Annotated in this window: 43 protein-coding genes; 25 read left to right on the forward strand and 18 right to left on the reverse strand. The window is 73.3% G+C overall.

Features of this window, described 5'->3' with window-relative positions:
• The coding region (locus ETD96_RS04700; protein WP_138634605.1) for an MlaD family protein at positions 1-294 on the forward strand (294 nt) is incomplete at its 5' end.
• 6 nt (positions 295-300) lie between these two features.
• Positions 301-2,274 carry an aconitate hydratase gene (locus tag ETD96_RS04705; protein WP_138634608.1) on the forward strand — a complete coding sequence of 658 codons (1,974 nt, stop codon included), beginning with the start codon at positions 301-303 and terminating at the stop codon, positions 2,272-2,274.
• Between the two features lie 12 nt (positions 2,275-2,286).
• Here ETD96_RS04705 and ETD96_RS04710 read toward each other — a convergent pair whose 3' ends face one another.
• Positions 2,287-2,685 carry a DUF2795 domain-containing protein gene (locus ETD96_RS04710; RefSeq protein ID WP_240807234.1) on the reverse strand — a complete coding sequence of 133 codons (399 nt, stop codon included), beginning with the start codon at positions 2,683-2,685 and terminating at the stop codon, positions 2,287-2,289.
• A 79-nt stretch (positions 2,686-2,764) separates the two neighbouring features.
• Positions 2,765-4,159 carry a cytochrome P450 gene (locus ETD96_RS04715; RefSeq protein WP_138634614.1) on the reverse strand — a complete coding sequence of 465 codons (1,395 nt, stop codon included), beginning with the start codon at positions 4,157-4,159 and terminating at the stop codon, positions 2,765-2,767.
• Positions 4,160-4,305: 146 nt separating this feature from the next.
• Here ETD96_RS04715 and ETD96_RS04720 point away from each other — a divergent pair, with 146 nt between their 5' ends.
• Positions 4,306-4,494, forward strand: coding sequence for a DUF5302 domain-containing protein (locus tag ETD96_RS04720; protein ID WP_138634617.1), 189 nt, complete (start codon positions 4,306-4,308; stop codon positions 4,492-4,494).
• Positions 4,495-4,551: 57 nt separating this feature from the next.
• Here ETD96_RS04720 and ETD96_RS04725 read toward each other — a convergent pair whose 3' ends face one another.
• From ETD96_RS04725 to ETD96_RS04735, 3 genes are all read right to left on the reverse strand, one after another.
• Positions 4,552-5,190, reverse strand: a complete 639-nt coding sequence (locus ETD96_RS04725; RefSeq protein ID WP_138634620.1) for a pyridoxamine 5'-phosphate oxidase family protein — start codon at positions 5,188-5,190, stop codon at positions 4,552-4,554.
• A gap of 68 nt (positions 5,191-5,258) precedes the next feature.
• Positions 5,259-6,296: an MBL fold metallo-hydrolase gene (locus tag ETD96_RS04730; protein WP_138634623.1), complete on the reverse strand. Its 1,038-nt coding sequence runs from the start codon at positions 6,294-6,296 to the stop codon at positions 5,259-5,261.
• An 81-nt stretch (positions 6,297-6,377) separates the two neighbouring features.
• Positions 6,378-7,283 (reverse strand): hypothetical protein, encoded by a 906-nt coding sequence (locus ETD96_RS04735; RefSeq protein ID WP_138634626.1) that lies wholly within the window; start codon positions 7,281-7,283, stop codon positions 6,378-6,380.
• 103 nt (positions 7,284-7,386) lie between these two features.
• On the opposite strand from ETD96_RS04735, the gene ETD96_RS04740 reads away from it, so the two are divergent.
• The 3 genes from ETD96_RS04740 to ETD96_RS04750 all read left to right on the forward strand — a co-directional run bounded on the left by ETD96_RS04740 (position 7,387) and on the right by ETD96_RS04750 (position 9,927).
• The gene (locus tag ETD96_RS04740) at positions 7,387-8,028 is read left to right on the forward strand and encodes a PadR family transcriptional regulator (RefSeq protein ID WP_138634629.1); all 642 of its coding nucleotides are present in this window, start codon (positions 7,387-7,389) and stop codon (positions 8,026-8,028) included.
• A 142-nt stretch (positions 8,029-8,170) separates the two neighbouring features.
• Positions 8,171-9,154, forward strand: a complete 984-nt coding sequence (locus ETD96_RS04745) for an ABC transporter ATP-binding protein (RefSeq protein ID WP_138634632.1) — start codon at positions 8,171-8,173, stop codon at positions 9,152-9,154.
• Positions 9,151-9,927, forward strand: a complete 777-nt coding sequence (locus tag ETD96_RS04750) for an ABC transporter permease (RefSeq protein ID WP_138634635.1) — start codon at positions 9,151-9,153, stop codon at positions 9,925-9,927. The genes ETD96_RS04745 and ETD96_RS04750 overlap by 4 nt, the downstream gene beginning before the upstream one ends.
• 70 nt (positions 9,928-9,997) lie before the next feature.
• On the opposite strand, the gene ETD96_RS04755 is transcribed toward ETD96_RS04750, so the two are convergent.
• Positions 9,998-11,299, reverse strand: a complete 1,302-nt coding sequence (locus ETD96_RS04755; protein ID WP_138634638.1) for a M20/M25/M40 family metallo-hydrolase — start codon at positions 11,297-11,299, stop codon at positions 9,998-10,000.
• 225 nt (positions 11,300-11,524) lie between these two features.
• Here ETD96_RS04755 and ETD96_RS04760 point away from each other — a divergent pair, with 225 nt between their 5' ends.
• Genes ETD96_RS04760 through ETD96_RS04795 form a run of 8 tightly spaced genes read left to right on the forward strand, consistent with a single transcriptional unit; the run spans position 11,525 to position 20,853 of the window.
• On the forward strand, positions 11,525-13,132 hold the full coding sequence (locus ETD96_RS04760) for a peptide ABC transporter substrate-binding protein (RefSeq protein ID WP_138634641.1): 1,608 nt from the start codon (positions 11,525-11,527) through the stop codon (positions 13,130-13,132).
• 6 nt (positions 13,133-13,138) lie between these two features.
• A complete protein-coding gene (locus tag ETD96_RS04765; protein ID WP_138634644.1) occupies positions 13,139-14,065 on the forward strand; it encodes an ABC transporter permease in 927 nt (308 codons plus the stop codon).
• A gap of 7 nt (positions 14,066-14,072) precedes the next feature.
• Positions 14,073-15,053, forward strand: coding sequence for an ABC transporter permease (locus ETD96_RS04770; RefSeq protein ID WP_138634647.1), 981 nt, complete (start codon positions 14,073-14,075; stop codon positions 15,051-15,053).
• Between the two features lie 6 nt (positions 15,054-15,059).
• A complete protein-coding gene (locus ETD96_RS04775) occupies positions 15,060-16,085 on the forward strand; it encodes an ABC transporter ATP-binding protein (RefSeq protein WP_138634650.1) in 1,026 nt (341 codons plus the stop codon).
• Positions 16,069-17,088 carry an ABC transporter ATP-binding protein gene (locus ETD96_RS04780; protein ID WP_138634654.1) on the forward strand — a complete coding sequence of 340 codons (1,020 nt, stop codon included), beginning with the start codon at positions 16,069-16,071 and terminating at the stop codon, positions 17,086-17,088. The genes ETD96_RS04775 and ETD96_RS04780 overlap by 17 nt, the downstream gene beginning before the upstream one ends.
• A 43-nt stretch (positions 17,089-17,131) precedes the next feature.
• Positions 17,132-17,992 (forward strand): spermidine synthase, encoded by an 861-nt coding sequence (locus tag ETD96_RS04785; RefSeq protein ID WP_138634657.1) that lies wholly within the window; start codon positions 17,132-17,134, stop codon positions 17,990-17,992.
• Positions 17,993-18,009: 17 nt separating this feature from the next.
• Positions 18,010-18,783 (forward strand): SDR family oxidoreductase, encoded by a 774-nt coding sequence (locus ETD96_RS04790; protein ID WP_138634660.1) that lies wholly within the window; start codon positions 18,010-18,012, stop codon positions 18,781-18,783.
• Positions 18,784-18,843: 60 nt separating this feature from the next.
• On the forward strand, positions 18,844-20,853 hold the full coding sequence (locus ETD96_RS04795) for an ATP-binding SpoIIE family protein phosphatase (protein WP_240807236.1): 2,010 nt from the start codon (positions 18,844-18,846) through the stop codon (positions 20,851-20,853).
• A gap of 34 nt (positions 20,854-20,887) precedes the next feature.
• Here ETD96_RS04795 and ETD96_RS04800 read toward each other — a convergent pair whose 3' ends face one another.
• The 8 genes from ETD96_RS04800 to ETD96_RS04835 all read right to left on the reverse strand — a co-directional run bounded on the left by ETD96_RS04800 (position 20,888) and on the right by ETD96_RS04835 (position 29,173).
• A complete protein-coding gene (locus ETD96_RS04800) occupies positions 20,888-22,033 on the reverse strand; it encodes a VldE C-terminal domain-containing protein (RefSeq protein WP_240807238.1) in 1,146 nt (381 codons plus the stop codon).
• Between the two features lie 79 nt (positions 22,034-22,112).
• Positions 22,113-23,708 (reverse strand): SpoIIE family protein phosphatase, encoded by a 1,596-nt coding sequence (locus ETD96_RS04805; RefSeq protein WP_138634707.1) that lies wholly within the window; start codon positions 23,706-23,708, stop codon positions 22,113-22,115.
• Positions 23,709-23,713: 5 nt separating this feature from the next.
• Positions 23,714-25,435: an ATP-binding protein gene (locus ETD96_RS04810; RefSeq protein ID WP_138634666.1), complete on the reverse strand. Its 1,722-nt coding sequence runs from the start codon at positions 25,433-25,435 to the stop codon at positions 23,714-23,716.
• A 3-nt stretch (positions 25,436-25,438) separates the two neighbouring features.
• Positions 25,439-26,497 carry an ATP-binding SpoIIE family protein phosphatase gene (locus tag ETD96_RS04815; RefSeq protein ID WP_089327278.1) on the reverse strand — a complete coding sequence of 353 codons (1,059 nt, stop codon included), beginning with the start codon at positions 26,495-26,497 and terminating at the stop codon, positions 25,439-25,441.
• A complete protein-coding gene (locus tag ETD96_RS04820) occupies positions 26,485-26,895 on the reverse strand; it encodes an anti-sigma regulatory factor (RefSeq protein WP_089327277.1) in 411 nt (136 codons plus the stop codon). The genes ETD96_RS04815 and ETD96_RS04820 overlap by 13 nt, the downstream gene beginning before the upstream one ends.
• A complete protein-coding gene (locus ETD96_RS04825) occupies positions 26,892-27,266 on the reverse strand; it encodes an STAS domain-containing protein (protein WP_171068859.1) in 375 nt (124 codons plus the stop codon). Before ETD96_RS04825 ends, ETD96_RS04820 begins: the two co-directional genes overlap by 4 nt.
• A complete protein-coding gene (locus tag ETD96_RS04830) occupies positions 27,266-28,099 on the reverse strand; it encodes an STAS domain-containing protein (RefSeq protein ID WP_089327276.1) in 834 nt (277 codons plus the stop codon). Before ETD96_RS04830 ends, ETD96_RS04825 begins: the two co-directional genes overlap by 1 nt.
• Positions 28,100-28,333: 234 nt before the next feature.
• Entirely contained in the window at positions 28,334-29,173 is an 840-nt protein-coding gene (locus ETD96_RS04835) for a DUF4253 domain-containing protein (protein WP_089327275.1), read from the reverse strand.
• A 184-nt stretch (positions 29,174-29,357) separates the two neighbouring features.
• On the opposite strand from ETD96_RS04835, the gene ETD96_RS04840 reads away from it, so the two are divergent.
• From ETD96_RS04840 to ETD96_RS04855, 4 genes are all read left to right on the forward strand, one after another.
• On the forward strand, positions 29,358-30,575 hold the full coding sequence (locus ETD96_RS04840) for a sensor histidine kinase (RefSeq protein WP_138634669.1): 1,218 nt from the start codon (positions 29,358-29,360) through the stop codon (positions 30,573-30,575).
• Entirely contained in the window at positions 30,563-31,201 is a 639-nt protein-coding gene (locus ETD96_RS04845; RefSeq protein WP_089327273.1) for a LuxR C-terminal-related transcriptional regulator, read from the forward strand. Before ETD96_RS04840 ends, ETD96_RS04845 begins: the two co-directional genes overlap by 13 nt.
• The gene (locus ETD96_RS04850; RefSeq protein ID WP_138634672.1) at positions 31,198-31,641 is read left to right on the forward strand and encodes an NUDIX hydrolase; all 444 of its coding nucleotides are present in this window, start codon (positions 31,198-31,200) and stop codon (positions 31,639-31,641) included. The genes ETD96_RS04845 and ETD96_RS04850 overlap by 4 nt, the downstream gene beginning before the upstream one ends.
• Before the next feature lie 72 nt (positions 31,642-31,713).
• The gene (locus tag ETD96_RS04855; protein WP_138634675.1) at positions 31,714-34,068 is read left to right on the forward strand and encodes a penicillin acylase family protein; all 2,355 of its coding nucleotides are present in this window, start codon (positions 31,714-31,716) and stop codon (positions 34,066-34,068) included.
• On the opposite strand, the gene ETD96_RS04860 is transcribed toward ETD96_RS04855, so the two are convergent.
• A complete protein-coding gene (locus tag ETD96_RS04860) occupies positions 34,055-34,714 on the reverse strand; it encodes a TetR/AcrR family transcriptional regulator (protein WP_138634677.1) in 660 nt (219 codons plus the stop codon). The genes ETD96_RS04855 and ETD96_RS04860 overlap by 14 nt on opposite strands.
• A 74-nt stretch (positions 34,715-34,788) precedes the next feature.
• On the opposite strand from ETD96_RS04860, the gene ETD96_RS04865 reads away from it, so the two are divergent.
• Complete coding sequence (locus tag ETD96_RS04865) at positions 34,789-36,360, forward strand: ABC-F family ATP-binding cassette domain-containing protein (RefSeq protein ID WP_138634680.1); 1,572 nt, start codon at positions 34,789-34,791, stop codon at positions 36,358-36,360.
• On the opposite strand, the gene ETD96_RS04870 is transcribed toward ETD96_RS04865, so the two are convergent.
• Positions 36,306-37,121 (reverse strand): TetR/AcrR family transcriptional regulator, encoded by an 816-nt coding sequence (locus tag ETD96_RS04870; protein ID WP_138634683.1) that lies wholly within the window; start codon positions 37,119-37,121, stop codon positions 36,306-36,308. The two genes, ETD96_RS04865 and ETD96_RS04870, sit on opposite strands and share 55 nt — an antisense overlap.
• Positions 37,122-37,188: 67 nt before the next feature.
• On the opposite strand from ETD96_RS04870, the gene ETD96_RS04875 reads away from it, so the two are divergent.
• Genes ETD96_RS04875 through ETD96_RS04885 form a run of 3 tightly spaced genes read left to right on the forward strand, consistent with a single transcriptional unit; the run spans position 37,189 to position 39,530 of the window.
• On the forward strand, positions 37,189-38,124 hold the full coding sequence (locus tag ETD96_RS04875; RefSeq protein WP_138634686.1) for an ATP-binding cassette domain-containing protein: 936 nt from the start codon (positions 37,189-37,191) through the stop codon (positions 38,122-38,124).
• Positions 38,121-38,897 carry an ABC transporter permease gene (locus ETD96_RS04880; RefSeq protein WP_138634689.1) on the forward strand — a complete coding sequence of 259 codons (777 nt, stop codon included), beginning with the start codon at positions 38,121-38,123 and terminating at the stop codon, positions 38,895-38,897. Before ETD96_RS04875 ends, ETD96_RS04880 begins: the two co-directional genes overlap by 4 nt.
• Positions 38,898-38,933: 36 nt before the next feature.
• The gene (locus tag ETD96_RS04885; RefSeq protein ID WP_138634692.1) at positions 38,934-39,530 is read left to right on the forward strand and encodes a dihydrofolate reductase family protein; all 597 of its coding nucleotides are present in this window, start codon (positions 38,934-38,936) and stop codon (positions 39,528-39,530) included.
• Here the strand turns inward: ETD96_RS04885 and ETD96_RS04890 are convergent.
• Entirely contained in the window at positions 39,527-40,030 is a 504-nt protein-coding gene (locus tag ETD96_RS04890) for a putative immunity protein (RefSeq protein WP_138634695.1), read from the reverse strand. The two genes, ETD96_RS04885 and ETD96_RS04890, sit on opposite strands and share 4 nt — an antisense overlap.
• Positions 40,031-40,138: 108 nt before the next feature.
• On the opposite strand from ETD96_RS04890, the gene ETD96_RS04895 reads away from it, so the two are divergent.
• Positions 40,139-41,056 carry a MerR family transcriptional regulator gene (locus ETD96_RS04895; RefSeq protein WP_138634698.1) on the forward strand — a complete coding sequence of 306 codons (918 nt, stop codon included), beginning with the start codon at positions 40,139-40,141 and terminating at the stop codon, positions 41,054-41,056.
• A 98-nt stretch (positions 41,057-41,154) separates the two neighbouring features.
• Positions 41,155-41,604 (forward strand): hypothetical protein, encoded by a 450-nt coding sequence (locus ETD96_RS04900; RefSeq protein ID WP_089327263.1) that lies wholly within the window; start codon positions 41,155-41,157, stop codon positions 41,602-41,604.
• A 74-nt stretch (positions 41,605-41,678) separates the two neighbouring features.
• Here the strand turns inward: ETD96_RS04900 and ETD96_RS04905 are convergent, their stop codons facing one another.
• A complete protein-coding gene (locus ETD96_RS04905; RefSeq protein ID WP_089327262.1) occupies positions 41,679-42,095 on the reverse strand; it encodes a winged helix-turn-helix transcriptional regulator in 417 nt (138 codons plus the stop codon).
• Positions 42,096-42,185: 90 nt separating this feature from the next.
• Between ETD96_RS04905 and ETD96_RS04910 the strand changes: the two genes are divergently transcribed.
• Positions 42,186-42,833 carry an NAD(P)-dependent oxidoreductase gene (locus tag ETD96_RS04910; RefSeq protein WP_138634701.1) on the forward strand — a complete coding sequence of 216 codons (648 nt, stop codon included), beginning with the start codon at positions 42,186-42,188 and terminating at the stop codon, positions 42,831-42,833.
• Positions 42,834-42,977: the final 144 nt, after the last annotated feature.

A 42,977-nucleotide genomic window follows, 5' to 3' on the forward strand; every position in this document is an offset into this window, starting at 1 on the left:
GCTCGGCCGGGCCGCGACCCCGGCACGGTGCTGACCGCCGAGTTCGGCCGCGCCGGGCAGGGCCTCGGCGCCGGCGCCCCGGTGAAGATCCGCGGGGTGACGGTCGGGTCGGTGGCGGACGTCGCGCCGGACGGCTACATCGCCTGGGCCACCGACGAGACCGCCCCCGACCGGCGCGCCGCCGAGATCCGCGACGCGCTGGGCCACTGGTGCGGGCCGCCCGCCGACCGCGCCGTCCACGAACCCCGCCGGATCGGGAGCGTCCCGGGCGACGGCAAGGAGCAGAGGAGCTGAGAGAGCATGGCAGACGGCACGGGGGGCCGTAACGTCGCCCGCAAACTGATCGCCTCGCATCTGGTGAGCGGCGAGATGCGGCCCGGCGCCGAGATCGGGATCCGCGTCGACCAGACCCTCACCCAGGACGCGACCGGCACGCTGGTGATGCTGGAACTGGAGGCCCTCGACCTGGACCGGGTCCGCACGGACGTGTCCGTCCAGTACGTCGACCACAACCTGCTGCAGGCCGACGAGCGCAACATGGCCGACCACATCTTCCTGCGGTCCGCCGCCCGCCGGTACGGGCTCTGGTACTCCAAGCCCGGCAACGGCGTGTCGCATCCGACGCACATGCAGCGGTTCGGCGTGCCCGGCGCCACGATGGTCGGCTCCGACTCCCACACCTGCGCGGCGGGGTCGCTCGGCATGCTCGCGATCGGCGTCGGCGGCCTGGAGGTCGCGATGGCGATGGCCGGGGAGCCGCTGCACGTGACGATGCCGGAGATCTGGGGCGTCCGGCTGACCGGGGAGCCGCCGCCCTGGTGCAGCGCCAAGGACGTGATCCTGGAGATGCTGCGCCGGCACGGGGTGCGCGGCGGCGTCAACCGGATCATCGAGTACCACGGGCCCGGCCTCGCCGCGCTGACCGCGATGGACCGGCACGTCATCGCCAACATGGGCGCCGAGCTGGGCGCGACGACGACGGTGTTCCCGGCCGACGAGCAGGTCCGCGCGTTCCTGCGCGCCGAGGGCCGCGAGGACGACTTCACCGAGATCACCGCCGACCCGGACGCGTCCTACGACGTCACCGAGGAGATCGAACTGTCCGCGCTGGAGCCGCTGATCGCCCGCCCCAGCTCGCCCGGCGACGTCGTCCCGGTGCGGGAGGTCGCGGGGGAGGAGGTCCACCAGGTCGTCGTCGGCTCGTCGGCGAACCCCGGGCTGCGCGACTTCGCGTCCGTCGCGGCCATCGTGAAGGGCCGCCAGGTGCACCCGCGGGTGTCGCTGGACGTGAACCCGACGTCCCGGCAGATCCTCGTAGACCTCACCCGGATGGGCGCGACCACCGACCTCGTGCAGGCCGGCGCCCGCATCCACCAGACCGGCTGCATGGGCTGCATCGGCATGGGGCAGGCGCCCGCGATCGGCCGCAACAGCCTGCGGACCATGCCGCGCAACTTCCCCGGCCGCTCCGGCACCAAGGACGACCGGGTCTGGCTGTGCTCACCGGAGACCGCCGCGGCCGCCGCGCTCACCGGCCGGATCACCGACCCGCGCGACCTCGGCACGGACCCGCCGGCCGTCCGCCTCCCGGCCGCCTCCAGCGTCAACCGCGACATGCTCGAAGCGCCGCCGCCCGAGGACGAGGCCCGCCGCGTCGAACTGGATAAGGCGCCGAGCATCGGCGTCCTGCCGGAACTGGACCCGCTCCCCGACGAACTGGAGATCCCCGTCGCCATCAAGGTCGGCGACGACGTGTCCACCGACGAGATCCTGCCCGCGGGCGCGCGGGCCCTGCCGTTCCGCAGCGACATCGCCCGGCTCGCCGACTTCGCCTTCGTCCAGCTCGACGAGGACTACCCCGACCGGGCCCGCGAGACCGGCCCGCACGCCGTCGTCGGCGGCCGCAACTACGGCCAGGGCTCGTCGCGCGAGCACGCCGCCATCGCGCCCCGCCACCTCGGGCTGCGGCTCGTCCTCGCCCGCGGGTACGCGCGGATCCACTGGCAGAACCTCGTCAACTTCGGGATCCTGCCCCTCGAATTCACCGCCGAGGACGACTACGACCGCGTGGAGCAGGGCGACGTGCTGCGCGTGGAGAACATCCGGGACGCCCTGAAGGCCGGGACCGAGATCGACGTCCGCAACACCACCAAGAACGAGACGTACCGGGCACGGCACCGCCTGTCCCCGCGCCAGCGAGACCTGGTGGCCGCCGGCGGCCAGATCCCCCTTCTCCGCACCCGCACCCGCACCCGCAGCCCTCGCCAGTCCTAGCGGAGGTGGTGGTTAGTAGCGGCGTTCCTCGCGGCCGTAGCCGAGTTCCTCGGCGATGTCGGCGACGTTCTCGTACTCGCGTTTCGGGAGGGTGCGGAGCTGGTCGACGGCCTCGTCCGGGGCGCCGGCCTCGGCGGCGTGGCGGACGAGTTCGTTCGGGCGGGCCGGGTAGCGGACGCCGCTGAGCATCCGGGCGAGGGCGCTGCGGCCCTCCACGTCCCGCGCGCTCATGCCGGGCGGGGAGCCCTCGCGGTCCCCGGCGGCGGACGCGTTCGGGTCCGCCGGGTAGTCGTCGGAGAACGGCTCGGGCTCCTTGAACTCCTCGGCGTGGGTGGAGTGCCCGCCGCTGACCATGCCGTGCGTCTCGCGGCCGATCTCGTCATCGGCCCTCGGTCCGTGCTTGTCGCTCATGTCTGGCATGGGAAGAGCGTTCCCGGGCGGCCGTGTCCAAACATGCGGCCGATCTTGGACGGCCCCGTGCCCGGCCGGGCTAGGACCGGCGGATGAGCCGCAGGACGCGCCGCGCCAGCGAGTTCTCGGCGGGCTCGTCCGGTGCGGTGTCCTCCGCGGCCTCCTCGGCGGCGGGCGGGGCCGGGTGCGGCTCGGGCGGCGGACCGGCCAGCTCGTAGTTGACCGGCAGCGACCGCAGGCCCCGCATCAGCGGGGACGACCGCCAGGGGAGCTGGTCGGCGGGCAGCGCGAGCCGCAGCGCGGAGAACCGGTCGAACAGCCGCTCCACGGCGATCGTCGTGATGGTGGTGGCGAGGTCGCGGCCGAGGCAGGCGTGCGGGCCGGCGCTCCAGGCCAGGTGGGCGCGGGAGGAGTAGATCGAGTCCGGCGCCGTGGCGCCGGTGAACGCCGGATCCAGGTGGGCGGCGGCGGGCGACACCATGACCGGGTCGCCGGCCGCGATCTGGAACTTGCCGAGCCGGACGTCCGCCTTGGCCCACCGGAACGACAGGTTCGCCATCGGCGGGTTCGCCGCCGCCGCCCGGTTGATCGCCTCCTGGATCATGCCGGCGGACATGCTGTCGCGGGCGCCGGTGTCGCCGATCAGCACCTCGGTGATGGTGTTGCAGATCAGCGTCCCGGTGACGTCGCCGACGAGCCCCGACAGCATCGCCATCTCGCGGGTGAGCTCCTCGGCGGTCAGGTCGGGGACGGCGGCGAGCATGTAGGACGGCAGGTCGGCTCCGGGGGACGCGACGCGCGCGGCGCACACGTCCGCGAACCGGGCGTGCAGCCGGTCGGACGCCTCCTGCGCGTCCGGGCCGGCGTCCATCACCCGCCACAGGTCGATGATCATCTCGTCGTCGCCGTCGGCGGCGGTGCCGAGCAGCCGGCCGATCACCATCAGCGGCAGCGGGCGCGCGTACTGGGCGGACAGGTCGGCCCACCCGGACGCGCCGCTCTCCGACAGCACGGTGATCAGCTCGTCGGCGTACCGGCGGACGGCGAGCTCGAGCGCCTTCGCCTCGGGCCGGGCGCGCTCCTGGAAGGGGCGCAGGCCCTCGCTCCAGGCGCTGCGGAGCCGGGTGGAGTCGGCGCCGTCGCGGAACGCCGAGTTGTCGGACAGCACCACCGGCAGCATCGGCCAGTCCGCCGGGACGGCGCCGTCGCGGTACTGGCGCCAGTTCTCGACGCGGCGGCTCCAGACCCCGCGGGCGTCGCGCATGATGTCGAGCGTCTGCGTGTAGCCGATCACGAGCCACGCCGGGACGCCGAGGACGTCCACCGGCGCCACCGGTCCGTACTCCGCGCGCAGCCGCTCGTAGAAGACCGCGGGGCGGGACTCGTAGTCGCGGTTCAGCAGGGGCTGGACGGCGAGCGCCTCCAGCGGGGGGTGCGCGGGTGCGGGGTCTGCCTGCGGCGTCTGGGGCTCCACGTGCACAAACCATAGGAGAGATCGTTCGCCGCCGACGCTGATTGCGGTGGAATCGCCCAAAATGATCTTTCGGACGGACCCGGATGGCCGAATCCCCGCGCGATGTGTGAGGCTGGGAGGTGCCCCTAAGAGAGCTGGAGGTCCGCATGGCCGAAACGTCAGGAGAACCCGCCGAAGGCGAGGACGACGTCAAGCGCAGGTTCCGGGAGGCCCTGGAGCGCAAGCGCGGAGCGGCGGCGAAGAACGCCGGCGCGACCGGCAGGAACGGCTCGAAGGTGCGCGGCGCGCATGACCGCGCCGACCATCAGCGGCAGTTCCGGCGCAAGAGCGGCTGACCGCGACCACCGTCCGACCCCCGCGCGCGAAGCGCGGGGGTCCTTTCGTACCGCCGGTCAGCTCCCGTAGAGCTTCTTGTCGTAGTTCGCCTCGGAGTAGTGGGTCTCCAACTGCTCCAGGGTCTCCTCGGTGTACTGGACGTCCTTGACGATCCGGGCGTGCGCCGGCAGCGACTCGGGGTCCCACGTCTCGGGCTTCCACACCTTGGAGCGCATCAGCGCCTTCGCGCAGTGGAAGAAGATCTGCTCGATGTCCACGATCAGCGCGAGCGCGGGCCGGTGGCCGCGGACGACCATCTCGTCGAAGAACGGCGCGTCCCGGACGAGGGTGGCCCGGCCGTTGATCCGCAGGGTCTCGCCGCGCCCCGGCACCAGGAAGATCAGCCCGACGTGCGGATTGCTCAGCACGTTCATGAACCCGTCGGCGCGGCGGTTGCCGGGCCGGTCCGGGATGGCGATCGTGGTGTCGTCGATGACGTGCACGAACCCGGGCGGGTCGCCCTTGGGGGAGACGTCGCAGTTGCCGTCCGCGTCGCTGGTGGAGATCAGGCAGAGCGGGGAGTGGGCGAGCCACTCCCGGTCCCACGCGTGCAGGGTGACGCGCTCCTTGTCGATCGCCCGCCGCATCGGCGCGCCGAGCAGCTCGCGCAGCTCCGCCGCGGACGTGATCGCAGTGAACTCGGGGGCGACCGTCATCGCCGCTCCTTCCGCTGGGAGACCGGCGATCAGCGTAACCCGGCGGTGCTCGGGCGCCTCCGGGCGGGTCAGCGCTTCGCGGCGTAGCGGCGGACGCCGCCCTCCTCGTGGACGTCGAGGACGCCGCGGTCGGCGAGCACGTCCAGGTGCGCCTCGATCTCCAGGACGGCCAGCATCCGGCTGAAGGCGTCCAGGTCGGCGAGGCTGCGCCGGCGGCGGGTCCACGGCATCGCCTCGGCGGCCGCGAACGCCGTGTCGCGGCCCGCCCGGACCTGCGCGGCGGCGGCGTCGAGGCGCTCGGCGTGGTGCTCCAGCAGCTCGTCGATCCGGGTGTGCACGCTCGGCTTCACCGGGCCGTGCGCGGGCAGCAGCAGCGTGTCCGGCATGTCGCGGACGAGGCGCAGCGACTCCAGGTAGCTGCGCAGCGGCTTGCGCTCCGGCTCCGTCTCCAGCCCGATGGACGGGGTGATGTGCGGCAGGATGTGGTCGCCCGCGAACAGCAGCCCGGCGGCGGCGTCCCGCAGCACGATGTGGCCGCGCGTGTGGCCCGGCGTGGCGAACACGTCCAGGTCCCGGACGGTGAGGCCGACGCGCTCGCCGTCGTCGAGCCAGGCGTCCGGCAGCGTGTGGGGGATGTCCCGCTCGGAGCGGTCCACCGGCATCCCGGCGATCTCGGCGGCCAGGGCGTCCGCGCCGCAGCGGCGCAGCATCTCGACCTGCCGGGGGTGCAGGCCCCGCCGGACGTCGAACGCCTCGATCGACGGCCGCTCGCCGCGCCCGATCCGCACCCGCGTCCCGAACGACTCGCGCAGCGCGAGGGCCTGCGAGTAGTGGTCCCAGTGCGCGTGGGTGACGAGGAACTGCGCGACGTCGTCCAGCCCGTGGCCGAGCGAGCGGAGGGCCTTCTCCAGGGTCGTGCGCGTGTCGGGCATCGCCCAGCCGGAGTCGACGACGACGGGGCCGCCGTCGTCCTCGATCACGTAGACGTTGACGGCGTGCAGCGACGGGATGGGCAGCGCCAGGGGGATCCGGTGCACCCCCGGCACCACCGGATGAGCGCCCGGTTCGGTCCAGTCAGTCGGCTGCTCCACGACCGGTGCCGTCACCGCGCGCCCCCTTGATCCTCGAATCACGTTCTACTTGAACCTACTTGATGCCGGACGCCCGCGACGCCGCCGGGGGGCCGGTCAGCCGTGCCGCGCGTCACGTTCGGCGGCGCGGCGGGCCTCGGCGGCGGCCGTGCGGGCCTCGCGCGCGGCCTCCTCCGCCCGCGCCCGGTGCTGCTCGGCGCGCTCGGCCCGGCGGGCCGCGGCGTCCCGGTCTGCGGTCGCGCGCTCCAGTTCGCGGCGGAGCCGCCCGACCTCGGCGGACGCCTCGCCGGCCTCGCGTTTCGCGGCGTCCGCCCGCTCGGTGCGCTCGGCCAGCTTGCGTTCGGCCTCCTCGGCGCGCCTGCGCAGCGTCTCGGCGCGCCGCGCCCGCGCCGCGCTCGTCCGCGTCACGGTCGGCCTCGGCCGCTCGGGCTTCTCCTTCTCCTTCTTCCTCGGCTCCGGCTCGGGCGCCTCCTCCGGCTCCGGCTCCGGCTCGGGCTTCGCGCGCTTCCTCTCCGGCGGTGCCATCGGGAAGCCGGCGGGGACGAAACCGGTGTGGCTGCGGGGCTGCGCCAGGCGTCCCGCCCGGACGTCGTCGGCGATCTCCGCGTCCACGGTCGCGGCCTGCAGCGTGTCCTCGACCTCCCGGACGGCCTGCTCGCGCAGGTCGCCGCCCGCCTCGGCCGCGAGGTCGCCCGCCGTCCGCACGAGCGAGGCGACCAGTTCGGCACGGCGCTGCTCCAGGTCGCGCAGGCCGCCGCCGGCGCCCCACGCCGAGCGCAGCTCGGCGCCCACGTCCAGCAGCCGCCCCAGTTCCCCGGCGGCGGAGCGGCTGAGCAGGTTCACCGCCCAGGCCGACAGCGTCGGGCGGCGCAGGGCGCCGATGCGCTTGGCGAGGGCGGCGTCGCCGGCGTCCTTGGCCTCCCGCGCGAGCCGCTTGCGCGTCTCCACGAACCGCGCGGGCGGCACGCCGTAGAGCTCGTCGGCCGCGCTGCTGAAGTCCACGCCTGGTCTCTACCCCGCGGCGCGCCGCCCGGATCGGGTCTGGACGGGGCGGAGGCCGCGACCTATACTCGCAAGCGAGTATTCGTGGACGAGGAGGCCGGGGATGGCCAAGCGGCGCAAGGTGGGCAACCTCCTCGGCCTCGCCGTGCTGTCGACGGTCTCCGCCAAGCCGATGCACCCGTACGAGATGGCCGCCGTGATGCGCGCCCGCGGGAAGGACCGCGACATGGACATCAAGTGGGGGTCGCTCTACACGGTCGTCGGCAACCTGGAGAAGCACGGCTTCCTGGCCGTCGAGGGCAGCGTCCGTGAAGGGGCGCGGCCGGAGCGGACCGTCTACCGCATCACCGACGCGGGCGCGGCGGAGCTCGCCGACTGGGTCCGCGAGCTGATCGCCGTGCCCGAGCGCGAGGTGCCGCGGTTCGAGGCGGGGCTGTCGGTCCTCGGCGCGCTCGGCCCGGACGAGGTCGCCGTCCTGCTGCGCCGCCGCCTCGACGCGCTGGAGCGGCAGATCGCCGCCGACGAGGAGGGGCTCGCGACCGCCGAGGTGCCGCGCATCTTCCTGATCGAGGAGGAGTACGACCTGGCGATCAGGCGCGCCGAGGCCGCGTGGGTGCGCGGCTTCCTCGCCGAGATCGAGGACGGCACCCTGCCGCACCTCGACATGTGGCGCGCCTTCCACCGGACCGGAGAGCTGCCGCCCGAGATCGCCGAGATGGCGGAGAGGGGAGCCCCCCAGGAGTAGCGCGGGAGCGGCCCGGCGGCGGTGCGGCAACACCGCCGCCGGGCCGGAGAACCCACCACCGAAGATCCGCACGGAGCGGGCCCTGGCGGCGAGCACGCATCTCCAGCCTATCCGGGACCCCTCCGTCGAGCACGGAGGAACCATGGCGCACGCCATCGAGGCCGAGGGCCTCGTGAAGACCTATCCCGGCGACGTCCGGGCCCTGGACGGGCTGTCCCTCACCGTCGGCCAGGGCGAGATCGTCGGGCTGCTCGGCCCCAACGGGGCCGGCAAGTCCACCACCGTCAAGATCCTCACCACGCTGATCAGGCCGGACGCGGGCACCGCCGCCGTAGCGGGCCACGACGTGCTGCGCCGGCCCGACCGGGTCCGCCGGCTGATCGGGGTCGTGGCGCAGAAGTCCGGCGCCGACCCGGAGGCGAGCGGCCGCGACAACCTCGTCCTGCAGGGCCGCCTGTACGGGCTGTCCGGCGCGCGGGCGCGGCGGCGGGCCGCCGAGCTGCTCGCCCGCTTCGGCCTGGACGACGCGGCGGCGCGCCGCGTGAAGACCTACTCGGGCGGCATGCGGCGGCGCCTGGACGTCGCGCTCGGCCTCGTCCACCGCCCGCGGGTGCTGTTCCTCGACGAGCCCACCACCGGCCTCGACCCCGAGGCGCGCGCCGCCCTGTGGGCCGAGATCGGCCGGCTCGCCGGCGACGACGCCCTCGCGATCCTGCTGACCACCCACTACCTGGAGGAGGCCGACCGGCTCGCCGGGCGGGTCGCGATCGTCGACGGGGGCCGCGTCGTCGTGACGGGCACCCCCGACGGGCTCAAGGGCGAGCTGCGCGGCGACGCCGTGCACGTCGCCTGGCCGGAGGCGCCTCCGGAGCCGGTGGTGCGGGAGGTGCTCGGCCGGCTCCCCGGCGTCCGCGAGATCGTCCTGGACGGCCCGCGCCTCAGCGCCCGCACCGGTGACGGCGCCGCCGCAGTCCCGGCCGTCCTCGCGGCCCTCGACCAGGCGGGCGTCCCCGCGGCGACCGCGACCGTCGCCCGGCCCTCGCTCGACGACGTCTACCTCCGCTACGCCGGGCGCCGCCTGGCCGACGCCGAGGCCGAGCCCGCGACCGCGGGAGGTGCCCGATGACCGCGCTGGTGACCGGAACCTGGTGGATGACCCACCGGCGCCTGACGGCGCTGCTGCGCAACCCCGCCGTCCTCGTCATGACGCTGGCGCAGCCGATGATCTGGCTGTTCCTGTTCGGCGAGCTGTTCAAGCGGGTCGCCGAGCTCCCCGGGTTCGGCGCCCAGTCCTACCTGGACTACATCGTCCCCGGCGTCGTGGTCATGAACGCGGTGTCGCTGAACTCCTTCGCCGGGATGGCGACGATGGACGAGATCGAGCGCGGCACCCTCGACCGCTTCCTCGTCACCCCGGTGCGCCGCGGCGCGATCGTGCACGCCGGCGTCGTCGAGCAGGCGCTCAGCACGGCGTTCCAGTCCCTGGTGATCGTCCTGCTGGGCTGGGCGGCCGGCGCGGACTACCCGGGAGGCCCCGCGGGCCTGGCCGTCCTGGTCGCCGCCTCGGTGCTGATCGGCGTCGTCCTCGCGGCCCTGTCGAACACGCTCGCGCTGCTCGTGCGCGACCGCAACACCATCATCGGCCTGAACGTGATGCTGCTGCTGCCGCTCACGTTCCTGTCCTCGGCGTTCATGCCCGCGAACCTGATGCCGTCCTGGATCGGGCACGTGGCCGCCGCCAACCCGGTGAGCTGGGCGCTCGACACCGCCCGCGCGGCCCTGTCCGCCGACCCGGACTGGCCGTCGGCCGCCCTGCACGGCTCCTGGCTGCTGGCCCTGGCCGCGGCGACGGTGGCGCTGGCGACCTACTCGGTGAGGAGCTACCAGAAGTCCCGGTGACCCGTCCGTGCGCAGGCCCGGTCGTGCTCGCACGACCGGGCCGCCACTCCGCCCGCCTGCGCGCCGGGGATCAGCGCGTGTCCAGGAAGTGGTCCAGGACGCGGGTACCGAAGGCCAGGCCGTCGAGGGGGACGCGTTCGTCCACCCCGTGGAACATGCCGAAGTAGTCGAGGTCCGGCGTGAGGCGCAGGGGCGCGAAGCCGTAGCTGGTGATGCCGATGCGGTGGAACGACTTCGCGTCGGTGCCGCCCGCCATCACGTAGGGGACGGGGTGGGCCTGCGGGTCCTCGGTGCGGAGCGCCTCGGCGAGGGCGGTGAACGTCGGGCCGGCGGGGTCGGCCGCCGGGGCCTCCTCGTAGTTGATGAACTCGCGGGTGACGCGGGGGCCGAGCAGCCGGTCGATCGTGGCGAGGAACTCCTCGCCGGTGCCGGGCAGGTAGCGGCCGTCGACCTGCGCGGTCGCCGTGCCGGGCACGACGTTGACCTTGTAGCCGGCGTCCAGCCGGGTCGGGTTGGCCGAGTTGCGGATCGTCCCGGCGAACAGGTGGCCGGCCCGGCCGAGCCGCGCGGCCTCCGCGTCGAGGCGGTCGTGGTCGATGGTCGTGCCGAGCGCCTTCGCGAGCCCGTCGAGCAGCGCGCGGACGCCCGGCGTCAGCCGGACGGGCCACTCGTGGGCGGCCAGCCGCGACACCGCGTGCGCGATCTCGGCGACCGCGTTGTCGGGCGCCGGCTTCGACCCGTGCCCGGCGGTGCCGCGCGCCGTCAGCTTGAGCCACGTGGTGCCGCGCTCGCCGGTCGCGACCGGGTAGATCCGCCGGCCGTCGGCCTCCACGCTGAACCCGCCGGACTCGCTGATCGCCTCCGTGCAGCCCTCGAAGACCTCGCGATGCTCCCGCACCACGTACCGCGACCCGTAGTCGCCGGTGCACTCCTCGTCGGCGAGGAACGCCAGCACCAGGTCGCCGCGCGTGCGCCGCCCCTCGCGCAGCCGCCGCCGGACGACCGCGAGCGTCATCGCGAGGCTGCCCTTCATGTCGACCGCGCCGCGCCCCCACACGCACCCGTCCCGCACCTCGCCGGAGAACGGCGGCACGGTCCAGTCGGCGGCGTCGGCCGGGACCACGTCGAGGTGCCCGTGGACCAGGAACGCCGGATGCGACGGGTCGGTGCCGGGCACGCGGGCGAGGACGCTCGCCCGGCCGGGCGCCGACTCCACGACGCGCGCCTCCACGCCGACCTCGTCCAGCAGCGCGGCGACGTGCTCGGCCGCCGGGCGCTCCGGACGGGCGACCCCTTCGCCCCGGTTGGTGGTGTCGAAGCGGATCAGATCAGCACAGATCCGGCCGGCCTCGGTGTCCGCCCCGTCCTCCATCGCACCTCCGATTCGCGACGAGGCTTCATTTTCCCCGGGGACCGCCCCGTGTCAACGGAGTGGCGGTGTGTCGCACGGGGAATCGGAGAAGCATGATCAAGAACGTCTCGATCCGGTTTCGACTCCGTCAGCGCTGTGTGCAAAACGTCACCGCGAGTACGACCCTGCCAACAATCGAGGTGCGGCGGGCGGCCAAGAGCCCGTGGACCGGGGCCGAGGAGGAGCATGACCAGCCAATGGGGTGTGCGGTGGAAGATCGCGGGCGCCGTCGCGGTGGCGCTCACGGCGTCGCTGGGGCTGTCGGCCTGCGGCGGCGATGAGGCGGGGGCGAGCGACGGGACGTTCACCGTGGGGCACTCCGAGCCCGACCACCTGGTGCCCGCCAACACGACCGGCAGCTACGCCTTCGACGTGATCACCGAGCTGTTCGACAACCTGATGACGCTCGACCAGGACGGCAAGGCGGTGCCGCTGGCCGCGGAGTCCGTCACCTCCGGCGACCAGAAGGTCTGGACGGTCAAGCTGCGGGCGGGGCAGAAGTTCCACAACGGCGAGCCGGTGACCGCGCAGAGCTTCGCCGACGCGTGGAACAACGCGGCGTACGGCCCGAACGCCATGGGGGCCAACTCCTACTTCTCGTACATCAAGGGCTACGAGGAGATGAACCCCGAGGACGAGAACGCCAAGCCGAAGGCCGAGAAGCTGTCGGGGCTGGAGGTCACCGGCGCCGACACGCTCAAGGTCACGCTGAACGCGCCGTTCAGCCAGTTCCCGCTGCTGCTGACGTACCCGGCGTACGCGCCGATGCCGAGCGCGGGCCTGAAGGACCTGAAGGCGTTCGAGGAGCACCCGATCGGCAACGGTCCGTACCAGATGGACGGGAACTGGGAGCGCAACAAGCAGATCAAGCTGGTCGCCTACCCGGGCTACGCGGGGCCGCGCAAGGCGAAGAACAAGGGCGTGACCTGGAAGAGCTACTCCAACGCCGACACCGCCTACACCGATCTGCGGGCGGGCCGGATCGACGTCCTGCAGACGATCCCGTCGGCGAAGGTCCCCGAGGCCAAGCGGCTGCTGGGGGACCGGTTCCTCGCCCGGAAGATGAGCACCACGGACTACCTGGGCTTCCCGGTGTTCGACAAGCGGTTCGCCAACCCGGACCTGCGCAAGGCCATCTCGATGGTCATCGACCGCCAGGGCATCAACAAGGCGGTCTACAACGGCGACTACTTCCCCGCCGACTCGCTGATCCCGTCCATCATCCCCGGCCACCGTCCCAACGCGTGCGGTGAGCTGTGCACCTACGACCCGGCGAAGGCCAAGCAGCTGTTCGACAAGGCCGGCGGGTTCAAGGGGACGATGGAGCTGTACTTCTCCAACGCGCAGCCGACCTACGCGCAGTGGATGCGGATCATCGCGAACTCGCTGCGCGACAACCTCGGCATCACCGACGTCCAGTTCCGGCAGGTGCCCGCGTCCGACTACTTCTCGATGCTGCGCGAGCGCAAGGAGAAGGGCCCCTACCGGCAGAACTGGGAGGCCGACTACCCGAGCCCGCAGAACTACCTGGAGAACATGTGGGGGTCGGCCGACAACCGCATGGGCTGGAAGAACCAGGAGTTCGACGACCTCATCGCCAAGGCCAACCGGGCCGCCGACCAGCAGCAGGCGCTCGCGCTCTACAACCAGGCCGAGGACATCGCGATCCGGGAGATGCCGATGATCCCGCTGTGGACGTGGGCGGGCGAGGGCGGCCGCTCGAAGAACGTCGAGAACGTCACGATCACTCCGTACTCGACGGGTCTGGTCGCCACCGACGTGACGGTGAAGTAACCGGCGATGTGGAGGTACGTCCTACGGCGGCTCTTGCAGGCGGTCCCCGTCTTCTTCGGCACGACGCTGCTCATCTACGTGATGGTGTTCGCGCTTCCGGGCGACCCGATCCAGGCGCTCGCCGGGGACAAGCCGGTCCCGGACAACGTCCTGCAGACGCTCCGGGACCGGTACAACCTCAACGACCCGCTGCTGGTGCAGTACGGGAAGTACATGTGGGGCCTCGCCCAGGGCGACCTGGGCGAGAACTACACCGGCCAGAGCGTGTCGGAGATGCTCAGCGGGCGGTGGACGGTGACCGCGCGGCTCGCCCTCACCGCCTGGATCTTCGAGCTGGCCATCGGGATCGCGCTCGGCGTGTGGGCGGGGCTGCGCCGCGGCCGGTTCGCCGACACCCTCGTCCTCGGCGGGACGACGCTGGTGATCGCGGTGCCGGTGTTCGTCCTCGGGTACGCCGCGCAGCTGCTGTTCGGGCTGCACTGGCAGATCTTCCCCACCGCCGGGACGGACGAGGGCTGGCCGGTGAGCTACCTGCTGCCGGGCATCGTGCTCGGCTCGCTCGGCCTGTCGTACGTGGCGCGGCTGACGCGCACGAGCCTGTCGGAGAACCTGCGGGCCGACTACGTGCGCACCGCGAACGCCAAGGGCCTGTCGCGGGCGCGGGTGGTCGGCCGGCACGCGCTCCGCAACTCGCTCATCCCCGTGGTGACCTATCTCGGCGTCGACTTCGGGAACCTGATGGGCGGCGCGGTGGTGACCGAGGGCATCTTCAACCTGCCGGGCATCGGGCAGCAGGTGTTCCAGTCGATCCAGCTGAAGGAGGGCCCGGTCGTGGTCGGCGCGGTCACCGTGCTGGTGCTGATCTTCCTGCTGGTCAACCTGGTCGTGGACCTGCTGTACGGGGTGCTCGACCCGCGGATCAGGTACGAGTGAGGCGCGCATGAAGATCGAGGACGCGGGCCCGCCGGGCGCCGAGGCCGAACCGGCGCCCGACGCGGCGGGGGCGCTCACCGCCGGGACGAGCGCCGCCGGGACGAGCGCGGCGGCGGTCGCCGCCGCCGGCGGCGGGATCGGCCGGGCGTCGCTGTGGGACGACGCGTGGCGCGACCTGCGCCGCCGCTGGGTGTTCTGGATCTCGGTGACGATCCTGGCGTTCGTCGCGGTGATGGCCCTGCTGCCGCGGCTGTTCACCGCCACGGCCGTCAACCAGGGCTGCGATCCGAACGCCGCCAAGGCCGGCCCGTCCGGCGACCACTGGTTCGGCACCGACCTCGCGGGCTGCGACTACTACGCGCACGTCGTGCACGGCGCCCGCCCGACGCTGCTCATCGGCGTCGCCGTCACCCTGTTCGCGCTGCTGATCGCGATGGTGTTCGGGCTGCTGTCGGGGTACTACGGCGGGATCATGGACGCGGTGATCGCGCGGCTCACCGACGTGTTCTTCGGGCTGCCGTTCGTGCTGGGCGCCACGGTGATCCTGGTGGCGTTCCCCTCGCACGGCGTGTGGGCGATGACGCTGGTGCTGGTGCTGCTCGGCTGGACGACGATGATCCGCATCATGCGGGGCCAGGTGATCTCCGTCCGGGACGCCGACTACGTGCAGGCGGCGCGGCTGCTCGGCGCGTCCGACGCCCGGATCATGGCCCGGCACATCCTGCCGAACGCGATCGCCCCGGTGATCGTGGTCGCCACCCTCAACGTCGGCAACGTGATCGTGGGGGAGGCCACGCTGGACTTCCTCGGCGTCGGCCTGCAGTACCCGGAGGTCTCCTGGGGGCTCCAGCTGAACCAGGCGAAGGACTCCTTCATCGACCACCCGCACCTGCTGGTCTTCCCCGCCGTGTTCCTGTCGGCGACGGTGCTGAGCTTCCTGATGCTCGGCGACGCCGTCCGCGACGCCCTCGACCCGAAGCTGCGGTGACCCTGAATGCTCACGGATGTGAAGGACGATGCGCCCCCCGCGCCGCCGCCGCTGCTGAGCGTCGACGACCTGCACGTGGTGTTCCGCGTGCGCGGCCGGGACGTCCGCGCGGTGAACGGCCTGTCGTACAGCCTCGACGAGGGCGAGACGCTCGCGATCCTCGGCGAGTCGGGGTCGGGCAAGAGCGTCGCCGCGCAGGCGGTGATGGGCATCCTCGACTCCCCGCCCGCCCGCGTCGAGCGCGGGTCGGTGCGGCTGCGCGGCGAGGAGCTGCTCGGCCTGCCCGAGCGGCGCCGCCGCGGCTACCGCGGCGACCGCGTCTCGATGGTCTTCCAGGACGCGCTGAGCGCGCTGAACCCGGTGTTCACGGTCGGCGACCAGCTCCGCGAGATGTACCGGGTGCACCGCGGCCTCGGACGGCGGGCCGCCCGGGACAAGGCCGTCGAGCTGATGGAGCGGGTGCGGATCCCGTCGGCGGCCAAGCGGCTCGGCGACTACCCGCACCAGTTCTCCGGCGGCATGCGCCAGCGCATCATGATCGCGATGGCGCTGGCGCTGGAGCCGGACGTGCTGATCGCCGACGAGCCGACGACCGCGCTGGACGTGACCGTCCAGGCGCAGATCATGCGGCTGCTCGCCGGGCTCCAGGAGGAGCTGCGGATGGGCATGGTGCTGATCACCCACGACCTCGGCGTCGTCGCCGGCGTCGCGGACCGCATCGTCGTCATGTACGCCGGGTCCGTGGCCGAGCAGGCGCCCGCCCGGGAGCTGTACGAGCGGCCCGCCCACCCCTACACCAGGGGCCTGCTGGCGTCGGTGCCGCGGCTGGACCGGCGCGGCGCGCCGCTCGTCCCGATCAAGGGGGCGCCGCCGGACCCGGCCGCGCTGCCGCCCGGCTGCCCGTTCCAGCCGCGCTGCCCGCGCGCCGAGGCGGTCTGCGCGGCGGAGCGGCCGCCGCTCACCGCGGTCGCGCCGGGCCACGCGGCCGCCTGCCATTTCGCCGCGGAGGTGCACGGTGCCGGACCCGAGTGAACCGCCGATCCTCCAGGTGGAGGGGCTCGTCAAGCACTACCCGGTGACCCGCGGCGTCGTGCTCAAGCGCGCCGTCGGGCACGTGAAGGCCGTGGACGGCGTCGACCTGGAGCTGCGCCGCGGCGAGACCCTCGGCATCGTCGGCGAGTCCGGGTGCGGGAAGTCGACGCTGGCGAAGCTGCTGCTCGCCGCAGAGCGGCCCACCGCCGGGACGGTCCGCTTCGACGGCCGGGACGTGTTCGCGCTGCGCCGGGCCGAGCTGCGGGCGCTGCGCCGCCGCATCCAGCTGGTGATGCAGGACCCGTACTCCTCGCTCGACCCGCGGATGACGGTCGGCGACATCGTCGGCGAGCCGTTCGCGATCCACCCGGACGCCGCGCCGAAGGGGGAGCGCCGCGCCCGCGTCCAGGAGCTGCTGGAGCTCGTCGGCCTCGACCCGGGGCACGTCAACCGGTACCCGCACCAGTTCTCCGGCGGGCAGCGCCAGCGGGTCGGGATCGCCCGCGCCCTCGCGCTGCGCCCCGACGTGATCGTGTGCGACGAGCCGGTGTCGGCGCTGGACGTCTCCGTCCAGGCGCAGGTGATGAACCTGCTCGCCGAGCTGCAGCGCGAGCTGGGCCTGGCGTACGTGTTCATCGCGCACGACCTGGCGGCCGTCCGGCACATCTCCGACCGCGTCGCCGTGATGTACCTCGGCAAGGTCGTGGAGACCGGCGACGAGACGCAGATCTACGAGCATCCGACGCACCCGTACACGCAGGCGCTGCTGTCGGCCGTGCCGGTGCCCGACCCGGACGCGCCCGGCTGGACGGGGCAGATCCGGCTGGAGGGCGAGCCGCCGTCGCCGCTGGACCCGCCGTCCGGCTGCCGGTTCCGCACCCGCTGCTGGAAGGCCCGCGACGTCTGCGCGGACGAGACGCCCGCGCTGGAGGAGCGCGACGGCTCCGCGCATCCGAGCGCGTGCCATTTCGCGTCCGAGGCCGCGCTCACCGAGCGAACCTGACGGTCGTCCTGAGCCCCGGCCGATGTGTCCGTAGGGTGGGGGCATGGCACGCAAGCGCAGGCACGACCCCCCGCCGCGGACGTACCGCATCGCGGGCGGTGAGGCCGAGCTGCTGCGCGACGCCGACCGCGACGGCGGCTGGATGCTGCTCGTCGGCGGGGTGCCGCAGTCCTACGTGGACCTGTCCGACCCCACCTACCTCGACTTCGAGTACATGCGGCTGATCGGCGACGTGGTCGACTGCGCCGCCCTGGACGGCGAGGCGCTCGACGCGGTCCACATCGGCGGCGCCGGCTGCACGCTGCCCCGCTACATCGCCGCGACCCGGCCGGGGTCGCGGCAGGTCGTGCTGGAGCCGGACGCCGAGCTGGTGCAGCTCGTCCGGGAGCGGCTGCCGGTGAAGGGCGTCCCCGGGCTGCGGATCCGCGTCACCGACGGGCGCGCCGGCATCGCGGCGCTCGCCGACGACGCCGACGACCTGGTGGTGATGGACGCGTTCGCCGAGGCGTCGATGCCGCTGGAGCTCGCCACCCGCGAGTTCGTGCTGGACGCCGCGCGGGTGCTGCGGCCGGGCGGCGTCTACGTGGTCAACGTCGCCGACGGGTTCCGGCTGCCGTTCGCGCGCCGGGTGGCCGCCACGGTCGGGTCGGTGTTCCGGCACACGGTGCTGCTCGGCGACCCGGGGGTGCTGCGGGGCCGCCGGTTCGGCAACCTGATCGTGGCCGGGTCGCAGGCGCCGCTGCCGGTCGCCGAGCTGACCCGCCGCGCGGCGGGCGGCATCGTCCGGGCCCGGGTGATGGACGGCGGCGACCTCGCCGCGTTCTGCGCCGGCGCGGCGCCGCTGCACGACGGCGAGGAGATCGTCGCGCCCGTCCCGCCGCCGCAGGTCTTCGGGAGTTCCTGACCGATCAAGGAGGCACCATGATCCTCGTGACCGGGGCGAGCGGCACGCTCGGCCGGGTGGTCGTGCGGCGGCTGGCGGAGGCCGGCGCGGACGTGCACGGGCTGAGCCGCCGCGAACGCGCCCCCGAACCGGGGCTGACCTGGCACAAGGGCGATCTGTGGAAGGGCGAGGGCGTCGCCGCGGCGGTCGCCGGCGCGGAGACGATCGTGCACTGCGCCAGCGACCCGTTCCACCCCAAGCGGGACCTGCCCGCCGCCCGGCGGCTGGTCGAGGCGGCGCGCGGGGAGGGCGCCCCGCACCTGGTCTACATCTCGATCGTCGGCGTCGACAAGATCCCCTACGGCTACTACCGGACGAAGCACGCCGTGGAGCGGCTCATCGAGGGCTCCGGCCTGCCGTACACGATCCTGCGGACCACCCAGTTCCACACGCTGCCCGACGCGGTCTTCAACGTCCTCACCAAGATCCCCGGCGTGGCGGTCGTGCCGAAGGGGCTGCGCGACCAGCCGATCGACGTCGCCGAGGTCGCGGGGCGGCTCGCCGACCTGGCGCTCGCGGCCGGGCCCGCGCGGCGGGTCGACGACATGGGCGGCCCCGAGGTGCTCACCGTCGAGGAGATGCTCGGGGACTACCTGGCGGCGCGCGGCCTGCGGCGGCCGGTCACGGTGCCGCTGCCGCTTCCCGGAAAGGTCGGGCGCGGGTTCCGGGAGGGCCACCACCTGGTCCCCGGACACGCCGCCGGGAAGCGGACCTGGAAGCAGTTCCTGGACGAGGCCCACGCCCGGGGTTAAGGACGGATCTCCCCGCCCGTATCGGCCGCATCCGGCCGTCCGATGTCCCATAATCGAGCGATGGAGTCGTCCACCCGAATTCTCATTCTCGGCATGGAATCGTCGGGGAGAATTCTCCAGTTCGAGCGCAACGCCGCCGCCGTGCTCTCGCGGAACGCGGACGACCTGCGGGGCGCCTACCTGGACGAGGTGATCCCCGGCGCGCGGGAGCCGCTGCTGGAGGCGCTGAAGGCCGGCCGGGAGCGCACCGCCATGCTCGCCGTGGAGACCCCGGCGGGCGGCACGCTGGACGCGGTCGTGACCGTCCACCCGATGAGCGGCGGCGCGCCCGACGCCCCGGGCCTCGCCGCGCTCGCGGTGATCCGGGTGCCGGTGCCGCTCGCCGACCGGTTCGTCGACCCGGCCGTCATCCGCCGCGCGCTGCTGGACGACGCGCTGCCCCGCATCGGCTCCACCCTCGACCTGGAACTGCTGGCGCGCGGCCTGATGGACGTCCTCGTCCCGCATTTCTGCAACTCGGGCGCGCTGCTGCTGGCCGAGAGCCACATCGACGCCGACGAGCCGCCGGAGGGCCCGGACGGGCCGCAGCTGCGCCGGATGGCGATCGGCTTCGACGACGAGGACCCGGCCTGGGACGCGACGTTCCCCACCGGCGAGTCGCTGGTCTACCCGCCGGGCACGCCGCACGCGCTGTGCCTGGAGTCCGGCGAGCCGGTGCTGCGCGCCCTCGGCGGCGAGGGCGCGGCCCGGCTCGCGGGCGCGTGGCGCCGCCCGCCGGTCGCCGAACTGCTCAAGGGCGCGTCGATGCTGTTACTCCCGATCGCGTCCGCGGCGGGCGTGCTGGGGTTCTTCGTCTGCACCCGCAACGCGGCGCACCGGCCGTTCGACGCCTACGACGTCGAGATCGGGATGGAGTTCGCGAACCGGGCGTCGATCTTCGTGGAGAGCGCCCGCCAGTACTCGCGGGAGCGCGCGACCGCCCTCACCCTCCAGCGCAGCCTGCTGCCGACGGGCCTGTCGGCGCCGTCGACGGTCGAGGTGCACCACCGCTACCTGCCGGGCAGCCGCCGCATCGAGGTCGGCGGCGACTGGTACGAGTCGATCGCGCTGCCCGGCGGCCGGGTCGCGCTGGTGGTCGGCGACGTCGCCGGGCACGGCGTGAAGGCCGCCGTCACGATGGGCCGCCTCCGCACCGCCATCCACACCCTCGCCGGGCTGGAGCTGCCGCCCGCCGAGGCCCTGGAGCGCCTCGACTCCCTGATGCGCACGCTCGGCGAGCGCGAGCCGCACTTCGCCACCTGCGCCTACGTCGTCTACGACGCGGTCAGCGGCCGGTGCGAGGTCGCGAGCGCCGGGCACCTGCCGCCGCTGCTCGCCCCGCCCGGCGCCGAGCCGGAGTACCTGCCGGTGCCGCCCGCGCCGCCGCTCGGCGTCGGCGGCGACGGCCCGATCGTGACCCGCGAGTTCACCGTCGAGGACGGCACGCTGCTGTTCCTCTACACCGACGGGCTGGTGGAGAACCGGGCCCGCGACATCGACGACGGGCTCGCGCGGCTGCTCGCCACGTTCGGGCCCGGCGCCGCCGCCCGCCCGCTGGACGACCTGTGCCAGGCGGCCCTCGACGGCGTCTACGACGACGAGCACCGCGACGACATCGCGATGCTGGTGGCGCGCCTCTCCCGCATCCCCGCCGACCACCACGCCACCTGGGAGCTGCCCGCCGAGCCCGCCGCCGTCCGCCGCGCCCGCGGCCTCGTCCGCGACCGGCTCGCCCGCTGGGACCTCGACGACCTGACCCACAGCACCATGCTGCTGGTGTCGGAACTCGTCACCAACGCGATCCAGCACGTCGGCGGGCGCGTCACGCTGCGGCTGGTGCGGGAGGGCGGCCTGGTCTGCGAGGTCGCCGACTCCTCCGACGGGCGCCCCCGCATCCGGCTGCACGACGACGAGGACGACGCGATGGAGTCGGGCCGCGGCCTGCACGTCGTGGGGCGGCTGGCGCAGCGCTGGGGCGTGCGGCGCACCGCGGGCGGCAAGGTCGTCTGGTGCGAGCAGGAGCTGTCCTGACGCTTTCCCCGCGCCGCGCGGCGGCCGGGCGCGGCTAGCGCAGCACCGAGATGTGCACGTGGTCGTAGTGGTTCTGGGTGATGCTGCCGCGGTCCTCCATCGGCCGCCAGCCGCCGCCGCGCACGTTCCAGATCTGCTGCTTCCAGATGACGTAGGAGATGCCGAGCCGCCGGGCGTTCGCGACCGCGTACCGGGCGACCTGGTCGCCGTGCCGCTGCGCGCCGGCGCTCGGCATCCGCCCGCCGGTGCTCTCCATGAAGTCGCAGGCGCGGCCGTCGCCGTGGTCCTGCGGGTCGCCGGTGGAGCGGTAGCAGCCGATCACCGGGAACGGGCCGAACATGCCGGCGATCTCCAGCAGGACGGTCCGCATCGTGGGCGTCATCCTGTTCCCGGTGATCGGGGTGCGCTCGCCGGCCGCCCCGTCCGGCCGGCCCGTGACCTGCGGGAGGCCCGGCCGACCCGGCCGGCCCGGCTGCGCCGCGCGCTTCTTCGGCGGCGGGGTCAGCGTCGCGACCTTCGTCCCGCGCGGGAGGACCTTCTGGAGCCGCTTGGCGAGCTTCGCGTGGTCGGCCTTCGGGGCGCTGATGACCAGGCCGTTGCCGTCCGGCAGGCCCAGCGCGCGGGCCTGCTCGCGGGACACGACGGCGTCGATGTCGCCGATGCCCATCGTCGCGTAGGCGCCGACGCGGACCTGCCCGGGGGCGCTGCTGCGGCCCGCCTGGACGACGGAGCCGAGCGGCAGCGCCCCGTCGCGGCTCTGCTCGAACGACACGGCCAGACCGCCGGACGCGACCGTCTGCCACAGCTGGTCGGACTCGGCGGTCGCCTCCGGCACGAACGCCCGGAACGCCGACGGGTCGACGCCCAGCAGGCCCATGCGGCGCCCGGCGACGCCGACGCGGGCGGCGTCCACGACCGTGAGCCGCGCGACGCCCTTCAGCCGGCGGGCCCGCTCGACGGCCGCGGGCGGCAGCGGGGTCGTGCCGGCGACCAGCAGGTGCGGCGTGTAGCGGCGGGTCAGCGGGGCCACGGCCGGGGCCTGCGGCGCGGCGCCCCGGTCGACCGACACCAGGTCGCCGGACGCGGCGGGCCGCTCGTCCTCCAGCCGCCCGGACGCGATGACGGTGATGTCGGCCGCGAGCGTGCCGACGACCGCCGCCGCGATGACCCCGGAGAGCACTCTTCCACGCCGCAGCATCCGACCCCGATCCCCTCGCCGTCCCTGGCCGCATCGTAGGGGAGCGGGCCGCCGCGCGGGGTCAGTGCGCGCCCTCCGCGGGCCCCGGGTCGGGCCCGCGGCGCAGGGCGACCAGCGCGACGTCGTCCTCGCGGTGCCCGAACTCGGCGATGACGCGGTCGCTGAAGTGCTCCAGGTCGTCCTCGACGTGGGCGGCGATGGCCCGCAGCCGCTCCATGTTGTCGGCGAGCGGGATGCCGCGGTCCTCGATCAGCCCGTCGGTGATCAGCACGACGGTGCCGCCCGGCGGGACCACGGTCTCCTCGACCGCGACGCCGTCGGCCGGGAAGCCGAGGATCACGCCGCCGCCCTTGCCGTAGCGGGCCTGGCCGGCGGCGATGTGCAGCGGCGGGAGGTGCCCGGCGCTGGCGATGTGCAGCCGGCCGCTGCGGGGGTCCAGCGTCATCAGGGTCATGGTGACGGTCTGGTCGTCGTGGTAGCGCTCCATCACCCCGTTCAGCAGCCGGAGGATCTGGACGGAGCCGTGCCCTTCGGCGGCGAACGCGCGCAGCGCGTGCCGGACCTCCGCCATCACCGTCGCGGCCCGCAGCGAGTGGCCCTGCACGTCCCCGATGGCCACCAGTATGCGGTCGCCGAGGTCGAGGACCTCGTAGAAGTCGCCGCCGACCTCGGCCTGGTCGCCGGCGGGCTCGTAGCGGACCGCGAGCTCCCAGCCCGGCACCCGCGGCAGCGACGCCGGCAGCAGGCTGCGCTGCAGGGTCAGCGAGATCGTGTGCTCCTCGGTGTAGCTGCGCAGCGCGGCGAGCGCCAGCGCCACCGCCTGCCCGAGCTGGCGCAGCAGGTTGGTCTCGGCGTCCTCCTGCGCGCCCCGGGCGTCGATCGCGATGCAGATGGGCGGGTGGCCGTGCTTGAGCCGGGACACCACCAGCAGGGCGTCGCCGCGCAGCACGGGGTCGGGCACCAGGTCCCGCCACTCCCGCAGCGGCACCCGCGTGATCTCGGTGCCGGTGTCGTCGCCCAGCCCGGTGCGGCCGATCAGCCGCTCGATGAGGCCCGGCGGGTAGTCGCGGTGCTCGGGGCCGCCGTCCGCCTCGACGGCGCGCCGCGGCCGGCCGGCCGGCGGCACGATGAACACCGCGGCCGGCACCTCGAAGATCGCGTGGGCGCCGCTCGCGGCGACCTCCGCCAGCTGGTCGAAGGACGTGGCCGCGTTGATCGCCAGCGAGGTCCGGGTGAACTCGGCCATCCGGCCGACCATCCGCTCGGCCCGCCGCCGCGCCTCGTAGTAGCGCAGCACCGCCTCGACCGTGGCGAGGAACTCGCCCGGGTCGATCGGGTCGGTCATGTAGGCGTCGGCGCCGCGCCGCAGCCCGTGGGTGCGGTCGGCGACGTCCACGGCCTGCGCGGAGATGTGGATGACGGGCAGCGAGTTCGTGTCCGGCGCGGACTTGATCCGCTCGCACACCTCGATGCCGCTCATGTCCGGCAGCTTCACGTCGAGCACCACCAGGTCGACGTCGTGCTCGGCGAGCCGCCGCCAGGTCTCCGCCGCGGACGCCGCCTCCACCACCGTGTGCCCGGCGCGGCGCAGCCAGCGGCCGACGATGTAGCGCTTGGTGTCGCTGTCGTCCACCACCAGCGTCGTCCAGGTCCCCATGCCGGTCACCTACCCTCCCGTGCCCGGCGGGCGTGAGCGGAGCGTATCGCCGCGGCGAGCGACTCGGGGCCGATCCGGTCCTTGCCGAGCACCGCGTCGGCGCGGCGGAGCCGGGGGTCGTCGGACGCGGCGGCGTTCGCCGAGGTGACCAGGACGACCGGCGTCCCGGTGGGCAGCCCGGCGAGGACGTCGTAGCCGTCCCGGCCGGGCATGCGCAGGTCCAGCAGGACGAGGTCGGGCGGGTCCGCCGCGGCGGCGGCCAGCGCGGCGGTCCCGTCGGCGGCCTCGGAGACCCGGTCGGCGGACGCGTCCACCAGGTCGCGCAGGGTGCGGCGGGCCGTCGCGTCGTCGTCCACGATCAGGACGTGGCCGAGGTCGAGGTGGGCCATGTCCCGGTACGGCGGCAGCCGCACGGTGGCGGTCGTCCCCTCGCCCACGGCGCTGTCCAGGGTCACGTCGCCGCCGAGGATGCGGGCGAGCCGGCGGGCGAAGGGCAGGCCGAGCCCGGTGCCGGTGCCGCCGCTGCCGGGCACCCGGTGGAACTCCTCGAAGACCCGCTCCCGCTCGTCGGGCGGGATCCCCACCCCGGTGTCGGCCACGGTGAACTCCACGTCCTCGCCGGCCCGCCGCGCCGACACCCGCACCCCGCCCTCCTCGGTGAACTTCAGGCCGTTCCCCACGAGGTTCCGCAGGATCCGGGACAGCATCTCCGGGTCGGTGACGAAGTCGCGCGGCGCGTCCGCGTCGTCCACGACGAGCGACAGCCCGGCCTGCTCGGCCATCGGGTTCAGCAGCTCCGCCTGCTCCGCCAGCAGCGCCGGCACGTCCACCGGCGCCGGGTTCGGCTCCAGCCGGCCCTGTTCGGCCCTGGCCATGTCCAGCAGCTCGTTCACCATCGACAGCAGGGTGCCGCCGGTGTCGCGGATCAGGGTGATCTGCTGCCGCTGCTCCTCGGTGAGCGGGTCGGCGGACGGGTCGAGCAGCAGCCGGGTGAGCCCGATGACGCCGTTCACCGGCGTGCGCAGCTCGTGGCTGATGCCGGCCCAGAACCGGTTCTTGGCCTCGCCGGCCTCGCGCAGCTGGTCGGACTTCTCCTCCAGCTCGGCGTACAGCGCCACGACGCCCCGGTTCGTCTCCTCAAGCTCCTCGGAGAGCTCGCTGTAGAGGGCCATGACCCCGTGGTTGGTCTCCTCCAGCTCCGCGTTGAGGGTCCGCAGCTCCTCCTGCCGGCGCTGCAGATCCGTGAGCGCGGCGGTCAGCTCCGTGTTCTGCGTCTGCAGCTCCTCCAGGGCGGGCAGGGGGTGCAGCCGGGAGAGCCGCGCGCGGAGCCTGCTCAGCTCTCCCTCGCCGACCGGCGCGGCGCCGGAGGGCAGGTCCTTGCGCAGCCGGAGGCGGACGCCGCCCTCCGCGGTCTCCTCCTCTTCCAGCAGGCTCACCAGCCGCGCCGCCGCGACCTGGCACGCGGTCGTCCGCACCGCGTCCGGGCGCGGGCGCAGGTCCAGTTCGACCACCAGCGCCGGGTGCCGCCCCGGGTCGAGCCGGAACGCCACCGACACGAGCCCCGAGCACGCGTACAGCTCCCGGCCGACCTCGCTGAGCGCGGTCGCGACGCGGACCTGGTCCTGGTGTTCGAGGCCGACCGCGGCGGCGACCTGCCGGCCCGCCCGCCGGACGGTGAACACGCCCTCCTCGTCCGAGATCTCCATGCGGACCAGGTCCTCGGCCACGCCTCACCACCGCCCGTCCGTCGCGATCGCGAGCACGGACCGGTCGTCGTGGTGCGCGCCGGCGTCGCGCAGCAGCGTCGCCGCGATCAGCAGCGGGTCGCGCAGGTGCAGGCCCGGCCGGTCGGCGAGGCTCCAGCGGCCGGTGAGCCCGTCGGAGTGCAGCACCACGGCCGCGCCCGGGGGCAGCGTGTAGGAGTGCTCCCGGATCCGCCCGGCGGTCGTCCCGGCGATCCCCGGCACGGAGATCATGCCCTGCCGGCGGTCCGGCGCGACGATCCACCCGGCGATGTTGCCGATCCCGGCGTAGCGCACCCGCCCGGCGGCCGGGTCGACGACCGCGACGGCCACGGCGCCGCCGCGGGTCGGGATGAGCCGCCGCCGGACGCTCATCAGGACGTCGGCGGGGGAGGCGGGCAGCGCCGTCTCGTGCGCCGCCCGGACGGCCTCCCAGGCCGCGCGCGCGGCGAGCGGGCCGTGCCCGAGGCCGTCGCAGAGCAGCGCGTAGACCGTGCCGTCCAGGAGGCGGGCGGTGTAGGCGTCGCCGCACTGCTCCTCGCCGTCGATCGGCACCGTCAGGCCGGCGAACGGCGGGTCGGCCGCGGCGTCGCCGGCGGGCGCGCCGGGCGGCCGGAACCGCGCGTACAGCACGGTGCCGGCCCCGGGCAGCGAGTACAGGGCGCACCGGTCGGCGAGCCGCTCGATCGAGCCCAGCCCGAGCCCGAGCGTCCCGCGGGTCGAGTAGCCGTTCCGCAGGGACACCGGCACGTCGGTGATGCCGGGCCCCCGGTCGAAGGCGACGAACTCCACCACCGCGGTCCGGTCGTGCCGCACGATGCGCAGGATCATCTCGCCCCGCCGGGCGTGCCGGGCGAGGTTCGTCGCGGCCTCGGTCGCGGCCAGCCGCACCTGTTCGAGGCGCTCCCCGGCGAACCCGAGCCGCTCGGCGAGCGCGGTGACGCGCCGCCGCACGCCCGCCGCGGCGCTCTCCTCCTCCACCCGCACCCGCAGCGTGTCGTCGGCGGACGGGCTGGTCGTCCAGCCGGCGCCGGTCAGCGCGGCCATTTGGCCACCGTCACCGTGGTGCCCTTCCCGGCCTCGCTGGTCAGGTCGAACTCGTCGCTCAGCCGGCGGGCGCCGGACAGGCCGAGGCCGAGCCCGGTGCCGCTCGACCAGCCCGCCGACAGGGCCCGCTCGACGTCCGGGATGCCCGGGCCGTCGTCGTGGAAGACGATGCGGACGCCCGTCCGGCCCCGGTCGTCCACCGCCTGCTCGATCCGCATCGTGCCGCCGCCGCCGTACGCGTAGGTGTTGCGCGCCAGCTCGCTCGCCGCCGTGACGATCTTGGTCTGGTCGACCAGCGACAGCCCGGCCGCCGCCGCGGCGGCGCGCACCAGCTGCCGGACGCGCACCACGTCATCGCCCGACACGATCGGCACCTCCTCGCCGGGCGGGGACGTCACGGGCCGCCCGCCCCGCCGCGCGCACCCGTGCCGAGCAGCCGCATGCCCTCCTCCAGGTCCAGCGCGGTGCGCACCCCGCCGAGCGAGAGCCCGAGCTCCACCAGCGTGATCGCCACCGCCGGGCGCATTCCGACCACCACCGTCTCGGCGTCCATGAGCCGCGACATGGCGGCGATGGTGGCGAACATGCGGCCGATGAACGAGTCGACGATCTCCACCGCGGTGATGTCGATGATGACGCCGTGCGCGCCGGTGGCGGTGATCCGGTCGGCCAGGTCCTCCTGGAGCGCCAGGACGGTCTGGTCCTGCAGGTCGAGCTGGATCGACACCAGCAGGACGTTCCCGATCTTGAGGATGGGCACGCGGTCCATCAGGCGCCCTCCTCGCGGGCCAGGCGCACGCCGCTGCGGTCGAGCGTGTACGCCAGCGCGTCGGCGAGGTCGGCCTTCGTCACGATGTCGCCGAACTCGATGCCGAGCGTCACGATCGTCTGCGCGATCTGCGGCCGGACGCCGGAGATCACGCACTCGGTGCCCATCAGCCGGGCCGCCATGACGGTCTTCAGCAGGTGCTGGGCCACCTCGGTGTCCACGGCGGACACCCCGGTGATGTCGATCACCGCGAACCGGGAGCCGGTGTCCACCAGCGTCTCCAGCAGCGTCTCCATCACCACCTGGGTGCGGGCCGAGTCCAGCGTGCCGACGAGGGGGACGCCGAGGATCCCGTCCCACAGCTTCACGACGGGCGTCGACAGCTCCAGCAGCTGCTCGGCCTGGTCGGCGATGACCTGCTCGCGGGCGGCGGCGTAGGTCTCGAACGTGGCCAGGCCCAGCTCGTCGACGTAGGCGGAGAAGTCGATCAGCTCGCCGTAGGCCCGGCGGTCCTGGGTGGCGCGCACCTGCTCGTACAGCGCCTGCTTCAGCGCGAACACGCCGATCGCGACCTCGGTCGGGCTGAAGCCCTGCCGGGCCCGCCCGCGGGAGATCTCCGCGAGCGTCGCCCGCAGCTCCCCGGCGGCGGTCTCGTCGCCGCCGAGGGCCCGCTCGACCAGCCCGTACATCTCGTCCAGCTCCGAGCGGAGCTCGGCCTCGGTGATGCGCCCGCGGACGCTCGTCCCGACCAGTTCGGTCCAGCGGCTCAGCACCGGCTCCCGCCAGGCGCGCAGCAGTTCGGTGATGTGCCCGTCGCCCGCTCCATCGGTCATGGCAGCGCCCCCTCAGTGCCCCCGGACCGGACGGCGGACGCGCGAGGGTGCCGCCCGCGCGGGTCGCCCGGGGCCCGTCCGGGCCGCGCCACCCGGTGCTCACCCGCCCCACCGTAACCGTCCCTCAGGGAGTTACCGGCGCAAATGACCTGGAGGTTCACACGCCATGACCGACCTTTTGGCCGGTCGGCCGGTCAGCGGCGGCCGGTCAGGGCCGGCCGGCCCGAAGGCCGGTCAGTCCCACCAGAACGACCAGTAGGTCTTGCCGCGGATCTCCTCCGCGTACCCGGTGAGGGTGCCCGGGCCCTGGAACAGGATGTCGGGGCAGAACGCCCAGTGCTCGGCCGCGACCTGCACGGCGTGCCGGGTGGTGACGGGAGGCGCGGCGACGCTCAGCTCCAGCGTGTTGAAGCCGAGCCCGACGACGCGCGCGCCGAACCGGTCCTCCCAGCTGCGCAGGACGGCCGACAGCGGCGCCGTCCACTCGTTGTGGTTGAGGGCGCCCTGCCAGCCGACGGCGGCCAGCGCGTCGGCGCCCCGCTCCACCGCGACGAGCCCCAGCGAGAGCCCGCGGGCGGCGAGCAGGCGGGCGTGGCGGTCGGCCACGCTGCCCGGGTCGTCCAGCGGCACCCCGGCCGGGGCGGGGCCGGGGCAGTGCCGGCCGTAGGGGGCGAGGTCCTCCAGGTCGCCGTCGGCGGCCTGCTCGGCGAAGTCGGCCCACACCTCGTACATGAAGGCGTGCGGATGGTAGTTCGCGACCTCGCTCACCGGCTCCGGCGCGATCTGCCCGGCCGCCCACGGCTGGTCGCTCTCGTCCATCAGCAGCGGCCAGAGCCCCGACCGGTGGTGCTCGGCGCGCAGCGCGGCCCACAGGTCGCCGCGGACCGGGTCGTCGCTCAGCCAGAGCGCGGGCCGCATGAGCGGCCGCCGCTGCGGGTAGCCGGGGTCGGGCCAGACCAGGTCCCCGTCGGGCAGAGGCACCGACAGCGTCCGCGCGGCGGTGTCGTCCCCGACACCGTCGTCGAACAGCTGCGGCAGATCGCCCGGCAGGTGCCGGACCTCCACATCATCCATTTCACGCCGTTCCGGTACAGAGCATGCCAGTGGCGATCGTAACGGCGGAGAGGCCGCCTGGGGGACGACCTGTGCGGTTCGGTCGTCCCGGACGAGTCCATGGTGGAGCGGGCTACACCCCCGTCAGGGGTGCGGGCCCGGCTGCGCGGGGCCTCACCGTCGCCTACCGTGATGGCGAGGTGACATGAGAACCGCACTGAAACGCAGCGTGGACGCGACCCGCGAGCTGGTCGGCGCCCTGCGCACCGCCGCGCCCGCGCTGTTCGGGCTGGCCCCGCTGATCGCCTTCCTGGTGCTGCTGCCCGTCGTGCTGCCGTGGCTGCCGTCGGCCGTGCGGCCGCTGCGCCGGCTCGCGAACGCCGAGCGGCGCCGGGCCGGCCGGCTGCTCGGCCGCGAGATCCCCGAGCCGTACCGTCCCGTGGGCGACGGCCTGGCCGAGGGGCGGCGGCTGCTGGCGTCGCGGGCGACCTGGCGGGACGCGGCCTGGATGGCGGTGCACGGCCTCACCGGCCTGCAGGCCGCGCTGATCGCGGTGGCGATCTGGCCGGCGATCCCTTTCACGCTGTCGCTGCCGCTGTGGTGGTGGGCGGCGCCCGAGGGCTCCCAGTCGGCGTTCATCACGCTGGACAGCTGGCCGAAGGCGCTGACGATGCCGTTCGTCCAGGGGGCGTTCGACCTGCTCGTCCTGCTGTGGCTGGTGCCGCGGCTCGTCCGCTGGCAGGCCCGGCTCGCCGCCGCGCTGCTCGGCCCGACCCGCCGCACCAGCCTCAGCGAGCGGGTCGAGGAGCTGACCGAGACCCGCGCCGAGGCGCTGGAGGCGCACGGCGCCGAGCTGCGCCGCATCGAGCGCGACCTGCACGACGGGACGCAGGCCCAGCTCGTCGCCGCCGCGCTGCGCCTCGGCCTCGCCGACCGCCGCTTCGGCACCGACCCGGACGCCGCCCGCACGCTGTTCCTGGAGGCCAGGGAGGGCATCGAGGAGGCGCTCACCCAGCTCCGCACGGTGATCCGCGGCATCTACCCGCCGATCCTGTCCGACCGGGGCCTCGCCGGGGCGCTGCGCGCGCTCGCCGCGGGCCAGCCGATCCCGGTGGAGCTTGACGTCGCGGACGGCCGGGCGCCCGCCGCCGTCGAGGCCGCCGCCTACTTCGTCGTCGCCGAGGCCCTCACCAACATCGCCAAGCACAGCGGCGCGCGCCACGGCTGGGTCGTGCTGCGCCGCGCCCCTGCCCGCCTGGTGATCAGCGTGCGGGATGATGGCAAGGGCGGGGCCGATCCGGACCGGGGCAGCGGCCTCGCCGGCATCCGCCGCCGGGTGGCGGCGCTCGACGGGACGACCCGCATCGACAGCCCCGACGGAGAAGGGACGACGCTCGAGGTGGAGCTGCCGTGCGGATCGTGATCGCCGAGGACAACGTGCTCCTCCGGGAGGGCCTCGTCATGCTGCTGAACGCGGGCGGGCACGAGGTCGTCGCCGTCGCCGGCGAGGGGCCCGAGGTGCTGCCCGCGATCCTGGAGCACCGGCCCGACGCCGCCGTCCTCGACGTGCGGCTGCCGCCCGGGTTCCGCGACGAGGGGCTGCGCGCGGCGATCGAGGCGCGCAAACGGATCCCCGGCCTGCCGCTGCTCGTGCTGTCGCAGTACGTCGAGGAGACCTACGCCGCCGAGCTGCTCGCCGGCGGCGCCGAGGGCATCGGCTACCTGCTGAAGGACCGCGTCAGCCGGGTCGACGAGTTCCTGGACGCCCTCGACCGCGTCGCGGCGGGCGGCACCGCCCTCGACCCCGAGGTCGTGTCCCAGCTGATGACCACCCGCCAGGACCCGCTGCAGGCGCTCACGCCGCGCGAGCGCGAGGTCCTCGGGCTCATGGCGCAGGGCCTCGACAACGCCACCATCGCCGCCACCCTCGTCATCACCGAGCGCTCGGTCAGCAAGCACATCGGCGCGGTGTTCGCCAAGCTCGGCCTGCCGCCGTCCGACAGCGGGCACCGCCGCGTCCTGGCCGTCCTGGCCTACCTGAACTCGTGAGGGTCCGCCGGGCCGTGCGCGCCCTCCTCCTTGACGGCGACGCGCTCGTCCTGCTGCGCCGCACCCGCCCCGACCGGCCCGTCTACTGGACGACCCCGGGCGGGAAGATCGAGCCGGACGACGCGTCCCCGGAGGCCGCGCTGCGCCGCGAGCTGGACGAGGAGCTCGGCGCCACCGCCGGGCCCGTCCGGCAGGTCTTCGCGTGCGGGGAGGAGTCGCCCGGGCTGTACCGCCTCAACACCTTCTACGTCTGCCGGCTGGCCTCGATGGACCTGTCCCGCCGCCACGGCCCCGAGTTCGAGGACCCGGCGCGGGGCCGCTACGACGTCGACCTCGTCCCGTGCACCCCCGCGGACCTGGCCGCCATCGACCTGATCCCCGAGACGCTCGCCGCCTACCTCCAGGACCACGCGGCCGACCTTCCCGGCCTCCTCCCGTAGGTCCTTGCGTAGGTCTTGCCAGGAACGATCACTTGTGCGAACTTTGCGGGACTTCTGTGATCAAGGAGTCCCATGTCGCGTACCGTCCTGCGCGCGGCCGGAGCCGCGGTGGTCGCCGCCGCCGTCCTGACGCCCGTGACCTCCTCCGCCGCCGTGACCTCGTCCGCCGCCGCGACCAGCGAGCGCGCCATGTCGGCGACGATCCGCTACACCGAGTACGGCATTCCGCACATCACCGCGCCGGACTACGCCGGCCTCGGGTACGGCACCGGCTACGCGGCGGCCAAGGACGACCTGTGCCTGCTCGCGCAGGGCGTCGTCACGCTGAGCGGGGAGCGCTCCAAGTACTTCGGCCCGGACGGCGCACCGGACAGGGCGCTGTCGTCGGCGTCCACCAACCTCGCCAGCGACGTGTTCTTCACCGGCATCAACGACAGCAAGGTCGTCGAGCGGCTGGCGGCGGCGCCCGCCCCCTACGGCCCGAGCACCGAGGTGCGCGAACTCAGCCGCGGCTGGGCCGCCGGCTACAACCGCTACCTGCGCGAGGGCAAGATCACCGACCCGGCGTGCAAGGGCGCCGCGTGGGTGCGGCCCATCACCGAGCTGGACGTCTACCGGCGCGGCTACGCCCTCGCCATGCTCGGCGGCTCCGGCATGGTCACCGACCAGATCACCGAGGCGGCGCCTCCGGGCGCCGCGCAGGCCAAGGCGCAGCCCCTCGCTAAGGCCGCCGAGGGGGCCCGCAAGCTGCTGGCGGACGCCGACATGGGCAGCAACGCCATCGCCGTCGGCGGCGGCGCCACCGCGAACGGGCGCGGCCTGCTCCTCGGCAACCCGCACTACCCGTGGCACAACGGGCGGCGCTTCTGGCAGATGCAGCAGACGATCCCCGGCAAGTTGAACGTGAGCGGCGCCGCGCTGCTCGGGTCGCCGTCCGTCAACATCGGCCACACCTCGACGTTCGCGTGGAGCCACACCGTCGCGACCGGCGTCCCGTTCAGCCTCACCGAGCTGCGGCTGGTGCCGGGCGACCCGACGTCCTACTTCGTGGACGGCAAGGTGGAGAAGATGACCCAGCGGCGGGTCACCGTCCAGGCGAAGCAGGCGGACGGCTCGGTCAAGCCGGTCACCAGGACGCAGTGGCGGAGCCGCTACGGGCCGATCGTCACGTCCGTCTCGTCCATCGGGCTGCCGTGGACGACCTGGAACGCCTACGCGCTCACCGACCCGAACGCCACGAACCTGCGCCTGGCGAACACCTCGCTCGCCCTGGGCAAGGCCCGCACGACCGATGACGCCGTCCGCGCGCTGAAGCAGACCCAGGGCCTGCCCTGGGTGAACACCATCGCGGCCGACGCGCGCGGCAAGGCGCTGTTCGCCCAGATCCAGGTGCTGCCGAACGTCACGAACGCGTTCGCGGACCGCTGCAACTCCCTCCTCGGCCACCTGACGCTGCGGCAGGCGGGCCTCGCGATCCTGGACGGCACCCGGTCGTCCTGCGCACCGGGCAAGGCGCCGGGGACCGTCCAGCCGGGGATCCTCGACCCCGACCGGTACCCAGTGCTGACCCGCGGCGACTACGTCACCAACTCCAACGACAGCTACTGGCTGTCCAACCCGGAGAAGCCGCTGACCGGCTACGACCGCATCATCGGCGACGAGAAGGCCGCCCGCAGCCTCCGCACGAGGAGCGGCATCGTCTCCGTCCAGGACCAGCTCGCCGCGAGCAAGTTCACCCGCTCCGACATGCAGGACCTCGTCTTCGCCAACCGCAACCACGCGGGGGAGCTCGCCGCGGCCGGAACGGTGACGATGTGCCGCGACATGCGCCTCGGCGAACCCTGCGACGTCCTGGCCAAGTGGGACAAGACGGCCGACACCGGCAGCCGCGGCGCGCTCCTCTTCGACCGGTACTGGCGCAAGGCGCTCTCCGCGTGGGACCTGTGGAAGACGCCGTTCAACGCGTCCGACCCGGTCAACACGCCACGCGACTTCAACACCGGCTCCTTGGCCGCCCGCAAGGCGTTGCTGGACGCGGTGGACGAGCTGAAGAAGTCGAACATCCCGCTGGACGCGCCGCTCGGCGACCACCAGTACGTCACCCGCAACGGCGAGCGGATCCCGATCGGCGGCGGCACCGAGAACCTCGGCATCCTGAACAAGGTCGAGGGCACGTGGACGCCGGGCAAGGGCTACACGGAGATCACCACGGGCTCCAGCTACGTCCAGGTCGTCTCGTTCGACGGTGACAAGTGCCCCGACACCCGGACCCTTCTCACCTACTCGCAGTCGACCGACCCGACGTCCCCGCACTACGCGGACCAGACCCGCCTCTTCTCCAAGAAGCAGTGGGTCACCGAGCGGTTCTGCGCCGGCGAGATCAACAAGGCACCGGGCCTCAAGGTCGTCACCCTCACGGGGAAGTGACGCCGCCGATCCCGTCGAGGAGGTAGTCGAGCCCCTGGACGAACGCGGCGTCCCAGTCGCCGTCGTCCAGGTGGCCGTGCTCGGCGAGAGCCGGGTACAGGTCGCGGCTGCGGGCGAGATGCTCGGCGGCGGCGCTGGGGGTGGAATCCTGCGCGCCGACTTCCATGAGCGCCGACCCGATGACGTAGTTCGCCACCGCGTACGCGGCGGTGGCGAGGCGCGCACCGGTCAGTCCGGTCGCGGCGAGCGTCGCGTAGAGGAAGTCCGTGCGGGCGAGCACGTTGGGGCCCAGCAGGGGGCGTCCGCCCAGGACCGCCGCCGACCACGGGTGGTCGAGCATCGCGCGCCGCCAGCCGGACATCAGCGCGACCACGGCGGCGCGCCAGTCCTGGTCGCCGTGCGGCAGGGCCACGTCGCCGAAGATGCTGTCGAGGGCCAGTTCGAGCACGTCGTCCTTGGTCTTGACGTGCCAGTACAGCGTCGTGGACCCGGTGTCGAGGCGCTCGGCGAGGCGCCGCATGGTGAGCCGCCCGGCGCCCTCCTCGTCCAGCAGCGCCACGGCCTCGGCCACGATCCGCTCCCGGGACAGCGGCGGCCCCTCCCGCCGTGACCGGCGTCCTTCGCGCAACCACACGCTCTCCGTCATGCGACCGAGACTAGTACATTGAACGAGTACCGGATCATTGGTCTAGTAACTCGACCGCTGTACTAGGAGAGTGTGTGGGGCACATCGAGGTGAGCCGGCTGAGCTACGCCCTGCCCGACGGGCGTCTCCTGCTGGACGACGTCTCCTTCCGCGTGGGGGAGGGGGCCAAGGCCGCGCTCATCGGCCCGAACGGCGCGGGCAAGACGACGCTCCTGCGGCTGATCGCCGGCGACGTCCAGCCGTCGGACGGTGTCGTCACGAGCACCGGCGGCCTCGGCGTGATGCGGCAGTTCATCGGCGGCATCCGCGACGCCCGGACCGTCCACGACCTGCTGCTGTCGGTGGCGCCCGAACGAGTGCGCGGCGCGGCGGAGCGCCTGGCCCGCGCTGAACGCAACCTGGACGACAGTGAGCGCACCCAGCTCGCCTACGCCGAGGCGATCACCGACTACACGGATGCGGGCGGCTACGACATCGAGGTCGTCTGGGACGCCTGCACGACCGCCGCACTCGGCCTGTCGTTCGACGAGGCGAAGACGCGCGGCGTGACGACCCTCTCGGGCGGGGAGCAGAAGCGTCTCGTCCTGGAAGCCCTCCTCCGCGGCCCGGACGAAGTGCTCCTTCTAGACGAGCCCGACAACTACCTCGACGTGCCCGCGAAGGAATGGCTGGCGGAGAAGCTGCGCGCCACGGCCAAGACCGTCCTCCTCGTCTCTCACGACCGGCAGCTCATCGCCGACACGGCCGACCGCATCATCACCGTGGAGTCACGCGACATCTGGGTCCACGGCGGCGGTTTCGCAGGCTATGCGCAGGCCCGCCGCGAACGCACCGAACGCCTCCACGAGCGGCGCCGCCGCTGGGACGAGGAGCACACCCGCCTGAAGCAGCTAGTCCACCTGCTCCGCCAGCGCGCGGCCAACAACGACGCGGTGGCCTCGTCCTACCAGGCCGCCCGTACCCGCCTGGCGCGCTTCGAGGAGGCGGGCCCGCCCCGCAGCGCGCCCAAGGACCAGAACGTGCGGATGCGGCTGCGCGGCGGCCGCACCGGCAAACGAGCCCTGATCTGCGAATCCTTGGAGCTGACCGGTCTGACCCGCCCTTTCGCCACTGAGATCTGGTACGGCGAACGCGTCGCGGTGCTGGGCTCGAACGGCTCGGGCAAATCGACGTTCCTGCGCCTGCTCGCCGGGCACGACGTCCCGCACGCCGGTGAGTTCCGCCTCGGCGCCCGCGTGGTGCCCGGCCTCTTCGTCCAGACGCACACCCGCCCCGACCTGCTCGGCCGCACCCCGGCGGACATCGTCATGGCGCGGCACGCGCTCACCCGCAACGACGCCATGGCCGCGCTCGCCCGCTACGAGCTGGCCCCCGCGGGCTCCCGCCCGTTCGAGACGCTCTCCGGCGGCCAGCAGGCCCGCCTGCAGATCCTGCTCCTCGAACTGTCGGGCGCGACGCTGCTCCTCCTGGACGAACCGACCGACAACCTCGACCTGGCCAGCGCCGAAGCCCTCCAGGAGGGCCTGGCGTCTTATGCGGGAACCGTCTTGGCCGTCACCCACGACCGCTGGTTCGCCGCCGACTTCGACCGCTACCTGGTCTTCGGCTCCTCCGGCCGCGTGCACGAGTCGTCCACTCCGGCCTGAGACGCAGCCGGGCGAGCCGCCCGGCGCCGCTCGATCAGCGCCTCGATGCCGTCGAGCAGCAGGTCGAGGCCGAAGACGAAGTCGCCGTCGTCCGACCAGCCCTCCGCGCCCTGCATGACTCCCGAGCGCATCGCCGCCGACAGGGCCGGATAGGTCGCCGGGTCGAGCAGTTCGGCCAGCATGTCGCCGTAGTCGGCGGCGCCGTCGATCTCGGCGGCCTCCATCTGCGGGTCGCCGCCCCCGACCCCGTGGACGAACGCGGCGTCGGTGATCGCGTACCCGGCGAGGGCGGTCGCCACGTTGACCTTCTCGCCGTCGTGCAGCCCGGTGCCGCCGAGGGAGGCCAGCGCGCGGTCGAGCCACAGCAGCCGGCGCGGGCCGAGCGGCGGGGCGAGCCGGTCGACGGACAGCAGCCACGTGTGCCGCAGGACGGCGTCGCGCTGCGCCCGGCACCAGAGGGCGAGGTAGTCGCGCCAGGGGAGGCCGTCCGGCTCGGGCGGCTCCGGCACGACGGCGTCGGTCATCGCGATGAGCAGCTCCTCCTTGCTGCCGACGTACCGGTAGAGCGCCGTCGCCGCCACGCCCACCTGGGCGGCGACACCGGCCATCGAGACCCCGGCCAGCCCCTCGTCGTCGGCGATCTCGATGGCGGCGGCGGTGATCGCGGCGAGGTCCAGCCGCGGCCGCGGCCCGCGGCGCGGCGCCGGTTCGCGTCCCCACATGCGCCGCAGCACCGGCGGCAGCGTCCGGTCGTCCGCCATGGAACCCCTCCTTCTTGACCCGCTGCTGAAATTGTGCATACTCAAAATAGTGAACGCGATACACAGTATGACATTCGCAGAAGCGATCCAGGCCCGCGGCCTGACGAAGTCGTTCGGGGGGACCCCGGTCCTGAAGGGGATCGACCTGACCGTGCCCACCGGGTCGCTCCTGGCCCTGCTCGGCCCGAACGGGTCGGGCAAGACCACGACCGTGCGCATCCTGACCACGCTGCTCGCCCCCGACGGCGGCACGGCGACCGTCGGCGGGCACGACGTCGTCCGCGAGGGCGCCGCGGTGCGCCGGGCGATCGGCCTGACCGCCCAGCAGGCCACGGTGGACGAGCTGCTGACCGGGCGGGAGAACCTCGAACTGTTCGCCGGCCTCAGCCACCTCGGCGGGCGCCGGGCCCGGCGGCGGGCGGGCGAACTCCTGGAGCGCTTCGGCCTCGCCGCCGCCGCGAACCGGCGCGTCGCGACCTACTCGGGCGGCATGCGGCGCCGGCTCGACCTCGCGGCGAGCATGGTGTCGGAGCCGCGCATCCTGTTCCTGGACGAGCCCACGACCGGGCTCGACCCGCGCAGCCGCGCCGAGCTGTGGTCGGTGATCCGGGAACTGCTGGCCGCCGGAACCACCATCCTGCTCACCACCCAGTACCTGGAGGAGGCCGACCGGCTCGCCGACCGCGTCGTGGTGATCAACGACGGCCGCGTCGCGGCCGACGACTCTCCCGCCGCGCTGAAGCGCCAGGTGGGCGCCGAGCGCCTGCTGCTGCGCCTGGCGGCGACCGGTGACGTACCGCGCGCCGCGACGGCGCTCAACGGCGACACCTCGGCGCGTCTCGACGCGGAGGCACGGGAGGTCACCATGGCCGTCCAGGGCCCCGACCACCTGCGCCACGCGCTGGACCTGATGCACCGCGCGGGCGTCACCGTCGAGCGCGTGGAGCTGCGAGCCCCCACCCTCGACGACGTCTTCTTCGAACTCACGGAGGGAGCGGCATGAGCGCCGTCCTGGCAGCGGCGGGCGACCTGCGCCGCCTCGTCATCCGCGACCTGCGCCGCGAACTGCGCCTCCTCGACGGCCTCATCGTGAACACCGCGCTGCCGGTGATCATGATGGTGCTGTTCGTGCACGTCTTCGGCGGGGCGATCGACACCGGCTCCAGCGGCCTCGCCTACATCGACTTCGTGGTGCCCGCCATCCTGCTCATGTCCGGCGGCTACGGCGCCGCGCTGACCGCCTCGGCCATCGCCGAGGACATGACCGGGGGCATGATCGACCGCTTCCGCACCCTGCCGATCAGCGGCTGGACGGTCCCGGCCGGGCATGTGGTCGCCTCGCTGGTCCGCAACGTCGCGGCGTGCGGCATCGCCTTGGTCGCTGCGGTCGCCCTGGGCTTCCGCCCGGACGCCGGACTCGTCGACTGGGCGTTCACGCTGGCCCTACTGGCGGGTTACGTGGTGGCGGTGTCGTCGCTGGCGGTGCTCTGGGGGCTCCTGGTCAAGTCGGTCCAGGCGGCGGGTGCGTTCAGCTTCCTCGTCCTGTTCCTGCCGTACATGTCGGACGGGTTCGTCCCGGCCGAGACCATGCCGGCCGCCCTGCGCGGTTTCGCCGACAACCAGCCGATCACACCGATCGTGGAAGCACTCCGCTCACTGCTCCTGGACCAGCCGATGGGCTCCTCCGGCGCGGTGGCGGCGGCCTGGCTCACGGGCATGGTGGTGATCAGCGTGCCGCTCGCGGCCGTTCTTTTCCGGCGCAGGACGTCGGCATAGCGATGAGTCTCAGGGGCGCGGCGAGTCAGCCTGGACATGACGCAAATCATCGCGGACATCTCGGTCTCCCTGGACGGCTTCGTCACCGGCCCTGACCCGAGCCTGGAGAACGGTCTCGGCACCGGTGGCGAGGCCCTGCACACCTGGGCTTTCTCCGACGACCCCGACGACCGCCGGATCCTCCGTGAGGGGACGTCCCGCTCGGGCGCCGTCATCCTCGGCCGCAACCTCTTCGACATCGTCGACGGACCCGGCGGCTGGGACGACACGACCGGGTACGGCGCCGGCGAGGTGGGCAAGCCCGCGTTCTTCGTCGTGACGAGCTCGCGGCCGGAGTCGGTTCGGCTCACCAGCCTCGACTGGACGTTCGTCACGACGGGCCTGCCGGACGCCGTAGCCGCCGCCCGGCGGCCAGCCGAGGCGGTGGACAAGGACGTCATCCTCATGGGCGGCGGCGCCACCATCGCCTCGGCGTTCGAAGCCGGGCTGGTCGACGTGCTGGCCCTTCACCTGGCCCCTGTCGTCCTAGGCGCCGGAACACCCCTATTCAGGGGCGGGGCACCACGCACACTGGTGCAGCGCACGGTGATCCCGACATCGACCGCGACACACCTGACCTACGACGTCCTTTAGCGGGCTCGCAAGGAAGCGTCCAGAGCACTCATGAGCTGGGCAGCGCGACTCTTACCGGCCGGCGCAAGCGGATACCGCGACAGAACATCGACCAGCACGGGCGTGGCCCGTCCCCGAGTCTGCTCGATCAGCATGTCTCCGACCGCGTAATCATCTCCGGCCTGCAACTCGCCGATCCGCGCCGCGTTGGCCGGACCCCGCAAGATGTGCCCGACCTGAGTGGCCCGCGCGATCGGATGCAGATAAGCGGCGGACGCAGCGTCCCCAGCAGCCTGCGCGGCAAGACGAGCGACCTCGGTATCCGCCTCTTTCGCCGCCCGGTGGGCATCCAATGACGTCACACGCTGCAACTTCGTCCGCCGGGCGCCATTGACGAATTCCCACGCGGCATCAAGGGCCGCACGCGGCCGGGAATCCCCCGGAACGGCCTCCTCGAACACAGGCAGGACGTCCTGCGCACTCTCCGCCACGAAACGCGCCACGACCCGAAGCTCGTCCATGGTCAACTCAAAGTCACCGGACACCAGTCAGCCCCCTCCGCACGCCCCGATCCGCAGAAGATCATTACAGGTTGAAGCTCCCCTTGGGGGAGGTGCCAGGCTTCAGGCATGGACGGTGGCTACTCGATCGGCGAGTTGGCGCGGCTCGGCGGAGTCACGGTGAAGGCCGTGCGCTTCTACTCGGAGCGCGGACTGGTGCCGGAGGCCGGCAGAAGCGCGGCAGGGCATCGGCGGTACGCACCGGAAGCCGTAGTGCGCCTCGGCCTGGTACGGACGCTACGCGAACTCGGAATCGACCTGGCCACCATCGAGAAGATCTTGGACCGCCGACTACCGGCCGCAGAGGCCGCCGCCACCCACGCCGAGGCAGTAGCGGTGCAGATGCGAGTGCTGCGGCTGCGCTACGCGGTGCTCTCAGCAGCGGCCAGGCGCGGCTCCACACCCGAGGAGATGGACTTCATGCACCGACTCGCCCGCCTTTCCGCCGCTGAGCGTGACGCCCTCGTCGACGACTTCCTGCACAGCGCATTCGGGGATCCCGACGCGGGCCCGCTCTCGCGCGTCCTGCACCGATCCATGGCACCCGAACTGCCCGATGACCCCACGTCCGAGCAGTTGGAGGCATGGGTGGAGTTGGCCGAACTCGCCGAAGACCCGGAGTTCCGGTCACTGATGCGCGGCCTGTTCACCGAGCACCCCGCCTTGGAAACGGCCCCACCGCGCAAGCCCATCGTCGCGCGCGTCGCGGAGACCGTGGCCCCGCTACTGACAGCCGGCGTCACCACCAACTCCCCGGAAGCGGCTCAGGCCGTCAAACAAATCACCACCGCCTACGCCGCCGTCCAAGACCAGACAGACGACGCAGCCCTGCGCGAAAGCCTCGCGGCCTACCTGACCGCCGCCGCCGATCCGCGCCGCGAACGCTACGCGGAGCTACTGTCGGTCATCAACGGCTGGGACCCGCCCGACTACCCCAGCAAGGAACTGCGCTGGTTCCTGACAGCAATGGCTCAGACTGAGCACTAGCCGTAAGACCAACGGCGAAAGACGTCATCACGCCGCATAGGCTGCTCCAGCCGAAAATGTGATCACGAATGGGGCCAACTTGTCGATAGCGTACGAGTGTGGCTGAGATCTGGGACGAAGCGCAGCTGATCGCGGACGGATTCGAGCGCGCGCACGTCGAGCTGGACTGGTACGACGGCCCGCGCGTCGGCGTCGCCGATATCGACGGCCGGCCCCACTACTTCAAGGGCCACCACTACGAGCGTTACCACGAAGACGACGAGTACGAGGTCTGGCCTGCGAGCACTGAAGCGCTGGAGTGGGAGCGCGAGCAGTCCGAGATTTTCGTCAAGTGGAGCGAGCGCTACCGGGCAGGGGAGGTAGGGCCCGAGACCCACCCCGGCCATGGAGGCAACGCCCGCTACGACGAGCTGGACGCCCTACTCGCACCACACCGGCAAGCACCTGACAATGCGCGCCGGATGAAGCGCGAAATGCGTTTCGTCGCCAGAGACCCTGACGAGGCCGAGTCCGTGAACTACTGGTTCCGATGGCGCCCAACCACATGAAGTAGCCACCGTCTCGCCGCGACGACACGACTGAGTTACGCCCGTCAGCGGTAAGCAGCTCCGATATCGGGGCGTTACTTGTCGCGATCCCCGGAGTCGGAAGAAGGCCGATTCGCGCGGTCGTACGCTTCCTGCGCCGCCGACCAGTCGTCAAGGTAAGCGATCGCCCATTCCTCCAGCGCGCGCAGCGGCTCGCGCAGGGTGCGGCCCGCCTCGGTGAGGGAGTACTCAACGCGGACCGGTACTTCGGGGTGGACGGTGCGGTGCACGAGCCCGTCCCGTTCGAGCCCGCGGAGGGTCTGGGTGAGCATCTTCTGGGAGATGCCCTCGATGCGTCGGCGCAGCTCCGAGAAGCGGGCGGTGCCGTCCCAGAGGGCGCCCACGATGAGCACGGTCCAGCGGTCGCCGATGCGATCCAGGATGCGGCGGGTCGGGCAGTCCGCGCGGTAGGGGCTGCCGCGGAGCACCGGCTCGTCCGGGGTGGTTACCACAAAGTGCCTTCTTCCCGATGGAGAGTTGGGCTCGTACGGTAACCACTGCGCCCGTTCGGCGCCACCCGTCCTCCTGGAGAAAGGCACCTCATGTCTCGCATTACCGTCATCGGAGGCACCGGCTATGCCGGCTCGGCCATCGCCGCGGAGGCCGCCGCTCGCGGCCACCAGGTCACCGCACTGAGCCGCTCAGGCCCCGCCGCGCCGATCCCTGACGTGACCTATGTCCAAGGCGACGCCTCCGACGAAGCAACGCTCGCCGCAGCCATCGAGGGCTCGGATGTCGTAGTGGCCGCACTCGCCCCACGCGGCCCGCTGACCGGCACCTTCCGCGACGTCTACCGCGCCGTCGCGCGCTTGGCTGATGCCGCAGGCGCGCGCCTGTTCGTCGTCGGGGGCTACTCGTCACTGCGTCCCGCGCCCGGGGCGGACCGTTTCGTCACCGACCTCAGTCACATCCCCGCAGAGCTCCACGACGAGATCCGCGCGGGTGCGGCGCTCATCATCGAGGACCTCCCGGCCACGCCCGCGACGCTCGACTGGGTCTTCGTGAGCCCGGCGCTCAGGTTCGGCGCGCACATGCCCGCCGAACCACTCGGCCGCTACCGCCTCGGCGACGACGTCGCGGTCCAGCCCGATGACGGCGGCGCGATCTCCGCCGCCGACTACGCCCTAGGTTTCGTCGACCTGATCGACAAAGGCGACCACCACAGAACACAGGTCAACCTCGCCCACTAACACTCCACCCGCACCTGTGGACCGCCCCGGCGATGTTGGAGGCTCAGATTGTTGGTTCTCAGCCGGTCTAGGTCGCTGTGCCACGTGACCGGTTGAACGCTTCCTCGTACTCGCGCGGGGGAATGTTCCCGCAGTAAGAATGTA

This window comes from Actinomadura geliboluensis (assembly GCF_005889745.1).
GTDB lineage: Bacteria > Actinomycetota > Actinomycetes > Streptosporangiales > Streptosporangiaceae > Spirillospora > Spirillospora geliboluensis.

What these genes read in the sequence shown, in the direction of transcription:
- ETD96_RS04705 (WP_138634608.1), top strand. Translation starts at nt 301, where the DNA reads ATGGCAGACGGCACGGGGGGCCGTAACGTCGCCCGCAAACTGATCGCC.
- ETD96_RS04765 (WP_138634644.1), top strand. Translation starts at nt 13,139, where the DNA reads ATGTGGAGGTACGTCCTACGGCGGCTCTTGCAGGCGGTCCCCGTCTTC.
- ETD96_RS04830 (WP_089327276.1), bottom strand. Translation starts at nt 28,099, where the DNA reads ATGACCGATGGAGCGGGCGACGGGCACATCACCGAACTGCTGCGCGCC.
- ETD96_RS04710 (WP_240807234.1), bottom strand. Translation starts at nt 2,685, where the DNA reads ATGAGCGACAAGCACGGACCGAGGGCCGATGACGAGATCGGCCGCGAG.
- ETD96_RS04785 (WP_138634657.1), top strand. Translation starts at nt 17,132, where the DNA reads ATGGCACGCAAGCGCAGGCACGACCCCCCGCCGCGGACGTACCGCATC.
- ETD96_RS04795 (WP_240807236.1), top strand. Translation starts at nt 18,844, where the DNA reads ATGGAGTCGTCCACCCGAATTCTCATTCTCGGCATGGAATCGTCGGGG.
- ETD96_RS04885 (WP_138634692.1), top strand. Translation starts at nt 38,934, where the DNA reads ATGACGCAAATCATCGCGGACATCTCGGTCTCCCTGGACGGCTTCGTC.
- ETD96_RS04825 (WP_171068859.1), bottom strand. Translation starts at nt 27,266, where the DNA reads ATGGACCGCGTGCCCATCCTCAAGATCGGGAACGTCCTGCTGGTGTCG.
- ETD96_RS04770 (WP_138634647.1), top strand. Translation starts at nt 14,073, where the DNA reads ATGAAGATCGAGGACGCGGGCCCGCCGGGCGCCGAGGCCGAACCGGCG.
- ETD96_RS04895 (WP_138634698.1), top strand. Translation starts at nt 40,139, where the DNA reads ATGGACGGTGGCTACTCGATCGGCGAGTTGGCGCGGCTCGGCGGAGTC.
- ETD96_RS04880 (WP_138634689.1), top strand. Translation starts at nt 38,121, where the DNA reads ATGAGCGCCGTCCTGGCAGCGGCGGGCGACCTGCGCCGCCTCGTCATC.
- ETD96_RS04910 (WP_138634701.1), top strand. Translation starts at nt 42,186, where the DNA reads ATGTCTCGCATTACCGTCATCGGAGGCACCGGCTATGCCGGCTCGGCC.
- ETD96_RS04790 (WP_138634660.1), top strand. Translation starts at nt 18,010, where the DNA reads ATGATCCTCGTGACCGGGGCGAGCGGCACGCTCGGCCGGGTGGTCGTG.
- ETD96_RS04755 (WP_138634638.1), bottom strand. Translation starts at nt 11,299, where the DNA reads ATGGAGGACGGGGCGGACACCGAGGCCGGCCGGATCTGTGCTGATCTG.
- ETD96_RS04875 (WP_138634686.1), top strand. Translation starts at nt 37,189, where the DNA reads ATGACATTCGCAGAAGCGATCCAGGCCCGCGGCCTGACGAAGTCGTTC.
- ETD96_RS04725 (WP_138634620.1), bottom strand. Translation starts at nt 5,190, where the DNA reads ATGACGGTCGCCCCCGAGTTCACTGCGATCACGTCCGCGGCGGAGCTG.
- ETD96_RS04835 (WP_089327275.1), bottom strand. Translation starts at nt 29,173, where the DNA reads ATGGATGATGTGGAGGTCCGGCACCTGCCGGGCGATCTGCCGCAGCTG.
- ETD96_RS04745 (WP_138634632.1), top strand. Translation starts at nt 8,171, where the DNA reads ATGGCGCACGCCATCGAGGCCGAGGGCCTCGTGAAGACCTATCCCGGC.
- ETD96_RS04805 (WP_138634707.1), bottom strand. Translation starts at nt 23,708, where the DNA reads ATGGGGACCTGGACGACGCTGGTGGTGGACGACAGCGACACCAAGCGC.
- ETD96_RS04815 (WP_089327278.1), bottom strand. Translation starts at nt 26,497, where the DNA reads ATGGCCGCGCTGACCGGCGCCGGCTGGACGACCAGCCCGTCCGCCGAC.
- ETD96_RS04750 (WP_138634635.1), top strand. Translation starts at nt 9,151, where the DNA reads ATGACCGCGCTGGTGACCGGAACCTGGTGGATGACCCACCGGCGCCTG.
- ETD96_RS04890 (WP_138634695.1), bottom strand. Translation starts at nt 40,030, where the DNA reads ATGGACGAGCTTCGGGTCGTGGCGCGTTTCGTGGCGGAGAGTGCGCAG.
- ETD96_RS04775 (WP_138634650.1), top strand. Translation starts at nt 15,060, where the DNA reads ATGCTCACGGATGTGAAGGACGATGCGCCCCCCGCGCCGCCGCCGCTG.
- ETD96_RS04860 (WP_138634677.1), bottom strand. Translation starts at nt 34,714, where the DNA reads ATGACGGAGAGCGTGTGGTTGCGCGAAGGACGCCGGTCACGGCGGGAG.
- ETD96_RS04840 (WP_138634669.1), top strand. Translation starts at nt 29,358, where the DNA reads ATGAGAACCGCACTGAAACGCAGCGTGGACGCGACCCGCGAGCTGGTC.
- ETD96_RS04870 (WP_138634683.1), bottom strand. Translation starts at nt 37,121, where the DNA reads ATGGCGGACGACCGGACGCTGCCGCCGGTGCTGCGGCGCATGTGGGGA.
- ETD96_RS04720 (WP_138634617.1), top strand. Translation starts at nt 4,306, where the DNA reads ATGGCCGAAACGTCAGGAGAACCCGCCGAAGGCGAGGACGACGTCAAG.
- ETD96_RS04855 (WP_138634675.1), top strand. Translation starts at nt 31,714, where the DNA reads ATGTCGCGTACCGTCCTGCGCGCGGCCGGAGCCGCGGTGGTCGCCGCC.
- ETD96_RS04760 (WP_138634641.1), top strand. Translation starts at nt 11,525, where the DNA reads ATGACCAGCCAATGGGGTGTGCGGTGGAAGATCGCGGGCGCCGTCGCG.
- ETD96_RS04740 (WP_138634629.1), top strand. Translation starts at nt 7,387, where the DNA reads ATGGCCAAGCGGCGCAAGGTGGGCAACCTCCTCGGCCTCGCCGTGCTG.